Source organism: Psychrobacter sp. SWN149, assembly GCF_015864565.1.
In the GTDB taxonomy this organism is placed as follows: domain Bacteria; phylum Pseudomonadota; class Gammaproteobacteria; order Pseudomonadales; family Moraxellaceae; genus Psychrobacter.
On the sequence record NZ_JADYWX010000005.1, the window covers coordinates 57672 to 115342 of the forward strand.

47 protein-coding genes and 2 riboswitches (2 of these 49 cut by a window edge) are annotated in these 57671 nt (G+C 43.8%); of the genes, 25 read left to right on the plus strand and 22 right to left on the minus strand.

Going from position 1 to position 57671, the window contains the following annotated elements:
- From I6E86_RS09295 to I6E86_RS09325, 7 genes are all read right to left on the minus strand, one after another.
- Positions 1-625, minus strand: the 5' portion of a protein-coding gene (locus tag I6E86_RS09295; RefSeq protein WP_197177227.1) for an SDR family NAD(P)-dependent oxidoreductase. It extends 155 nt beyond the left edge of the window; the window shows 625 of its 780 coding nt (coding positions 1-625); the start codon lies at positions 623-625; the stop codon falls past the left edge of the window.
- Between the two features lie 72 nt (positions 626-697).
- The gene (locus I6E86_RS09300) at positions 698-2401 is read right to left on the minus strand and encodes an AMP-binding protein (RefSeq protein ID WP_197177228.1); all 1704 of its coding nucleotides are present in this window, start codon (positions 2399-2401) and stop codon (positions 698-700) included.
- Positions 2402-2699: 298 nt separating this feature from the next.
- The gene (locus tag I6E86_RS09305; RefSeq protein WP_197177229.1) at positions 2700-3836 is read right to left on the minus strand and encodes a DNA topoisomerase IB; all 1137 of its coding nucleotides are present in this window, start codon (positions 3834-3836) and stop codon (positions 2700-2702) included.
- A gap of 214 nt (positions 3837-4050) precedes the next feature.
- Positions 4051-4335: a pyrimidine/purine nucleoside phosphorylase gene (locus I6E86_RS09310; RefSeq protein WP_057760713.1), complete on the minus strand. Its 285-nt coding sequence runs from the start codon at positions 4333-4335 to the stop codon at positions 4051-4053.
- Positions 4336-4396: 61 nt separating this feature from the next.
- Positions 4397-5492, minus strand: a protein-coding gene (gene prfB / locus I6E86_RS09315) for a peptide chain release factor 2 (RefSeq protein ID WP_197177230.1) whose coding sequence is annotated in 2 segments (ribosomal slippage) — positions 4397-5419 and positions 5421-5492 — 1095 coding nt in all. Because the reading frame shifts where the segments join, the coding sequence is not laid out codon by codon here.
- A 124-nt stretch (positions 5493-5616) separates the two neighbouring features.
- Complete coding sequence (locus tag I6E86_RS09320) at positions 5617-6318, minus strand: HAD family hydrolase (protein WP_197177231.1); 702 nt, start codon at positions 6316-6318, stop codon at positions 5617-5619.
- Between the two features lie 159 nt (positions 6319-6477).
- A complete protein-coding gene (locus I6E86_RS09325) occupies positions 6478-7014 on the minus strand; it encodes a gamma carbonic anhydrase family protein (RefSeq protein WP_194364038.1) in 537 nt (178 codons plus the stop codon).
- 490 nt (positions 7015-7504) lie between these two features.
- Between I6E86_RS09325 and carA the strand changes: the two genes are divergently transcribed.
- From carA to I6E86_RS09365, 8 genes are all read left to right on the plus strand, one after another.
- Entirely contained in the window at positions 7505-8746 is a 1242-nt protein-coding gene (gene carA / locus I6E86_RS09330; protein ID WP_194364037.1) for a glutamine-hydrolyzing carbamoyl-phosphate synthase small subunit, read from the plus strand.
- A gap of 153 nt (positions 8747-8899) precedes the next feature.
- Complete coding sequence (carB, locus tag I6E86_RS09335; RefSeq protein ID WP_194364036.1) at positions 8900-12169, plus strand: carbamoyl-phosphate synthase large subunit; 3270 nt, start codon at positions 8900-8902, stop codon at positions 12167-12169.
- A gap of 376 nt (positions 12170-12545) precedes the next feature.
- A complete protein-coding gene (gene greA / locus I6E86_RS09340) occupies positions 12546-13022 on the plus strand; it encodes a transcription elongation factor GreA (protein WP_194364035.1) in 477 nt (158 codons plus the stop codon).
- 575 nt (positions 13023-13597) lie between these two features.
- Entirely contained in the window at positions 13598-14509 is a 912-nt protein-coding gene (locus tag I6E86_RS09345) for a hypothetical protein (protein ID WP_197177232.1), read from the plus strand.
- A gap of 212 nt (positions 14510-14721) precedes the next feature.
- Positions 14722-15282 carry a hypothetical protein gene (locus I6E86_RS09350; RefSeq protein ID WP_197177233.1) on the plus strand — a complete coding sequence of 187 codons (561 nt, stop codon included), beginning with the start codon at positions 14722-14724 and terminating at the stop codon, positions 15280-15282.
- 274 nt (positions 15283-15556) lie between these two features.
- Positions 15557-16825: a putative DNA modification/repair radical SAM protein gene (locus I6E86_RS09355; RefSeq protein ID WP_197177234.1), complete on the plus strand. Its 1269-nt coding sequence runs from the start codon at positions 15557-15559 to the stop codon at positions 16823-16825.
- A 73-nt stretch (positions 16826-16898) separates the two neighbouring features.
- Positions 16899-17771, plus strand: coding sequence for a TIGR03915 family putative DNA repair protein (locus I6E86_RS09360; RefSeq protein ID WP_197177235.1), 873 nt, complete (start codon positions 16899-16901; stop codon positions 17769-17771).
- Between the two features lie 153 nt (positions 17772-17924).
- A complete protein-coding gene (locus tag I6E86_RS09365; protein ID WP_197177236.1) occupies positions 17925-19256 on the plus strand; it encodes a glycosyltransferase in 1332 nt (443 codons plus the stop codon).
- A gap of 73 nt (positions 19257-19329) precedes the next feature.
- On the opposite strand, the gene I6E86_RS09370 is transcribed toward I6E86_RS09365, so the two are convergent.
- Positions 19330-19539 (minus strand): cupin domain-containing protein, encoded by a 210-nt coding sequence (locus tag I6E86_RS09370; protein WP_227680614.1) that lies wholly within the window; start codon positions 19537-19539, stop codon positions 19330-19332.
- Between the two features lie 205 nt (positions 19540-19744).
- Between I6E86_RS09370 and I6E86_RS13720 the strand changes: the two genes are divergently transcribed.
- Positions 19745-19981: a hypothetical protein gene (locus I6E86_RS13720; RefSeq protein WP_227680615.1), complete on the plus strand. Its 237-nt coding sequence runs from the start codon at positions 19745-19747 to the stop codon at positions 19979-19981.
- A gap of 70 nt (positions 19982-20051) precedes the next feature.
- Here the strand turns inward: I6E86_RS13720 and I6E86_RS09380 are convergent, their stop codons facing one another.
- Together I6E86_RS09380 and I6E86_RS09385 are read right to left on the minus strand one after the other, a co-directional pair.
- Positions 20052-20699, minus strand: a complete 648-nt coding sequence (locus tag I6E86_RS09380; protein WP_227680616.1) for a cupin domain-containing protein — start codon at positions 20697-20699, stop codon at positions 20052-20054.
- Positions 20677-21414 (minus strand): gamma-glutamyl-gamma-aminobutyrate hydrolase family protein, encoded by a 738-nt coding sequence (locus I6E86_RS09385; protein WP_194197304.1) that lies wholly within the window; start codon positions 21412-21414, stop codon positions 20677-20679. The genes I6E86_RS09380 and I6E86_RS09385 overlap by 23 nt, the downstream gene beginning before the upstream one ends.
- A gap of 358 nt (positions 21415-21772) precedes the next feature.
- On the opposite strand from I6E86_RS09385, the gene I6E86_RS09390 reads away from it, so the two are divergent.
- The 6 genes from I6E86_RS09390 to I6E86_RS09415 all read left to right on the plus strand — a co-directional run bounded on the left by I6E86_RS09390 (position 21773) and on the right by I6E86_RS09415 (position 29765).
- Complete coding sequence (locus tag I6E86_RS09390) at positions 21773-23122, plus strand: glutamine synthetase family protein (RefSeq protein WP_197177238.1); 1350 nt, start codon at positions 21773-21775, stop codon at positions 23120-23122.
- A gap of 1 nt (position 23123) precedes the next feature.
- On the plus strand, positions 23124-24455 hold the full coding sequence (locus tag I6E86_RS09395) for an NAD(P)/FAD-dependent oxidoreductase (RefSeq protein WP_227680617.1): 1332 nt from the start codon (positions 23124-23126) through the stop codon (positions 24453-24455).
- A 173-nt stretch (positions 24456-24628) separates the two neighbouring features.
- A complete protein-coding gene (locus I6E86_RS09400) occupies positions 24629-26122 on the plus strand; it encodes a Na+/H+ antiporter NhaC family protein (RefSeq protein WP_197177239.1) in 1494 nt (497 codons plus the stop codon).
- 173 nt (positions 26123-26295) lie between these two features.
- The gene (aguB, locus tag I6E86_RS09405) at positions 26296-27165 is read left to right on the plus strand and encodes an N-carbamoylputrescine amidase (protein ID WP_197177240.1); all 870 of its coding nucleotides are present in this window, start codon (positions 26296-26298) and stop codon (positions 27163-27165) included.
- A gap of 48 nt (positions 27166-27213) precedes the next feature.
- Complete coding sequence (gene aguA / locus I6E86_RS09410) at positions 27214-28320, plus strand: agmatine deiminase (protein WP_197177241.1); 1107 nt, start codon at positions 27214-27216, stop codon at positions 28318-28320.
- A 71-nt stretch (positions 28321-28391) separates the two neighbouring features.
- Entirely contained in the window at positions 28392-29765 is a 1374-nt protein-coding gene (locus I6E86_RS09415) for an NAD-dependent succinate-semialdehyde dehydrogenase (RefSeq protein WP_197177242.1), read from the plus strand.
- Between the two features lie 871 nt (positions 29766-30636).
- On the opposite strand, the gene I6E86_RS09420 is transcribed toward I6E86_RS09415, so the two are convergent.
- The 3 genes from I6E86_RS09420 to I6E86_RS09430 all read right to left on the minus strand — a co-directional run bounded on the left by I6E86_RS09420 (position 30637) and on the right by I6E86_RS09430 (position 35281).
- Positions 30637-32079 carry an APC family permease gene (locus tag I6E86_RS09420; protein ID WP_197177244.1) on the minus strand — a complete coding sequence of 481 codons (1443 nt, stop codon included), beginning with the start codon at positions 32077-32079 and terminating at the stop codon, positions 30637-30639.
- Positions 32080-32404: 325 nt separating this feature from the next.
- A complete protein-coding gene (gene gabT, locus I6E86_RS09425) occupies positions 32405-33688 on the minus strand; it encodes a 4-aminobutyrate--2-oxoglutarate transaminase (protein WP_197131161.1) in 1284 nt (427 codons plus the stop codon).
- A gap of 93 nt (positions 33689-33781) precedes the next feature.
- Entirely contained in the window at positions 33782-35281 is a 1500-nt protein-coding gene (locus I6E86_RS09430; RefSeq protein ID WP_227680618.1) for an NAD-dependent succinate-semialdehyde dehydrogenase, read from the minus strand.
- A gap of 218 nt (positions 35282-35499) precedes the next feature.
- Here I6E86_RS09430 and I6E86_RS09435 point away from each other — a divergent pair, with 218 nt between their 5' ends.
- The gene (locus I6E86_RS09435; protein WP_197131164.1) at positions 35500-36264 is read left to right on the plus strand and encodes an IclR family transcriptional regulator; all 765 of its coding nucleotides are present in this window, start codon (positions 35500-35502) and stop codon (positions 36262-36264) included.
- A gap of 83 nt (positions 36265-36347) precedes the next feature.
- Here the strand turns inward: I6E86_RS09435 and I6E86_RS09440 are convergent, their stop codons facing one another.
- The 3 genes from I6E86_RS09440 to I6E86_RS09450 all read right to left on the minus strand — a co-directional run bounded on the left by I6E86_RS09440 (position 36348) and on the right by I6E86_RS09450 (position 40555).
- Positions 36348-37418: a histone deacetylase family protein gene (locus I6E86_RS09440; RefSeq protein ID WP_197177245.1), complete on the minus strand. Its 1071-nt coding sequence runs from the start codon at positions 37416-37418 to the stop codon at positions 36348-36350.
- A gap of 556 nt (positions 37419-37974) precedes the next feature.
- The gene (locus tag I6E86_RS09445) at positions 37975-39183 is read right to left on the minus strand and encodes a CaiB/BaiF CoA transferase family protein (RefSeq protein WP_197177247.1); all 1209 of its coding nucleotides are present in this window, start codon (positions 39181-39183) and stop codon (positions 37975-37977) included.
- A gap of 187 nt (positions 39184-39370) precedes the next feature.
- On the minus strand, positions 39371-40555 hold the full coding sequence (locus I6E86_RS09450) for an acyl-CoA dehydrogenase (RefSeq protein ID WP_197177248.1): 1185 nt from the start codon (positions 40553-40555) through the stop codon (positions 39371-39373).
- 176 nt (positions 40556-40731) lie between these two features.
- Here I6E86_RS09450 and I6E86_RS09455 point away from each other — a divergent pair, with 176 nt between their 5' ends.
- Positions 40732-41559: an IclR family transcriptional regulator gene (locus I6E86_RS09455; RefSeq protein WP_197177249.1), complete on the plus strand. Its 828-nt coding sequence runs from the start codon at positions 40732-40734 to the stop codon at positions 41557-41559.
- A 73-nt stretch (positions 41560-41632) separates the two neighbouring features.
- Here I6E86_RS09455 and rtcR read toward each other — a convergent pair whose 3' ends face one another.
- A complete protein-coding gene (rtcR, locus tag I6E86_RS09460) occupies positions 41633-43354 on the minus strand; it encodes an RNA repair transcriptional activator RtcR (RefSeq protein ID WP_197177251.1) in 1722 nt (573 codons plus the stop codon).
- Between the two features lie 254 nt (positions 43355-43608).
- Here rtcR and I6E86_RS09465 point away from each other — a divergent pair, with 254 nt between their 5' ends.
- The 7 genes from I6E86_RS09465 to I6E86_RS09495 all read left to right on the plus strand — a co-directional run bounded on the left by I6E86_RS09465 (position 43609) and on the right by I6E86_RS09495 (position 50583).
- Positions 43609-44841, plus strand: a complete 1233-nt coding sequence (locus tag I6E86_RS09465) for an RtcB family protein (protein WP_197177252.1) — start codon at positions 43609-43611, stop codon at positions 44839-44841.
- Positions 44842-44859: 18 nt separating this feature from the next.
- A complete protein-coding gene (locus I6E86_RS09470) occupies positions 44860-45306 on the plus strand; it encodes a hypothetical protein (RefSeq protein ID WP_197177254.1) in 447 nt (148 codons plus the stop codon).
- A 26-nt stretch (positions 45307-45332) separates the two neighbouring features.
- Entirely contained in the window at positions 45333-45908 is a 576-nt protein-coding gene (locus tag I6E86_RS09475) for an SMI1/KNR4 family protein (protein ID WP_197177256.1), read from the plus strand.
- A gap of 221 nt (positions 45909-46129) precedes the next feature.
- A complete protein-coding gene (locus tag I6E86_RS09480) occupies positions 46130-46354 on the plus strand; it encodes a hypothetical protein (RefSeq protein ID WP_197177258.1) in 225 nt (74 codons plus the stop codon).
- Positions 46355-46531: 177 nt separating this feature from the next.
- Entirely contained in the window at positions 46532-47665 is a 1134-nt protein-coding gene (gene rtcA / locus I6E86_RS09485; protein ID WP_197177259.1) for an RNA 3'-terminal phosphate cyclase, read from the plus strand.
- Positions 47666-47869: 204 nt separating this feature from the next.
- Positions 47870-49684 (plus strand): FMN-binding glutamate synthase family protein, encoded by a 1815-nt coding sequence (locus I6E86_RS09490; RefSeq protein ID WP_197177261.1) that lies wholly within the window; start codon positions 47870-47872, stop codon positions 49682-49684.
- An 86-nt stretch (positions 49685-49770) separates the two neighbouring features.
- Positions 49771-50583: a phosphodiester glycosidase family protein gene (locus I6E86_RS09495; protein ID WP_197177266.1), complete on the plus strand. Its 813-nt coding sequence runs from the start codon at positions 49771-49773 to the stop codon at positions 50581-50583.
- A gap of 311 nt (positions 50584-50894) precedes the next feature.
- Here I6E86_RS09495 and I6E86_RS09500 read toward each other — a convergent pair whose 3' ends face one another.
- The 5 genes from I6E86_RS09500 to I6E86_RS09520 form a co-directional block, all read right to left on the minus strand.
- Positions 50895-52091 (minus strand): globin domain-containing protein, encoded by a 1197-nt coding sequence (locus I6E86_RS09500; protein ID WP_197177268.1) that lies wholly within the window; start codon positions 52089-52091, stop codon positions 50895-50897.
- Positions 52092-52454: 363 nt separating this feature from the next.
- Positions 52455-53678, minus strand: coding sequence for a vWA domain-containing protein (locus I6E86_RS09505; RefSeq protein WP_197177270.1), 1224 nt, complete (start codon positions 53676-53678; stop codon positions 52455-52457).
- Between the two features lie 105 nt (positions 53679-53783).
- Positions 53784-54647: an AAA family ATPase gene (locus tag I6E86_RS09510; RefSeq protein WP_197177271.1), complete on the minus strand. Its 864-nt coding sequence runs from the start codon at positions 54645-54647 to the stop codon at positions 53784-53786.
- Positions 54648-54938: 291 nt separating this feature from the next.
- Positions 54939-55538 (minus strand): hypothetical protein, encoded by a 600-nt coding sequence (locus I6E86_RS09515; RefSeq protein WP_197177272.1) that lies wholly within the window; start codon positions 55536-55538, stop codon positions 54939-54941.
- A gap of 377 nt (positions 55539-55915) precedes the next feature.
- Complete coding sequence (locus I6E86_RS09520; protein ID WP_197177273.1) at positions 55916-56236, minus strand: YcgL domain-containing protein; 321 nt, start codon at positions 56234-56236, stop codon at positions 55916-55918.
- A 247-nt stretch (positions 56237-56483) separates the two neighbouring features.
- Positions 56484-56622, plus strand: a riboswitch (glycine riboswitch).
- A gap of 57 nt (positions 56623-56679) precedes the next feature.
- Positions 56680-56828, plus strand: a riboswitch (glycine riboswitch).
- A 168-nt stretch (positions 56829-56996) separates the two neighbouring features.
- On the opposite strand from I6E86_RS09520, the gene gcvT reads away from it, so the two are divergent.
- Positions 56997-57671 carry the 5' portion of a glycine cleavage system aminomethyltransferase GcvT gene (gcvT, locus tag I6E86_RS09525; protein WP_197177274.1) on the plus strand. It continues 519 nt past the right edge of the window, so the window shows 675 of its 1194 coding nt (coding positions 1-675); it begins with the start codon at positions 56997-56999; its stop codon lies beyond the right edge, outside the window.

A 57671-nucleotide genomic window follows, 5' to 3' on the forward strand; every position in this document is an offset into this window, starting at 1 on the left:
GAATGCTCTCCATCATCGGCGTGGCAAAGACACCTGGTGCGATAGTCATAACGCGGATGCCATGACGTGCCAGCTCGCGAGCAAGTGGCAAGGTCAGACCAACCACGCCTGCCTTGGACGATGAATAACTGGCTTGTCCTACTTGCCCATCAAAGGCTGCGATAGATGCGGTATTGATAATAATGCCTTGGTCTGCATTCTTCTCCACACTGCTATCATTAGCCACGCGCTTAGCTATACTGGCCGCAACCAATCGCGCCACGTTAAATGAACCGACCAGATTGATATTGACCCCGCGGCTAAATGCCTCAAGGTCTGCCGGATTGTTATCACGATCCAGCAGCTTTTGTACCACTACGATACCAGCACAGTTGATCGAACCTTGTAATCCGTCAAAAGCTGACTCTGCCACTTCGACCGCTGTTTGTACTTCATCACCGTTAGTGATATCACAGCGCACAAAGCGCGCATTATCACCTAGCTCAGCGACCAGAGCTTGTCCAGCAGATTCATTTAAATCAGCGATGACGACGTTGCCACCTTGACCTACAATCGCCCGAGCCACTGACTCTCCTAAACCTGATGCACCGCCGGTGACCAAAAAGCTATTTTCTTTAACTTGCATGATTATTCCTTTGAATTTCTACTTTTTATTAGACATTTTTCTATTAAATTTATGTAAGCTTTACCAAATTATTTATGCGGCAGACAGACTACGCAGCAAAAAGCGTTGAATCTTACCACTCGGTGTTTTCGGCAGTTCTGTCACAAACTCGACCTCACGCGGATACGCATGAGTGGATAGCCGTTTGCGTACCAGCTCTTGGATTTCTTTGGCGATTTGCTCACTGCCTTCGATGCCATCTTTTAGCACCACATAAGACTTGATGGTATGGCCGCGCACTTCGTCTGGCACGCCTACTGCCGCAGATTCTGCTACTGCTTCATGCTCTAAGACGGTATTTTCGACATCAGTAGGCCCTACGCGGTAACCTGCGGTAATAATAATGTCATCATCACGGCCTGAGAACCAGTAGCTGCCGTCACTATGACGCTCGACCACGTCGCCTGTCAGATAGTAATCATCTACAAAGGCTTGTTTTTCATTCCAGCTATAACCACGGAAATAAAACGCAGGTGACTGACTGACGACGACTGCTAACTGCCCTTGCTCACCATCTGGCAACACATTCATATCATCATCTAGTACGACTAGTGTATGACCTGGTAGTGCCATACCCATCGAGCCAACAGGACATTCATGTGTCAGTGCATGATGTGCACAGCAAGTCATGCCAGTTTCTGTTTGCCCATATTGGTCTTTGACTTGGCACGCTAGATAGGTTTCGACCCAGTTGACCACTTCAGTGTTCAGTGTCTCTCCTGCCGAGTTGGCGCAGCGTAAAGATAGCTTGGCATTGGTATCGTTATGAGCGCCTTCGAACACGCTGCTAGACTTCATCATTCGAAATGCGGTTGGTGAAGAGGCCAAATTGGTAATCTTATGACGCACCATAAAGTCACGGGTATGGGTCGCGTCAAATCCTGCTTCATTAAAATAAGTCGTGATGCCCAGTAGCAGAGGCCCTGTGATGGCATAGTACAAGCCATACGCCCAGCCTGGATCTGCCATGTTCCAATATTGATCATCTTCGCGTAGGTCGATGGCATAACGCATGTATAGGTAAAAAGCAGGTAATGCGGCTAACGGAACGCTAACGCCTTTTGATTTACCGACTGTACCTGAGGTAAACATTTGCAAAAATGGCGCATCTGTATCTAGCGTGACTGGCTCTATCGTTTGCGATTGTGCTGACATAGACTGGGTGTAGTGATCGTCACTCCATGTCTGAGCATCTTCTATACTGCCGACCAATACCATTTTGGTTTGCTCAGCCAAGTCTTCAAACTTGCTGCGGTTGTCTAAGTTAGTAAAAACGACTTTAGTATCGGCTTTGTCCATCCGATATTTGATTGAATCATAGCCAAAAGCGGTAAATAGCGGCTGATATACGGCGCCGATGCGCCACGTTGCCAATACAACAGTCAGTAGCTCAGGCGTGCGCGGTAGCATGGTCGCTACCTTGTCGCCCGCTTTTACCCCATACGACTGTAGCAAGTTAGCGATTTGAGCGCTCGCTTTATCAAGCTCACCAAAAGTCATGCGCGTTATATTGCCTGCGGTATCTTCGTGTACTAACGCAGCATTGTCAGCGCGGCCATCACGTACATGACGACCACAACAAGCCATATAAGCATTTAAACGATCGTCCACATGCTCGCCAAAAATTTCTGACAGCAGTGTATTCATATCAAAATTGTTATAGTAATCGGTATAGTTCTTTGGCGTGACGGTAGTATCTGTATCAATATTCGTCGGGGTTTGAGAGGCGGTGTTCATAAGCTAATCCTTTAGCAATAGCAGGTAACTGGTAAAATGGTATTTATGATTGAAAAACGGTCACATCCTATAGACCGTTTCATAGGTTAGTATTTATCATGCTCTATTAGTAACGCATTTTTACGTTTGTTTCAATACATAACGTATCATTTTTATTTTATAGAAATGAAGATAATCTATAACTAATTATCATTAATTCGCTACAAGCCAATACGAACATCTACAATAACCAATGTTTCATAGCAAGTTTTCGACTTTCTGTTGAAGAACTAGCACTCTACTATTACTACCCAAGACCCTATACTTGAACATCAGCCCTTAAAAAACCTAACAATGCTTTCTCTTCACAGCTTTGATATTTTTTCGTACGTCCACGGCGTGCTTGTTTGTAAGTCTCAAAAAACTGCCCTGCCAAAAAACGCTCAATGACAATGGGGTGAATATAAGAGGCACGGCATACGGTCGGCGTGTTACCCAGCTCTGCTGCCACACTTTTTACCATATCAGTGACTAATTGCTGTCGCTCAGCGCTTTCTGGTGCACTGGCTAGTATGCTAGCGCCTGCAGACGTTTGTAGCTCGTCATATAGGTAGCTTGCCGCAAGCACACTCGCCATCCATGTGCGAAAATCCTTTGCGCTATATAGCTTGCTTTCGCAGTCCATGCCGCACGTATGCATGCGTAAGTAGTCATTGATATCGCTACTGTCGACAACTTGTTTGTGCCCATTGTCATCTAAGTATTTAAATATTTGATAACCTGGCAGCTCAGAGCAGGCCTGCACAATATCAATCAAACGCTCGTCTTGTAGCTCAATGTGATGCTCTTTTGCGCTTTTTCCGACGAAATCAAACGCCAGTCCATTATCGGTTTCACTGACATGCTTGCTACGTAGTGTACTCAGACCATAGCTTTTATTTTGTTTGGCGTAGCGGCTGTTACCAATACGAATCAGTGTCGTCTCAAGCAATTTGACGATGGCTGCCAACACATTGGTACGTGACAGGGATTCAGTCTCTAAATCTATCTCGACTTGTGCGCGTAGATTGGGTAGCACTTCTGCAAATCCTATCATCGCATCAAACTTTGCTTGGTCACGAATATTATTCCATGACGGATGATACAAGTATTGCTTACGAGATTTTTCGTCTCTCCCTGTTGATTGCAGATGGCCTTTTTCATCTTGGCATATCCACACCTCTGACCACATAGGCGGTATCACCAACGCATCAAAACGCTGACGCAACGCTTTGTCTTTTATAGTTTTGCCCGTCGCATCACGATAAGTAAAACCGCGACCCCAACGTCTCCGCTCGTAGCCTGGCTCGTCGTCACTCACATAACGTAAATTGGCGCGGCGTGCGAGATGCTCATAATCATGGCGCACATCTCTTGTGCTCACCTGCTCGCTTGTCTTTACTTTTACCTTTGCCATAAAGTCATACACCTTTGAGAATTCATGGTTTTAGCATAGTTAATGACAATAATTTTTGCTGTTTATTTGGCACAGACAAAGTGTAATGCTGTGTAAAACATAATTTTCAGGATAGTAGATTAAAATTCATTTGAAATATGACGCCCATAAAAAAAACGCCAAGTATTTTATGCTTGGCGTTCATTGTTCTAATACTACTATAACTCAGAGGTCGTTATTTACCGTATACACATAGATAAGCGGTTTCGACGTCTACTTTTACTTGGAACTTTTGGTTGGCTTCAACGGTAAACTGCTCGCCAGCGTTAAACGTTTGCCACTCATCACTCTCTGGTAGCTTGACAGTCAATGCACCGCTCACCACACTCATGGTTTCAAATTCACTGGTGCCAAACTCATACTCACCAATTTCCATGACGCCGACAGTCGCAGGCTTAGTAGCCGTTTGAAAGGCAATAGAAGTCACTTTATCATCAAAATAATTATTAACGCTTGGCATAATTTTCCTTAATTAAATGTTAGTTACTATTTTAAAACGGCTGCTTGTTTAAAACGGCCTCTTACAACCCTGCTTTTAGACTCGCTTCGATGAACTGATCGAGGTCACCATCTAACACGGCACCGGTGTTAAAGGTTTCAACACCGGTACGCAAGTCTTTGATACGAGAGTCATCGAGCACGTATGAGCGAATTTGACTGCCCCAGCCGACATCAGACTTGCCATCTTCGACCGCTTGCTGTGATTCCATGCGTTTTTGCATTTCTAGCTCATAGAGCTTAGCACGTAGCATCTTCATCGCCGTGGCCTTATTACCATGTTGACTACGCTCATTCTGACAGGTCACTACTACGCCCGATGGTTCATGAGTAATACGTACCGCAGAATCTGTCGTGTTTACGTGCTGACCACCAGCCCCAGATGAGCGATAGGTATCGATACGCAAATCTGCTGGATTGATATCAATCTCGACGTTGTCATCGATTTCAGGCGAGACAAACACCGCAGCAAACGAGGTATGACGGCCATTATTACTATCAAATGGTGATTTACGCACCAAACGGTGAACGCCAATCTCGGTACGCAACCAACCAAACGCATAGTCGCCTTTGATCTCAATCGTTGCCGACTTAATGCCAGCCACACTACCAGACGACACTTCAATCACGTCTACTTTAAAGCCATGTGCTTCTGCCCAGCGTGTATACATGCGCAGTAGCATTTCTGCCCAATCCTGCGCCTCAGTACCACCACTACCCGACTGAATATCTAGGTAGCAGTTGTTTGGATCCATCTCACCGCTGAACATACGGCGGAACTCTAGGTCAGCCACACGTTTTTCAGCATTGTCCAGCTCAGTCTGCACATCGGCGAGCAGTGACTCATCGTCTTCCTCTACCGCCAGCTCTAGCATAGCAGATGCATCTTCTAATGTGGTCTCAAGCGACACCACCACATCGATGACACCATCAAGATGGCTTTTTTCTTTGTTAATCTTGGTCGCGCGCTCTGGATCGTTCCATAGCTCAGGGTTTTCTAACTCCAAATTGACTTCTTCTAAGCGTTCTTGCTTACCATCGAAGTCAAAGATACCTCCGCAAATCCTGCCCACGCTCTGATAAATCTTTGATTTGTTCTTGATACGGATTGATTTCCATAAATATTCCTGTTTTTCTAATAAAAAAAATAACGAATGTGGCGCTATTTTAAATGAGATTGATACTAAATGGTTCGCTAATTATCACTATTGCTAATGTTATTACTATTACTAAATTGGACAGCCTATATTGACCAATCTTCTACTGCCCAGCGATGTGCCAAAGCATGCGCATGCAGCGCATCATCAGGTGACACGCAAACGGCCACATCTGCCCATTCGAGCAATGGGATGTCGTTTTTAGAATCTGAATACGCATACGTTTTTTCAAAGGTAACACCAGCTAACTGCTGCTTATTCACCCATTTGTCTAGATGATATATCTTACCTTCTTTAAAATTGGGCTTGTCCGCTAACTTACCTGTATAGCGATTGTCTTTTATCTCGAGCGGTGTTGATAACACATTGGCGGCTTCTATACCAAAACGTTTGGCAATGGCAGAGACCACAAAATCATTGGTCGCAGAAATAATCACGACTTCGTGTCCTTGCTCAATGTGCTGACACAATACTTCCATCGCTTTTGGGCGAATATGTGGCTCGATTTCGCTTTTAATATAGTCTTCTCTCAGCTCATCAAGTCTATCAAGCGGCAAACTGCTCAAAAACTGCGCAACAAACTCATTGTACTCTGTCGCGTCTAGCGTGCCTTCGATATAGTCGTTATAAAATTTCTGGTTGGCAGTGCGGTACTGCGCTTCATCGACCAGACCATTATTCACGATATATTCGCCCCAGAGATAATCACTATCGACATCAAGTAAGGTATGATCTAAATCAAATAATGCCAGTTGTTTTTGTTGGGTTTGTGCTTGATTTGCCTGCATGATGAGACCTTATCGTTAGTTGCAAAAAAATATGAATCGTTTAATAAAACTGGGTACAGTTGTGTATTAAGGATGAGTACATCATTTAAATAGCACATCAATTAAATACAGCGCGCACCCTATAGTCTATCTATTTAAAATTAGCTCGTGTACTTACCCTTAGTCAGGCATCGCTATTTCTGTTAAGCCTGTTTTGAATTTTTGGCAACGCTCAGCATAATGTAGCGCTGACATTTTTAGCATAGCGGCTTGCTCATCTGTTAGCGTCTTGACCACTTTTGCAGGCGCGCCCATCACCAGCGAGTTATCTGGGATAACCTGACCTTCAGTAATCAAGGCTTTCGCCCCTATCAGGCAATTTTTACCGATCTTGGCATTATTGAGTACTACAGCACCAATACCAATCAAACTATTATCACCAATCTCACAACCGTGTAGCATAGCCAGATGGCCGATAGTGACGTAATTACCAATGGTCACCTTGACACCTGCATCGGTATGAATCACGCTATTCTCTTGGACATTACTATAGTCACCGATATGAATACGATCATTGTCACCGCGTATCACCGCACCAAACCACACATTGGCTTGATGACCTAAATATACATCGCCCATCACTTGCGCTGAATCTGCCACCCAACCGTTGAATGGCACAGCAAACTCAGGGGTTTTGTCTAAATACTGATAAATCATAACGATTCCTTGTCATCTTCATTATAGTTATAAAAATTGGGTTTAGTGCTGCGCTGTCCATTGTGGCAAAGCCAACTGTGAAAATCCAGCGCTATTAATATACGCTCGATGTCGAATTTGATAAAAGAAAAGGTAGCTTATATCTGCTTAGGCTATTTTTATAACGTAAGTATCTTTATAAAGTCCTTGTTATTAGCCATGAAATGACTATTAATCCAGTAAATCGGCTAGCTATAACTGTCTATTTTGTATATAATACGCAAAATCTGTGCCTAAGCGAGCGGACATGATGCAAGTTACCTATTCACTATCTAGTGAGTTTTGTAGTTTTCATCAATAATGTCTTCTCGCTTTTTTGTGGAAAATTTTTGTGTATCGCCCTTTTACTACCTTTATATGACAACAGTCAAATGCCGTAAATAAAAGGATACGGAGCAATTTTAGACCAACAAAACATGATGGCACTCACCAATAACAGCGGAGGCAATCCTTGAATTCATCGGCAGAAATACAAGCAATTTTGGCACTAGCAGACGGTACAATCTTTCGCGGTGTCAGTATCGGCAGCCTAGGTCATCGTATTGGTGAAGTGGTATTTAACACAGCCATGACAGGGTATCAAGAAATCCTAACCGATCCAAGTTATGCCCGCCAGCTGGTGACTTTGACTTACCCTCATATCGGTAATACAGGCACCAATAGTGAGGACACCGAATCTGGCAACGGCCACAAAGTATGGGCAGACGGTCTTATTATCCGTGACGCCACCATGGCAACCTCTAACTTTCGTAACTCAGAGTCACTTAGCGACTATCTACAACGTAACGAGACAGTGGCCATCGCTGAAATTGATACGCGTCAGTTGACTCGCCTATTACGTGATAAAGGTGCACAGAACGGCTGTATCATGACCGCCTCAGATGGCGAGACAATCAGCGCTGCTGATGAGCAAAAAGCGATTGAGCTGGCACAAGGGTTTGCAGGCCTCAAGGGTATGGACTTGGCAAAAGAGTGCTGTACTAAAGAAAAATTCGAATGGACAGCGGGCACATGGGATTTGTCAGACACCCTACTCAACCGTGATATTCCTGGCAGTCATGATAGCGGTACTGGCGGCTTCTTTAAGCAACTCGGCACTCACATCGATTCTAAATACAACGTCGTCGCTTATGACTTCGGTAGCAAGACCAACATCTTACGCATGCTCGTCGACCGCGGTTGTCACGTAACTGTCGTGCCAGCACAGACCCCTATCGCGGATGTGCTAGCGTTAAACCCAGATGGCATCTTCTTATCAAACGGCCCTGGCGACCCTGCTGCCTGTGATTACGCTATCGATGCGGTACGTCACATCATTGAACAAACTGATGTGCCAACGTTTGGCATCTGCTTAGGCCATCAACTGATTGGTCTGGCTAGCGGTGCAGATACCATCAAAATGAAAACTGGCCATCATGGTGCCAACCATCCAGTACAAGATCTAGCGACCGGTACGGTGATGATCACCAGTCAAAACCATGGTTTCGCGGTTGATGAAGACACCCTACCTGACAACGTTAAATCTACTCACCGTTCATTATTTGATGGTACCAACCAAGGTATCGAGCTGACCAATAAGCCTGTATTTAGCTTCCAAGGTCACCCAGAAGCCAGCCCTGGCCCACATGACTGCGCGCCATTGTTTGATAAGTTTGCGGATATGATGGCACAGTCTAAAACTGCCCAAGCGTAAATGGTTGATCATAATTAAATAATAAGTAAACGCTTGAATTGCCCATAGCGGTTCAAGCGGCATTAAATAAAGCACGGTAAGCATAAAACGCCACGAGCGTTATCAAAAATAAAGATTACTCAAATTATCACCCAAACGAAGGTAGCTCTAATTATGCCAAAACGTACCGACATAAAAAGCATTCTTATCATTGGCGCAGGCCCTATCGTCATCGGCCAAGCGTGTGAGTTTGACTATTCAGGCGCACAGGCGTGTAAAGCACTAAAAGAAGAAGGCTACCGTGTCATCTTGGTCAACTCAAACCCTGCGACCATCATGACTGACCCTGTCATGGCTGACGCGACCTATATCGAGCCGATTACTTGGCAGACGGTTGAGCAAATCATTGCCAAAGAGCGTCCTGATGCTATCTTGCCAACGATGGGCGGACAGACCGCGCTAAACTGTGCATTAGATTTAGATAAGCATGGTGTATTGACCAAGTATAACTGCGAGTTGATTGGCGCGACCAAAGACTCAATCGAGATGGCAGAAGACCGCAACTTGTTTGATAAAGCCATGAAGCGTATCGGTCTTGAGTGCCCACGCGCTGAAACGGCTGAAACCATGGAAGAAGCGTTTGCGACTCAAGAAAAAATGGGCTATCCGTGTATCATTCGTCCTTCATTCACGATGGGTGGTTCAGGCGGCGGTATCGCCTATAACCGCGATGAGTTCATTGAAATCTGTGAGCGCGGTTTTGACTTGTCTCCTAACCATCAATTGCTTATTGATGAGTCATTAATCGGTTGGAAAGAGTATGAGATGGAAGTGGTTCGTGACAAAAACGACAACTGTATCATCATCTGTGCCATCGAAAACTTTGACCCAATGGGTGTGCATACAGGCGATTCAATCACCGTTGCGCCAGCACAAACCCTGACGGATAAAGAATATCAAATCATGCGTAATGCGTCATTAGCAGTCCTACGTGAGATTGGTGTAGAAACGGGTGGCTCAAACGTCCAGTTCGGCATCAACCCTGATACGGGCCGCATGGTCGTCATCGAGATGAACCCACGTGTATCACGCTCGTCTGCCCTAGCCTCAAAAGCCACTGGCTTCCCGATTGCCAAAATCGCGGCCAAACTAGCGATTGGTTATACCCTAGATGAGTTGCAAAACGATATCACTGGTGGCAAAACGCCAGCTAGCTTTGAGCCTGCGCTTGATTATGTTGTGACCAAGATTCCTCGCTTTAACTTTGAGAAATTCGCTCAAGCAGACAATGTGCTATCAACACAGATGAAGTCAGTTGGTGAAGTCATGGCGATTGGTCGTAACTTCCAAGAGTCGATGCAAAAAGCATTACGCGGTATGGAAACTGGCAATGATGGTTTTGATGAGCAAATTGACTTTGCCGCTATCAAAGACGGTAATCTTAGTACTGACAAAGCACGCAGCGAGATTGTTAATCGTTTAACCATTCCAACCCCTGAACGCATTTATTATATTGCAGATGCCTTCCGCATCGGTATGAGTGTCGATGAAGTGTTCAATTTCACCAAGATTGACCCGTGGTTCTTGGTACAAATCGAAGACATTGTTAAAACAGAAGCCACTGTGAAATCACTTGGTTTTGGTGGACTGAACGAGAAAAACTTACGTAGTTTTAAACGTAAAGGCTTGTCAGATTTGCGTTTGGCCAAATTGCTTGGTGTCTCTCAGAAACAGCTACGCAAAAAACGTTGGGATCTAAACGTTTATCCAGTCTATAAGCGTGTGGATACCTGTGCAGCAGAATTCGCCACCAGCACCGCTTATATGTACTCAACGTACGACAGCGAATGTGAAGCCAACCCAACCAATAACAAAAAGATCATGGTCATCGGTGGCGGTCCTAACCGTATCGGTCAAGGCATTGAGTTTGATTATTGCTGTGTACACGCTGCCCTTGCAATGCGTGAAGACGGCTACGAGACCATCATGGTTAACTGTAACCCTGAAACGGTTTCAACCGATTATGACACCTCTGACCGTCTCTACTTTGAGCCAATCACGCTAGAAGACGTACTAGAAATCGTCCGTATCGAAAACCCTGATGGTGTGATCGTACAGTTTGGTGGTCAAACCCCATTGAAACTGGCCCGAGCCCTCGAAGCTGCTGGTGTAAAAATCATTGGTACTAGCCCTGATGCGATTGACCGTGCTGAAGACCGTGAACGCTTCCAGCACATGATTCAGCAATTGAACTTGGTTCAACCAACCAATGCGCTAGCGACTAGCTTAGAAGATGGTTTGGTCAAAGCAAAAGACGTTGGTTATCCATTGGTCGTACGCCCATCGTATGTCTTAGGTGGCCGCGCGATGGAAATCGTCTATAACGAAGACGAGCTAAGACATTACCTACGTACTGCGGTACAAGCCTCTAACGAAGCACCTGTCCTACTAGATCGCTTCTTAGATGACGCTATCGAAGTCGATGTTGACTGCGTGAGTGATGGCACCGATGTGGTGATTGGCGGTATCATGCAGCATATCGAACAAGCTGGCGTTCACTCAGGTGACTCAGCCTGTTCATTGCCGCCTTACTCGTTATCTGATGAGCTTTGTGATGTCATGCGCGCCCAAACGGTTGCCATGGCAAAAGAGCTAGGCGTGATTGGCCTGATGAACGTACAGTTCGCTGTAAAAGGCGAAACCGTCTATATTCTTGAGGTCAACCCACGTGCCGCACGTACCGTGCCATTTGTCTCTAAATGTATTGGCACGTCATTGGCACAGATTGCTGCTCGCTGTATGGCTGGCACCTCGCTCAAAGACCAAGGCTTTACCACTGAGATCGTTCCTGCATTCTATGCGGTCAAAGAAGCGGTATTCCCATTTGCTAAGTTCCCTGGTGTTGACCCTATCTTGAGTCCTGAGATGAAGTCAACCGGCGAAGTCATGGGCGTGGGCAAAACCTTTGGTGAAGCATTCTACAAAGCCATTATCGGTAGTAACGAGCGCTTGCCAGGCTTACCAATTGAAGGTGAGATCAAAACGGTCTTTATCTCAGTTCGTGACAGTGACAAAGCGCAAATTGCCCCTATCGCTCGCCAGCTTGCTGACTTTGGTTTTAACATCGTCTCAACCACGGGTACGCAAAAAGTACTGAGCGACGCTGGTATTGAGTGCAAGCAAATCAACAAAGTAACCGAAGGTCGCCCGCATATCGTCGATGCTTTAAAGAACGGCAATATTGATTTGATTATCAATACGACAGAAGGCAAACAGGCTCAAGAGGATTCATTCTCTATCCGCCGTAGCGCGCTACAAGGCAAAGTTTTCTACGTCACCACTTTAGGTGCGGCTGATGCCATCTGTAAATCTTATGCGATTGAATTGCCATTTGAAGTCTATAAACTACAGGACTTACATGAACAAGCAAAGACTATTGCGTAGTTCTATTGACTTGATTGAATAATTTCAGTAGATTAGGCATAACCATTAGGCTTGCCTAAACGCCGATTCAAGCATTACTGTTTATTTGTGATTCAGTGATGCAAAATCTGCGACACCTTTACTGTAATAGACTCAAACCTGACAGACCCAAAAAGCATAGTGGCTAAACTGCGACTATGCTTTTTATTACGTAAGATTATATGCGTCTATTTTTGTATTAAGGTGAGGCCTGCTGATTCATGGCAACCCATTTGTTCATTTCGCCATCTTAATTATCATTCTTTTTATATTCATACCCATTGCAATAACACTGACACCATCTCACTATTCACTAAGAGTAGGAGGTGGTGTGGTGCTATTGGTTTAAGGAAAAAACATGCAACGTTACCCAATGACTCCGCAAGGACACGCGGCTTTAGAAGCCGAATTAAAACAGTTAAAAAGCATCGACCGTCCACGCATCACCGCATCGATTGCTGAAGCACGCGAACACGGCGATTTAAAAGAAAACGCTGAATACCATGCTGCCCGTGAGCAACAAGGGTTTTGCGAAGCACGTATCCGTGATATCGAAGCCAAGCTTGGTGGCGCACAGGTCATAGACCCTGCAACATTGACCAAAGAAGGCCGTATCGTGTTTGGCGTCAGTGTCGTGATCGAAAACATGGACACCGAAGAGGAAAAACAGTACAAAATCGTTGGCGATGATGAGGCTGACTTTAAAGCTGGCAAAATCTCAGTCAACTCACCGATCGCTCGTGGTCTGATTGGTAAGTTTGAAGGCGATGAAGTACGTATCGAAACACCAAAAGGGGTGGTCGAATACGAAGTCATGAAAGTGATCTACGATTAATAGAATGTGCTGTTTTTGATCTTTTATAGACTTGATGCTCTTAATAATAGACAGTTTGATGAGTGGCCTTTTACATCAAGCGTTCTAGATAACATACTCTCTAAATAGCGGCAACTTTGAACAATTGCTCCTCTAAATGACAGCTGTCTTAATCAGCTAATATTTTGAAAATGGCAATGATGTTAACAGTGGTAGATACAAATGATCGCCTAAGCCCTTAATCTGTTGGATAAAATCGGTATTACGTATTGGTAGCATTTATACCGTTCTGGTTACACAATGCTGCTTTTATACATGATTTGTTTTGGCGCATAATCGTCTTAGTTTTTAGTGCAACGGGGCTTTGGTAAGAAATAACTTGCTGCCAAAAATCTTTAAGATTAGGCGATTTGAGGTCAGTTAATTCTGTCGCACTTTTACTCAAAATAATGATTATCTGATCATAGACACTAGCTATTGTCAGTACTGATACCCTCGTTATGTGGCATGCTTTTTGGTGTCATCTAGCGGGGATTTTTTATATCTACCGTTGTATTTTTGTCGTTTCACTTACTGCTATTTTTGAGGAATATTTTATGGCCATGATGTTTTATAAACCAACAGCACTGCATACTACATTATCTGCGATATTAACGGGCATGATACTTGCTGCCTCTTCAGCTCACGCAGCGCCCGAGATTGCTATTAGCGCAGCGGCTGGTGGTAGCACCACTGTGGTCGAGCAATACTCTGATGGCAAAACAGCCACTATTACTGCGACGCCAAACGGTATCACGATGCAAGATGGCATGCCCTATGCGGTGACTCAAACGACCACTGTGCCAAGATATGTCGTTCGTCAAGGTGTCAGTAATGGTATAAACAATACTGTCGTCACTCAAGGTAGTACCACTGTCACTAGCGTGCCGGTGACCAATCGGGCGACCAACAGTGTCACCAAAGTAGACGTGATTACTACCCCTATCAGCACCGTGACGCAAGTACTGCCTGTTGCTACTGCGACTCAGTTACCTGTGATGAATGCACCAACGACTGTCATCACAAGCCAACCTGTAACCAACCAAATCACGACGACGACTTTAGATACCTTACAGTTGACCCCTACTTTTAGTACACCTGGTGTCGTCAATGCAAATACCAAGGTCATGAAAATTCTAAAAAATGCCGATGGACGTGAAGTGGCCGTACCTGCCAATCATATCGCCCCTGGTGACATCATTGAATATCACACCACCTATACCAACACCACAGCGCAACCTGTCAGCAGTGTAAATGCCATCGTATCACTACCAAGTGGTGTACAAATGGTGTCGTTAAACAGCTCATTACCGACGTTTGCGACCATGGGTGGCGACAACTATCAGACCATTGGGCAAGTTGGCAATACGGTGATGGTGCAAGAAAGCTACTCTGGACTCAAGTGGGACTTGGCAAATATCAATGCCAATAGTGCTCAAACGGTGGTCATACGCGCCAAAGTTCAGTAAGGATAAATAAGCATAAAGCTGATTTTTAAGCTCAAAATCCGTCAGATTTTATAAAAGGTCTTGTCCGCTGTTCTAATAGTTGGCAAGACCTTTTTCTGATCCACGCCTGCCCGCATTTTTTCCTCAAAAAACTCACTTTTTAGATAGTCATACTCTAGGCATCCTTTTTATTATAAAATTATCGCAAACTCAATATCTGCGTAAAACGAACCATGAGCATATTGTCTATTAGAGTACTGCTATTCTGCCTGATTCCGATAGGCTTATTTATCCTGTTTAGAGCGATTAAACTGTTGAGAAACACCTTCAATGGCGATGTATTATTAACGCTGCCGTATCAGGATAATATAGGGCGTTTTACGGTCTCAAAATCAGGGGTTTATGCCGTTTGGCACAAAGGCCCTCTGTTTAAAAGAACGCCACTTGCACAGTTTCGCCCTCACATTCTAAATACGTCTACCAATAAAGAAAGCAAACTTCACAGCTCACTCCTATCTCCGCGCTCAAATAATTTTGCTACTGGTAGAATGGAGCTATTTACCTTTAGAGCTGAAATGGGTAATTACGAATTGAGGCTAATATCGGGTTCGAGCACTTCTAGATTGCAAGCGATTATAGGAGGTGCCATACCTTTGGCAGATATCGATTTGAGCCATTACTCTATTGAAATTAGAGAAAGCCAATCACAGGTGCTAACGATACTATCTATTCCACTAATACTGCTTGGCGGTGCATTTATAATTGGCGGTTTAGTCATGGGATTATTAGCCTAGCAAATATTTATATCGTTATAGGTTTAGACAGTCATATATTAAACAGTGACTCGCTATCTAATACTGACAGCGTTGGCTTTTCTTAAAACACCCTATCTTCTTAATAGATTGTCCTAACTCACTTCTAAAAACCCTCATTACATCCATCCTAAAATCATATAGATCGGGCGACAACCGTTGTCGTTTATTATTTATATTTAATCAATAAATACAATAGCTTACTTTGTATTTTGATAAAATAACATCCTGTTCATTCATTGGTAATACGCGACTTATGGCAAACATCAATTATGAAAGATTACAGGGCAAACTCAATATCTTGGCCGATGCTGCCAAGTATGATGTCTCTTGCTCATCCTCCGCTGGTACTCGAAAAAACCAAGGCGGCGGTCTAGGCGATGCCTCAGCGACCGGTATATGTCACAGCTATACCGAAGATGGTCGCTGCGTCAGCTTGCTAAAAATTCTTTTGACCAATCATTGTATTTATGACTGCGCTTATTGCACCTCGCGCAAAAGCAATGACACCCCGCGAGCTGCATTTAGTGTCGAAGAAGTCGTGGATTTAACCATGCAGTTTTATCGCCGTAACTATATCGAAGGGCTATTTCTCAGCTCTGGTATTTTTAAAAGTGGCGACTATACGATGGAGCGACTGGTCGAGGTTGCTAAAATCTTGCGTACCCGCGAGCGATTCAATGGTTATATTCATCTGAAGACCATTCCTGGTGCTTCAAAAGAATTGTTATTAGAAGCAGGACTGTATGCAGATCGACTAAGCGTCAATATCGAAATTCCGACCAAATCAGGATTGGCTTTACTTGCACCAGAGAAGTCACATGAGCAACTAAAAGCGCCAATGGAAACGGTAAAAGAAGAAATCATCACCATCCGTGAGAGCCGTAAAACCCATAAAAAAGCGCCTAAATTTACGCCAGCAGGTCAGACCAGTCAAATGATCGTCGGTGCCAGTAATGAGACTGACTTGCAGGTTATCCAGCTATCGAGTCACTTTTATAAAACGTATGATCTAAAGCGTGTCTACTACTCAGGTTACGTACCCATGCTATCTGACAGTCGCTTGCCCGCAATTGGGACCCCTGTACCGATGGTGCGAGAGAATCGTCTATATCAAGCAGACTGGTTAATGCGTTTCTATGGTTTTGGCGCGCACGAAATTGTTGAGCCGGAGTCGCCTTTTTTGGACTTAGACTGTGACCCCAAATTGGCTTGGGCAATACGCCATCGCGAACATTTCCCAGTCAATATCCAAACAGCGACTTATGAGATGATTGTGCGCATCCCCGGTATCGGTACAAAGACTGCTAAAAAAATCGTCAAAGCGCGAAAATTTAACCAACTGACGCTATATCATCTAAAAAAGATGGGCGCGGCGGTCAACCGTGCCAAGTACTTTATCGCTACTACTGGCAAAAACGAACACCTTGCCCATTTGACTCGCGATAATTTTCGTCAATATGTACTGGCGCAAACGCAGACCAAGTTTAAAGATCAGCGTAGCGGCCAGCTGGCTTTGTTTTAAAATGACGCTTAAAAACATACTAAAAACTTTGCCACCTCACACCTGTGTCTAGTATAGAAATGTAGGATAAAACATGTCAGAACTTATCCGAAACAACGCTTACACTGTCGGTCAGTTAACGCCTAGTATCATCCTGTATGAGCCTAGCTTTGAGGGTTGGCTGAGTGCGGTATTTTATGTTTATGCCAATAAACTACAAAACGATATGGCGCTAAAGCTCACGGCGCAGGATTGTTATGTGCCCTCATTGATTGCCCAAGCAACTAACGTAGTCACTGATGCAGAACAAGCCGAGCGCGTCTTGGTAAAGCTAAATACGCTGCTAGGTCGTTCAGGTATGCGCAATATCTTGTGGGGATTTTTATCAGAGAAGGACGATATCGGCACGACATTGTTTCGTGTGGTCAAATACGCCATCGACTATCCCAATCGTCAAATCATGCAGGATTTGGGTAATTTAGACGTGCTTGAGCTGGTACAAACGGTCAAATCTGTCGGGCGTGAGAAGCACCGTATGGAAGCGTTTGTACGTTTTGAGCATACTACTGATGATATTTATTTTGCGCGCGTTGAGCCAGACTTTAATGTATTACCACTCATCGGGGAGCATTTTCGTCAGCGTTATCAAGACCAGCATTGGGCCATCTACGATCTGACCCGTGGTTACGGCATTTATTATGATAAGAGTACCAGCACACCTACGCGTCCTGCTGCGCTGCAAACCATCACTGATCTTGATGACGCGGTACTCCGTAATCCTGCCAGTATTCACAGTCCTGATGAGCAGCGTTATCAGAAGTTTTGGCAAGGGTATTTTACCAACGTCAATATCAAAGAGCGCAAAAACCCTAAGCTGCATAAACAGTACTTACCGCAGCGCTACTGGAAATACTTAAGTGAAAAACAAGTACTGCCCAATGCTGAACATCTACAAAAACGTCGCTAATATATTCTATCGATTTTGCCATTGAATGTGCTTATTGCTGTGTCTTCAAAAAACTCTAGCCCTTGTCTCCTCTTTTTATCTTGATGGTTGAGTTTTAATCGCTTTTCACTGACAATAGCAGCTTGATAATATTAACTGGTGACCCTCGCTATTATGAAAATTATGCGCCTACTGTCGTCTTTGAAGCATGATGAATCCGAGCGCGGCATTTTTCATCTTGGGCGCGCGTTGGTCAAAAACGGCCACACCTCCATTATTGTGTCTAGCGCCGATGAAAATAATGATTTGGTCAGACGCCTAAAACGTGACGGCAATCACTACCATCAGTTATACATGAACAAAAAATCTTGGCTGTCATTGCTACAAGTCTCATCACTACGGCATCTGATTGAAAAATATGAGCCTGATGTCATTCATGTACACTCGCGCACCCCTGCATGGATATTGCATTTGGCACTGCGCCGTGCCCGCGTCAAGCGTCTGCCAAAAATCGTCTCGACCATGTATGGTTTTTATCCCATTAATAAATACTCCCAAGCGCTACTCAATGTCGATACGATTATCACCGTGTCAGACAGCGTCACTCAATATCTAAAAAAAGGCCTACGCCTTGAAGATGCTGACCCCAAAGTCATTACGCGTATCTATCGCGGTATCGATACTCGGCGCTACCCGTATCGGCATAACCCCTCTGTCTATTGGCTCCGTCATACCTTTGCTGAATACCCTGAGCTTGAGCATAAAAAATGGCTGATATTCCCAACCGTCATTGGCAATGAGTATGGCCAAGAGTGGCTCATTGACATCTTAGGCAATCTGCAAGAACAGTTCCCAAATATTCATGTCATTATTATGGATGATGATTATAAAGATGGCGATGTCGCTCACGAAGACTTTCGTCAGCGTAGCAATAGTTTGGGACTCGCTGAGCGTATTACTTATGTGGGCAGCAAACGTAATGACATGCGTGAGTGGCTATCAGCGGCCAATATTGTGATGGCGCTCGCCAATGAACCTGAATCCATCGGTATTAATGCGCTGCAAGCCATCCATCTAGGTACGCCAGTGATTGGTTGGGATCAGGCAGCCTTTAGTGAAATTCTGCAACCACTCTATCCACAAGGACTGGTCAAAAAGCATAATGCCAGCTCGCTTTGTAAAGCGGTCAAAAACCAGCTAGAGAGTGTGACTCGACCTGAGATGACCAATAAATTCACGATGCGTGAAATGATTGACAAAACACTTGAGGTCTATCAAAACTTGCATGATATGGCATTGGCACAAGAGCAAGCACAGGCCGATGCATTGGCCGTGCGCAGAATCCAAAAAAGCCTCAAAAAAGCGGCGAAGCCTGCCCTAAACGTCGCTGTGAAAAATATCGAGCCTGTTGCTAAGAATCCAAAAATAAAGCTCACTAAAGAAAAAACTAAGACAGTGGATACAATAGATACGACTGAAAAAACTGAAAATAATCAACATTCATAAGCTAAGCATTTTATTCGATACATAACTTTATAATCAAAAAAAAGGCCACTTCTAATTGAAGTCGCCTTTCTTGTTAACGATTTAGAACTTTAATATACCCACACTCCAAAGCCAAGCTTAGGTTTAATAAGTCGTCGGTGTGTGCACTGACAATACGAGTGATACTATCGGTAAGATTGATAAAGGTATGCGGTTGAATGGTATCAATCACATAGCTATCACCTTGGTTGAGCAAATAGGTGCTATATTCAATACGGATAATAATCCTGCCCTCGATGACCATACCAATCTTTTCACCCTCATGAGCGATTCACTTAGGCACTCCCGTCATTGGCTGGGATCAAGCGGTTTTTAGCGAAATTCTACAACCGCTCTATCCGCAAGGTTTGGTCAAAAAATACAATGCGACGTCCCTCTGTAAAGCGGTTAGAAACCAGTTAGAAAGCGTGACTCGTCCTGAGATGACGAACAAATTCACGATGCGTGAGATGATTGAGAAAACCCTCAATGTCTATCAAAATCTAAGTGATATGGCGCTGGCAGAAGAGCAAGCGGAAGCGGTAAGAAGAATTAAAAAGTATTTGAAACCCACTGCCAATACGATAAATAATAAAGCCAAAATTTATGATGCTAGGGCAAAACAGAACGATTCGCTAGCAAACACAGAACCTGCTAAAAAAAGGCTTTCTGAAGCATCCAACCTCTCAAAAGAGACAGATACTTAGAAAGCCTATTATGAATATTCAGCTATCTACTGACTGTGCGCTTGTAGATAGTTCCGTGCCACCCTTTCAATTAATACGTCGCTGGGGTATGCGCACTGACAATGCGAGTGATGGCATTGCTTGGATTGATAAAAGTATGTGGATGGCAGGTTTTAATCACGTAGCTATCGCCTTCATTTAACAGGTAGGTAGTATCATCGATACGGATAATAATCTTGCCTTCGATGACCGTACCAATCTCCTCACCTTCATGAGAAATCCTATCTTCAGTCGAACTGTTCGGCTGATAAACTTCAATTAAAAACCCTAAATTCTTGATCGGACTACCATTGAATACTTGTTTGATTGAGACCCGACTGTTTGGCTCACTAATCTCTATGAGGTCTTTTGGCGTAACGACGACTCTGTCTTTACGCTCTTTCCACTCATCACTAAAAAAGGTATTGAGGTCAGAATCAAGCACCTGCAAGATCGCTTTTAGCGTGTTGACAGCAGGGCTAACCTTATTACGCTCGATAGCACTGATTGAGGTATTGGTCAGTCCTGCCAGTCTCGCCAGTTTACGCTGTGAGAACCCTTTGGTAAGGCGCAATTGATTGATTTTTTTACCGATATTCTCTTCTGGCTTTTCAACCGATTCAGACACCTCCTGTTCTTCAACAGAGGCTACCTCATCATTATCTGGGATATCATTATCAGGATTTTTTTTGACTGGCATAGTGAATAAATTCCGTAAATAAAAATTTGGAAAAACCATCTTGTGCATAATTCAGCTCAGGATGCCATTGTACACCAATCATAAACGGATGTTCTATTAAGCTAATCGCCTCTACCAATCCATCACGTGCCAGCGCTTCTACAAACAAACCCTCACCCACTTTATTAATGGCTTGCTTATGTAATGAGTTAACATGCCACTCGTCACCAAATGCTGCAAGCTTCCCTTCAGGCTGGATAATGACATCATGTACTGGCTGATATTGCACTTCGAGCGGCTGGGTATTGTCTTCTAAATGCTGCTCATAGAACCCTTCTACTTCACGCCAATCTGGGTGTAGCGTGCCATTGAAATGCACATTCATCTCTTGCAAACCTCGGCATACTGCTAGTAAAGGTGTGCCAGATTCCGCTGAATAAGCCAGTAGTTTAAAGCTCAGCTCATCACGATTTAAATCTTGTTTTTCTTCTACATGCGATGCGCCATAACGCATCGGCGCGACATTACTATAACTCCCTGTCAACACAATACCATCTGCCAGCGCGACCAATGCATCAAAATTCTCGCTGTCAGCAGCCGTATAGGGAAGCAGTATCGGATTGCCACCATAATGCTGGATAGCATCGATATATTTTTGATATACCGCTTGGGCTGGCTGGCCGTCCACCATTTTGTGACACGAGACGATAGCGATGATAGGTCTAGAGGTAGGCATGTGATTTTCCCTAAATGTGATATCTGTACCTAGATGTCCAGATACTGCGGTATTTAACTTAACTAAAATTTATCATAACTACCTAGCAAATGTAAACTATAAACTTCATTGTCTATTATATTGGTTTATATGAGTTATATAAATTACTTTTTAATAATTATAAATAAATATTGACAACTATAAACTTCATCCATATATTAAAAGGCATCTTCATGACAGAAGACAAATTTTATACATTGAGCAAGTTCATAGACAGCATTCTAAAATTCGCTAAGCACTTAATACTAAGTATCTAATATTGTTAGTTAAAGTTTAAAAAACCAACCAAATCGTTTAAAGACTGACAGGGATAGAAGAGATGACAACGACCAGTGACACTATAAGCGCGACGGCAACAAACAGTACCGAGTATGTCTATGTTGCAGCAGGTGATATAAACGGCTTGCTTCGCGGTAAACGTATCCCATTTAACCAAATGGAAAAAGCACAAGCGGGTGGCATCCGATTGCCTTTATCTATTTTGGGTGTCGATATTTGGGGGGCTGATGTCATCGAATCCTCTCAGTGTAATGGTGATATCGATGCCATTGCTCGCCCTACTGGTCGTGCCGCTTACCCTCTTCTGAACACCAGCGCACCTTCTTCGCTCTTACCTATCTGGCTCTATACCGAAGACAATGAGCCTTATTACGGTGATGCCAGACACGTTTTAGACTTTATCAGCAAAAAATTCAAAGCACTTGGCTTGACGCCAGTAATGGCCACGGAACTTGAGTTTTATTTGGTTGACTACACAGAAGGTGAAACGCCAAAACCGCCTATTCGTCCGAAAAGTGGTTTGAGATTAAATAAAACCTCTATTCTAAGTATCAATGATTTATTACAGTTTGATGAGTTTTTAGACGAAGTATATGAGCAGTGTGAGAAGCTCGATATTCCTGTTGATGCTGCATTGGCAGAGAATGGCTGTGGTCAGTTTGAGATTAACCTACTACATGTCGATGATCCGTTAAAAGCCGCTGATGATGCGATTTTATTCAAACAAGTTGTCAAAGCAGTCGCTGCTCGTCGTAAGCTCACTGCTACCTTTATGGCAAAACCATTTGGTCTACAGTCAGGTAATGGCTTTCATGTACATTGCAGCTTATTGGATAAAGATGGCAATAATGTCTTTGACGATGGCTCAGATGAAGGCTCGGATATGCTACGTCATGCCGTCGCTGGCCTATTGAAAACGATGTCAGATTGCACCTTATTATTTGCACCACATGTCAACTCTTATCGCCGCTTTGCACCAGGTACCTTGGCACCAAACAATGTGTCATGGGGTTATGAAAACCGTACAGCAGCGGTACGTATTCCAGGTGGCGATCCAAAAGCCCGCCGTATCGAGCACCGTGTTTCAGGCGCAGATGCCAACCCTTATCTCGTCTGTAGTGCGGTACTGGCAGGTATATTATATGGCATCGAAAACAAACTAGAAGCGCCAGATCCAATCAATAGCATTACTTATAATGAAGAAGATCTAAAAACTTTACCGTTAGATTGGCTCTCAGCCATCCGGAAGTTTGAAAGCAGCGACGTCATCGATGCCTTATTCCCAAGCGAAATGATTGAACTGCTGATTGCCGTCAAAAAGCAAGAAGCCAAGCGCTTTGCTCAGCAAGTCACTAACCTTGAATACCTTACTTATTTACAGGACGTTTAATATGTCAAATAGCAAACCGTCTAATAACACGCGCAATATCCCGCACTACTCAGACAATGGGCAGTATCCTGACAGTTATTATGCTGCTAGCCGTAACCCCAAACCTGATAGACCAAAATTAGAAAATGACATTCAGGTTGAGATTTGCGTGGTGGGTGGTGGCTATAGCGGTCTGTCTACAGCGCTGCATCTCATGGAGACAGATCATGAAGTGGTGGTACTTGAAGGCGCACAGATTGGCTGGGGTGCCTCAGGTCGCAATGGTGGTCAGATTGTCAATGGTCTGAATGCTAGCTTAGAAAAAATCAAAAGCTCTTATGGTCAACAAAACGCTGATTTTGTCGGTCAGCTAGTAACACGCGGTGGCAAAATCATTCGTCGACTAATCCAAGACTACGACATCAGCTGCGACCTCAAAGAAAAAAATATCTTTGCTGCCTTAAATAACGGGCAGTTAAGAGATCTACAAAAAACGCATGCACTGTGGGAAAGCCACGGCATGCACGATCGCGAAATGCTAGACAAATATGGCATGCAAGAGCATATCAAGTCAGAAGCATATGTAGGCGGGGTTATCGATCACTCAGGTGGACATTTCCATCCACTAAACCTTGCGCTTGGTGAAGCGGCGGCCATTGAATCACGTGGCGGCACTATTTACGAAAACACTTTGGTCGTTGATGTTGAATATGCTGACGACCATATCAAGGTCATCACTGAGTTTGGTACGGTCACTTGTAAACAAGCCGTTATGTGCGGTAATGCGTATTTAAACAAAGTCATTCCTAAGCTGACTGACCGAGTCATGCCCGTATCGACACAAATTATCGCCACCGAACCATTAGGTGACTTAGCAGATAAGCTGCTCCCAACTGACGTCTGTGTCGAAGATGTCCGCTATATCCTTGATTACTATCGTCTATCAGAAGATAAGCGTATGTTGTTTGGTGGTGGTACGGTCTATGGTGGTCAAGACCCCTCTGATATCACCGCCAAAATCAGACCCAACATGAATAAGATTTTTCCAGAACTGCGTGATGTAAAAATCGACTATGCATGGAGTGGTAATTTTGCCTTGTCTTTTTCACGCGTACCGCAGATGGGCAAGCTACATGATCGAGTGTATTTCGCCCATGGTTATAGTGGTCACGGCATAACTGGCTCGCATCTGTTTGGACAGATATTGGCCGATGCCATCAACGGCAACACCAAAGAGTTTGACACGTTTGCGAAAATTCCTTGGATTCCCTTCCCTGGTGGTCGTGCACTACGAGTACCTTACTCTATGATGGGATCATGGTGGTACGCGCTAAAAGACACGACTGGCTTATAAGTACTAATAATGGCTTCGACGCACTGCATGATGATGCAGTACAACGAAGCCATTAATGTAATGGATTGTTATTACCATCTCGATAGGAAGTCCACTCGCACTTCCTATCGATCATTACCCTAAAAACAGGATCTTCTCTATATAAGCCATAATGTTACACAAGGAACGTCACCATGAATATGAAACTCAAGGATGCTGTCGAAGGACAGTATCACAACAAGCGAGTTTTTCTCACTGTCGTAGTGGGAATAGCTATCTATCTTGCCTTTGTCTGGTTATCATCCAGCCGCGATGCATCAGAGTCTTGGGGGATCCTATCCCTACTACCGACCATGCTGGTACTCATCATTGCTATCGTCTCCAGACGCCCCTTTGAGTCAATGATTGCAGGCTGTGTTGCTGGTCTTGTGATGCTCAACCCATTCGATCTGGTCTCCCCTTTTGCAGATAATATCTCAGCCGTACTCGGTAACGAAACCATTATTTGGATCGTCCTTGTTTGTGGTCTCATGGGTGGTCTGATTCAGCTTCTCGAAGTGAGTGGTTGCTTAGATGGCTTTAGTGAATGGCTCAAAAGAATCATTAAATCACGTAGACAGTCGTTACTGGCGACTTTCGCATTGGGCGTTGTGGTCTTCATTGATGACTATCTAAACTGTTTGGCCGTTTCGACATCAGTGAAAAAACTGACGGATACTTATGGCGTATCACGTGAAAAGCTTGCTTATATTGTGGATTCTACCGCTGCACCTATGTGTGTGATCGTTCCTATCTCTACATGGGCAGTCTACTTTTCAGGCCTACTAGAAGAAAACGGCGTGGCAGCAGACGGCGCTGGTATGTCGCTTTATATCAGCTCTATACCTTTTATGGCTTATGCTTGGTTTGCGCTGCTTATCGTGTTTTTGGTGGCTTACGGTATCTTAGGCGACTGGGGTCCGATGAAACGTGCAGAGAAACGCGCGAAAGAAGGCAACCCTGTACCAGAAGACTTTGTCGATGAGCAGTTGGTTTCAAACGTTAAAGCCAAACGCACGTTATCGTTCAAAGCCAATATTTTTAACTTTGCATTCCCAATGATTTTGCTTATCGTCTCAACTATTTACTTTGAAGTGGATTTATTGAGAGGCGCATTGCTTACCTGTTTTGTGACCGTTATGGTCTATTGGGCACAGGGTCTTTTAAGCTTCGAGACCCAAGTAGAGTCCATTTTTACAGGCTTTAAAGTCATGTTATATCCATTATCGACCGTTATTGGTGGTTTCTTTTTGAAAGCCATTAACGACGAGCTTGGTATGACCATGTATGTCATTGACGCTATCTCACCGCACATGACGATTATTATCTTCCCTGCTGTTATTTTCGCTGTTATGGCCTTCTTAACCTTTGCCACTTCATCAAGCTGGGGTCTATATGTCCTTGCCATGCCGATTGTATTTCCAGTAGCTGCTGCGCTAGGTGTTAGTACGCCATTGGTCATCGGTGCTTTATTATCAGCGTCTTCATTTGGTAGTCATGCTTGTTTCTTCAGTGATTCATCATTACTAGCTGCACAAGGTGCTGGTTGCTCGCCCATGCAGCATGCCTTTACTCAGTTCCCTTATGCGATGCTTGGTGCTGTGCTGTCGGTTGCTACCTTCTTAGGATTAGGTTTTATGATGGCTTAACGCTAGATAGTGAGTAAAGAAGCTGCTACTGCTACTCTCACTGCTAAATAACTTCTTAACCATAATACGGCTTAAACATACCATTATTTAAGCCGTTACTACGACCAAACCTTACTTTTATTACGCTTTATTTTATTCATACAACAGACAAATTATAATCAAGGAGCTACACCATGCGATCCGTTACTGTTGCCAGCACTCAAATAGCCTGCACTTGGGACAAACAAGACAACATCGATAAAGCAACCGCATTGGTTACTGAAGCTGCGAAAGCTGGTGCCAATATCATCTTGCTACAAGAGTTATTCGAAACCCCTTATTTTTGCCAAGTACATGACTTTGAATACTTCAACTTGGCGACCGAAGTCGAGCACAATACAGCCATCAATCATTTCAAAGAACTGGCAAAGTCGCTTGAAGTGGTGCTGCCTATCAGCTTTTATGAAAAATCAGGCAATGCGATGTTTAATAGTGTGACCATCATCGATGCTGACGGCGAGATACTAGGCACTTACCGTAAAACACACATTCCAGATGGTATCCCTTACGCAGAGAAATTCTACTTTACACCTGGTGACACTGGCTTTAAAGTTTGGAGCACTAAGTACGGCAAAATCGGTGTGGGTATTTGCTGGGATCAGTGGTTCCCTGAATGCGCACGTAGCATGGCATTGATGGGTGCAGAGATACTGCTATATCCAACCGCCATTGGTGATGAGCCAACCCTAAATATCAACTCAACTGGCCACTGGCAGCGCTGTATGCAAGGACACTCTGCGGCTAACCTCATGCCGGTTATCGCCTCCAACCGTATTGGCGAAGAAACCATCAGCCAAAATGGAACTGACAGCACGATGCAGTTTTATGGTAGCTCGTTTATCACTGATGGGCGCGGCGAGATTATACAAGAAGCCTCAACCGATAAAAGCGAATTTATCATGGCCACGTTTGATCTGGATGCACTGGCAGAACAGCGTCGTCAATGGGGCGTGTTCCGTGACCGTCGTCCATCAATGTATGGCACATTGCTCACGCACGGCTAACCTACTTCCCCTATTTCTATAACCGCTTGAGTGCGATAAGGTGACTTTATGTCCAGATTACTGACAGGTTCGACCCCCAAACAAGATGGCTTTTATATGCCTGCAGAATTTGCACCGATGCAAAAAGTCTGGATGGTATGGCCGTATCGAGAAGACAATTGGCGACAGAAAGCCGTCCCCGCACAAGCTGCCTATGCAGACGTTGCTGCTGCCATCAGACAGTTCAGTGAGGTTGGCGTTTTGGTCAATGCTAATGATTTTGATAGTTGCCGTGCGCAACTGCCTGATGATATCGATGTGATATCGATGCCCAGTAATGATGCGTGGGCGCGTGATACCGTTCCCACATTCTTAATCAACGATGCTGGCGATATGCGCGCGTGCGATTGGACGTTTAATGCATGGGGTGGTGATTATGATGGCCTTTATACGCCTTGGGATGACGATGACAAGCTCGCTGAGAGACTGTGTGAACATTTGGATATTGAGCGCTATCGTACTGACGACTTTGTGCTAGAAGGCGGCGCGTTTCATGTCGATGGCGAAGGCACAGTTCTGACCACCCGTATGTGCTTGCTCAGTCCTGGGCGCAACCCTCACCTAAGTGAAGTACAAATCGAAGACATGCTGAAATCGCATCTAAATGTCGAAAAAGTGCTGTGGATTGATGACGGTATCGATCCCGATGAAACCACTGGGCACATTGATGACATCGCTTGTTTTGCGCGACCTGGCGAAGTGGTCTGTTTATTTACTGATGATACTGAGCATCCCTTCTATGAAGCCACTCAAAAGGCTTACCAGCAGTTTTCAGAGATGACTGATGCCAAAGGCCGGCAATTAAAAGTGCATAAGCTGTGCTGTACCAAGCATTCCGTGACCCTGCCTGACACTGTTGACATTACTCAGTCTGAAGATACTAAGTCTCGTAATAAGGACGATATTTGTATCGCCTCTTATGCTAACTTTCTCATTTGTAACGGCGGTGTCATCGTGCCTCAGTATGATGATATTAATGACAGTTTGGCGATTGAGCAGCTTGAAAAAATCTTCCCTCAGCATCAGGTAGTTGGAGTACGAACGAAAGAGATTGTGTTTGGCGGCGGCAATATCCACTGTATTACTCAGCAGCAGCCTATCGCCAACGCGCAATAACGAGATTTATGTAATTTATACATGGCTTTTTAAACATAACCAAAAATAAAATGTAAACAAAAGGACTTTTTATGAGCGATTATCAAGTAAACAACCCAGCCACAGGCGAACTCGAAGCTACCTACCCTACGGCAACCGAACAAGATATCCAACAAGTGATTGAGCAAGCAGACACAGCTTATCAAAGCTGGCGTCACGTCCCGCTAAGTGAACGCAGTGCGCTACTCCATAAAGTCGCTGATATCTATCTTGACCGTCAAGAAGAGCTAGCACGTATCGTCGCCAATGAGATGGGTAAACCAGTCGCTCAAGCAAAAGGTGAGATTGGTCTGGTCGCTGATATCTATCGCTATTATGCAGACAATGCTGAGCAGCTATTAGCCCCTAATACCATCGACGTTGATACAGGGTCAGCTTCTGTAGAAAAACGCCCTGTAGGCGCACTACTAGGCATCATGCCTTGGAACTATCCACACTATCAAGTAGCACGCTTCGTCGCGCCAAACGCTATGGCGGGTAACACTATTATTCTAAAGCATGCACCGCAATGCCCTAAGACAGCCGAAATTATCGTCGATATCATGAAAGACGCAGGCATTCCTGATGGGGTTTATAACAATATCTTTGCGACCAATGAGCAATCAGCGACCATTATCAATGACACCCGCGTACAAGGTGTTTCATTAACAGGTTCTGAGCGCGCAGGTCAAGCCGTCGCAAAAGAAGCTGGCGGCGCACTCAAAAAGGTTGTCTTAGAACTTGGTGGTTCTGATGCCTTTATCGTGACCGCTGATGCAGATATCAAAAAAGCTGTACAGGGAGCCATCTCAGGTCGTTTTGGTAATGTCGGACAGGCCTGTAATGCGGCTAAGCGCCTAATTATCGTCGATGACGTGTATGATCAATTCGTTCAAGATTTCACTGATAACGTACGTGCCATGACATTGGCAGACCCATTAGACGAGCAGACGTTTATGGGTCCCATGTCCTCAAAAGCCGCTGCCGTCAATCTACAAGCGCAGCTAGATAGTGCCATTCAAGCAGGTGCTACTGTTTTAGTAGAAGGCGGCATGGTAAAAGACAAGCCGGGTGCTTGGTTTGCGCCTGCTGTTCTGACAGATGTGACTGAATCAATGGATGTGTACCGTGAAGAGTTGTTTGGTCCGGTGGCTGTGATTTACAAAGCAAATGACATCGAACACGCTATCAAGATTGCCAACGATGTACCCTTTGGTCTAGGTGCTTCTATTCAGACACAAGATCCCGCCCTAGCAGCAGACATCGCTAGCAAACTCGAAGTGGGTATGGTTACGATCAACTCACCGTCTGGTAGTGAAGCAAATACCCCATTTGGCGGGGTCAAGCGCTCAGGCTTCGGTCGCGAGCTTGGTACACTAGGTATCACCGAGTTCTTAAACTATAAGCTGATTCGCGATAAATCTTAATCCTATTATCTATTTAATCCAAAAAAAGCACAGTAATGCTGCGATGAGTTTTCTAATGCTTATAGAGTACAAAATCAGCTAGGAAAATTCATCTCTGCAAAATATCTTCAATACATGTTTTTCTTGTTTTTAGCTGGCGATATCGAACGCCAAAAAAATACCTAATATCGAATATTAGGCCTTTTTTGTTGGAAAATTCTTATGCATTATTTTCATGCTAAATTGTCTTTATATAGCTAGATGATGCGATGTCGAGTACAATGCCAAAGTCTAGAAAAATGTCTTGCTGCTCATTGGTCATGGTGTCAGCCAGTAGCAATACTTCAATCAATCGTCTGACACTTGAATCTCACAGCTTTCTCAGTAAAAAGCTAGTACTGACATTTTTCTAAAGCGAAAAAAGCATCATTAACTAGATGGTTTCCTTCATTGAAGCGAACGTATATCCCTTCACTATCTTTTGTTGCATACCAATACTCGTCGTTTGTACCAATATTTATTTGAAAAAACTTATTGCTTATAATATTACCGACAGTGTAAACCGAACCTTCCACAAAAAAATCGTTGCCACAGGTACATTTTAGTTTATCCCCACTTCTGATCATACAGTCAACTTCCACAATAATGATAATAGCAAACAAAAGTTATATATTTTAACTATTTATTATTAAATGTCAATATACGAATATTATGCTGGCTGATTATTTACAAAAAAATAACTGGGACTACTATCTAATCAATAAAAGATAGAAAATGAATTCAAGCTAATTCCTACTGTCCTAAATATATCAACTCATTCTAGGACGGGACAAAGACAATAAAAAAGCCTAACATTGATGTTAGGCTTTTTTATTGGATATTTTAAATAGACTTACTTTTTAGGTGGGTTATCTTTCAACCATAGCTGATTCACGATTTTTAATTCACGTAATTCTTCGGCCATGATGGCTTCACTTTTGCCAGGGTACTTAATGGTTGCATAACCATATAGCGCCACACCCAACACCGTCCAACCAAAGAAAATCCACCACTCGATAGCGGTAAGCGCAGACGGCATACCTGGCATGTATAGTGCCAATAAGCCAAAGCTTAGTGCGATCGTGATCATACCCACCAGTTTACCTGCAGGTATCTTGAATGGACGTACCATATCAGGCTCACGGTAGCGCAGTACTAAGAAAGAGATAGCGACACAAGTATAAGCAATGACGATACCAAAGCCACCAGCATCAACAATCCACACCAACATTTTGCGACCAAATAATGGCGCGAGCGTGGCTAAACCACCAATCAATAAAATCGCATTAACAGGTGTATTATATTTTGGATGTAATTTGCTTAAGAATGCTGGCAACATATGCGCTTTTGACATTGCATACAGTAGACGACTACCACCAATCAAGAACGCATTCCAGCTTGATAAAATACCTAATACGCCACCGATAACCAGTAGAATACCTGCCCATTTACCATGCCACGCATTGGTCATTGCATCGGCGGTCGCCAAGGTAGAGTTTTCTGCTTGAATCAATGGCAATGTGGTACCGACACTCCATGCCACTGCGATGTACCAAAGTACTGCAATCGTTATTGATACGATTAGAAATTTGCCGATATTAGGACGGGTTAAATCAATCTCTTCAGCTGCCTGTGGAATCACATCAAAGCCGACGAACATAAAGGGAACCATCACGATAACTGCCATCACGCCTGCAGCACCACCGATAAACGCTGGAGCTTGTATCGCAGTCGATGTCGCAGGATTATATAATGCTGCACCAATGAATAGTAATATACCGACAAACAAGATCCCTACAACTGCTGTTTTTTGGAACCATGCACTGACTTCCATGCCTCGTATATTCAGCCATGTCACAATCACTGAACCCAGCATCCCCACACCAACCCAAGTGGCATAGACATCCCAGCCTGCGATCGTCCAGAGATAACCTTGGTTATAATTGGGAATAAAATACTCAACGACCGTCGGCAATGCGACTGCCTCAAATGCGACGACTGAGAAATAACCAAATAGAATACTCCATGAGCAGATAAATGAGACATTTACCCCTAACGCTCGGTGGGTATAAGTATGCTCACCGCCCGTGATAGGCATTGATGAAGCAAGCTCAGCATAAGTCACACCTATCAGTATCACGGCCAAACCACCTAGAAAGAACGCTAACATCGCGCCCCACGTACCAGCAGATAAAATCCAGCCGCCAGCCAGTACTACCCAACCCCAACCTACCATAGCGCCAAATGCTAAGGCTATAATATCAAACATCCCTAGCGATTTTTTTAGTCCAGACATAACTTACTCCTTGTCTATGTGTCACCCAGATTAATCCGTCAAAACTAAACTGGCTTTAGTGTGTTCGGGCATAGCCCATTATCGTTATTTTCCGTACTTACCTATTCATAGGGCACACCTATGAATGGGGTTAAATCGCTTTATTCATTCCCTGTATTGACCCTGTATATAGGTCACAATAAAAAGCCAGCTCAAAAAATAACGGCGTCTTGTCATGCAAGGCGCCGTTATTCATTCAATCACTCAGAGTAAGTACTCTTAAGTACTATCAGGACAGGCTTACCATTGCTTTTAAATCACTGCCTTTAAAATATCGCTGTTCAAATTAAGCAGTTAATATGCCGCCAATTATATCAAGGCCTTCTTGTAAGATTTCATCTTCAACCGTCAATGGCACCATTACGCGGATCGCATTGCCATACATACCACAAGACGCTAATAACAGGCCTTGCTCAAAAGATTTCTGTTTCAGGTTGGCAGTTGCGGCAGTATCTGGCTTGCCTTCGCTATCAACCAAATCAAATGCTAGCATGGCACCTTTATAGCGAATGTTGCCAATGCTGCTTAAATTTAAGCCTTTTAAAAATTCAGCAATGGTATCGCCAATCACGACACTACGCTCAAGCAAGTTTTCTTCTTCAATCACTTCTATGACAGCCAGTGCTGCCGCAACAGCAATAGGGCTACCTGCATACGTACCACCCAAGCCACCTACCTGTGGCGCATCCATAATATCAGCACGACCAACCACTGCCGAGATAGGATAACCACCAGCCAAACTCTTAGCGGTAGTCATCAAATCAGGCTCTACACCTAACTGCTCACCAGCAAACAAAGTACCTGTTCTGGCAAATCCGCACTGTACTTCATCAAAAATCAAGACAATACCGTGCTCATCACAGATATCGCGTAATGACTTGGCGAATGATGGTGTCACTTGATGGAATCCACCTTCTCCTTGTATCGGCTCTATGATAATTGCGGCCACTTCACTTGGATCAATATCGGCTTGAAAAATCATGTCAAGGCTATGCAGTGCTTGTGCTTCAGTTACATTTAACTCTTCAGCCGGGAACAATGCATGGAATACAGGACCAGGCATTGGTCCAAAATTCTTTTTGTACGGTAGTACTTTACCGGTCAGGCTCATACACATAAGCGTGCGACCATGCCAACCACCCACAAAAGAAATCACACCAGGGCGACCTGTCTTTGCACGGGCAATTTTGATGGTGTTCTCTACTGCTTCAGCACCTGTGGTTAAGAAAAATGCTTTTGTCGGGCCAGTAATAGGCGCTTTTTCACACAGTTTCTCTGCTAGATCAACATAGATTTCATAGTTAATCATTTGCGCTGCGGTATGCGTAAATTTGTCAATTTGCTCATGCACACGCTGGGTGATTTTTGGATGGCTATGGCCGGTATTCAATACCGAGATACCACCAACAAAGTCAATATAACGTTTGCCTTCAACATCCCAAACTTCCGAGTTTTTTGCTTTAGCGGCAAAAATAGGAAACGCTACACCAAGCCCAGTAGGCAATACTGCTTTGCGGCGTGCTAGTAACTCTTCGTTAGTGGTGTTGCTTTGTTGATTGTTCGTGGTCATCAGAATATCCTTTTTTATCTTGACATAAGTTATATTAAATTTATTGCTATCTGTGTTATTACGATTGAGGTTGTCATGCCAGCCATCATGAAATTAGCTGATATCAGAACACCAATATTTGGTTACGACGTAATCTTCTATGCCGTATTTTGAGCCTTCACGGCCAAATCCTGACTGCTTCACGCCACCAAATGGAGCCACTTCGGTAGAAATCAGACCAGTGTTGTGGCCGATGATGCCGTACTCCAAGCCTTCCGTCACACGCCATGAACGTGCATAGTCGCTACTGTAGAAGTAAGCGGCCAAGCCATAGATAGTATCGTTAGCAGCACGGATAACTTCCGCTTCGTCTTTGAAAGTAAAGATAGTAGCGATAGGGCCAAAAATTTCCTCAGAAGCGATATCCATATCACTACTGATATCCGTAATAACGGTCGGATTGTATGCCAGCTCTGAGGCACCGTTAGTGCTACCGCCAGTGATAAGATTTGCACCTTTATCTAATGCATCTTTAAGTAGCGCTTGTACTTTATCTAGGGCTTTTTTATTAATGAGAGGTCCAATGTCGACGCCTTCATCCATGCCGTTACCGACGTTTAGCGCAGCGACTTTTTTGACAAAGATGTCTAAAAACTCATCTTTGATGCTGTCTTGGACATAGACACGATTGGCACAAACACAAGTTTGACCAGCATTACGATATTTAGACGCAATAAGACCTGTCGCTGCTTTTTCAAGATCCGCATCATCAAAGACGATAAATGGCGCATTACCACCTAGCTCTAACGACAGTTTTTTGATAGTTGGTGCACACTGAGCCATCAACGTACGACCCACTTCTGTAGAACCTGTAAATGACAGCTTATGAATACGTGCATCACCCGTTAAGATTTCACCAATTACCGAAGATTTTCCAGTCACTACCTGTATAACGCCTGCTGGAATACCAGCTTCTTCTGCTAATGCACCCAGTGCCAAGGCAGAGAATGGCGTTTCAGTCGCAGGTTTGATAATAATCGTACAGCCAGCTGCCAATGCAGGAGCGGCTTTACGAGTAATCATTGCTGCTGGAAAGTTCCAAGGGGTAATAGCGGCACAAACGCCGACTGGCTGTTTGAGCACGACGTGACGTAACTGCGTGCTATTGGCAGGAATCACGTCGCCATAGACACGCTTACCTTCTTCTGCAAACCAGCGAATGAAGCTATTAGCATAGCCAATTTCGCCGCGTGATTCAGTCAAAGGCTTACCTTGCTCAGCCGTCATAATGATAGCGAGATCTTCTTTATTGGCATCGATGAGGTCTGCCCATTTTTGCAACAGCTCTGAACGCTCTTTTGCAGTCTTGGCTGCCCACGCAATTTGCGCTTCATGAGAATAAGCAACAGCGCCATTAACGTCTTGGGTGGTAAGGCTTGGTACTGTGCCAATGATGTCACCATTAAATGGATTATTCACGTCGAGGGTTTCTTGATCACTAGCACCATGCCAACCATCTTTAACTAAGCATTGTTGTTTGAGTAGATCTGGATTGGATAATTTTATATTTGCTGTGGGCTTTGTCATAGTAATGCTCCTTGTCGGCAAGCTCATTGCCAATTTATAACTTTTAATAAGATGACCACTTGATAGAGGAGTAAAACAGTTATTGATAAACTACCTATTGTTCAATATACTGTACAACAATTCCATATGTGAGACATCATTATAGGAATGATACGAGACACTTTGCAACCCTTATTCCTTTTTTAATTGAAATTTTTGCTATTATCCTAATTACGTCTTCCTCACTTTACTTTTTTGGTCACTTTATGAGCACAACTGCCGTTCCAGCCTTGGACAAAACGTTTCAGATTCTAGATTTAATTACTGACAGCCCTCAACCACTAACTGCTGCTCATATTGCTAAGCAGCTTGAACTGCCTCGCAGCTCTACCCACAATATTTTGCAAAGCCTATTAAGCAAACACGTCATTTATAAAGATGCCGATAGTCGCTTTCATCTGGGCTCATATCTCATGTACTGGGCTGGTAAGTATGAGCAGCAACAAGGGGTCATACAGTTATTCAAAGACCTTATCGTGCAGTATCCTGTGCTACTCCAACATACGGTTACCTTATCAAAGCTGGATTTGGGAGAAGTGGTATTTTTAGCATGTCATGAATCACCTGCCCCGCTCGGTTTTACTTTCCGTGCAGGTGTTCGTGTGCCTGCGGTGTTTTCTGCCACGGGCAAAGCCATGCTATCTACCTTGACGATGGACAGTATTCATTCGTTGTACGAAGGAGTATTTCCTACGCCAATCACTCAAAATGGGGTCGATAACTTTGAGCATTTGGCTGATGAGCTTAACGATATTCATGAGAGTCGCATCTCACTGGACGATGGGCAACTACGTGACGGCATGTACTGCTTGGGCACCTACATTCGTAATGCATCAGGCATTGCCATCGCTGGTATGGCGGTAAGTTTTTTGCAGGGAGAGTATGAGATTAGACGCGAGGAAGTAAGTGCGGTATTGATTGAATTGGCTGAGCAAATTGAACAGCGTTTGGGGTTAATTACTCATTCATAAGCAGTAGATGCAGGGTCTGTTACGACGAACCCTGCAACCAATTTCCTTGCTCTCTGATGCTACTGAGCTTTAAGTTAGATTGATTATGTCAGCTGGCTATTACTGTTGTCTTCTGAGATAAGCCCTGATAAAAATGCTTGCAAATTGTCATTGAGCTTTTGAATGTAATAACCACCCTCGACTAAGACAATCAATGGCTTATTTAGTGCTTTCATCTTTTGTGCCAATATTTTAAAGCCTTCCGTACTCACGGCACATTTCGCTTCTGGGTCGTTCTCATAAACATCAAAGCCCAATACATGTACGATAATATCAGGGTCAAATAGCGTCATCGCCTCGATAGACTTATCGACATATTCAAAGAAGCCCGTTTCATCGGTGCCATGTGGCATCGGGAAATTAATATTATAGCCCTCGCCCTCGCCGACACCTTTCTCAAATGCGTGCCCTGTCACTGCTGGGTAGAAGTTAACGGGATCGCCGTGTACTGAAGTATAAAGCACGTCTTTACGATCGTAGAATATTTCCTGAATACCTTGTCCATGATGCATATCAGTGTCGATAATGGCGATTTTTGCATATTTCTGGCGTAGGTGCTCGGTGATGATGGCAGCGTTATTAAGATAACAGAACCCTCCAGCTGCACTCTTACGTGCATGATGTCCAGGTGGCCGTGAAAAACAAAGCTGTATCTTGCTTTCGGCACGCTCGGCGTCTGTTGCCTTATCATTTAGCAGTGCTTCGGCTGCGTTAAGTGCCGTTTGCGCCGACCAATAGATAGAGGTCCAAGAATGCTCGCTGATGGGCGCACTGTCATCTGCCTGATACTTTGCCGCTTTTGCCATGATGCCAATACCCGGATTGTTATACGGCATAAAAATTCCTGTCTGCACCTGCTCGCCCAAGTTTTCCTCTACTGCCATCCATTCATCATAGCCATTTTTGAGAAACTCAACATAACCGAAGTCATGAACCGCCAATATTGGTGCGATGCCGATATCGGTGGCAGTAGTCACTTCTAGGCTTAAAGCCGCTGGCGCTTTCAAAAACTCGACCATACGTTCTGGTATTTCTAACGGCTCATGCATCTTTCCATAAGAAAAATAAGGTAACGGTCTATGCAGACTTAGGTTTTTATGGCTATAGATCTTCATATTTAACACTCCATTGTTTGCAATAAATTTTGTCTTTAAATTTAAGGGCTGTTGAACATTGAACCGTGGCACTGAAAGAGGTTATTAATAAAGATGAGTGACAAACAAATTCTAAAATTATTACCTCATACTCATATTTACAATGAGTTGGACAGTAGCTAAAGATGGCCAACTCTTCATTTACCATGTATGACTAAAGAAATTTGTTCAATATACTGAACTAAAGTTCTATATATAAAACTCATTATAGGAATGATAAGCGACACTTTGCAACTCTTAATTATTCGTATTATGCTCACAATGGTTTCTAAGGTGTAGGAGATATATTTTTATACTGGGGCGTGTCCTCATTGTAAAAATAATAATAAAAATGAGATAAATTGCCGTCCAACAAGGAAAATAGCTCAGATAATATCGAGATATTATCTGAGCTATTTGACACTGTTTGGCAAGATTTAGCCATTTTTAACCCATTTAGATGATTATCGATTGAATTGAGGGCACGCTCTAGTATTGACTCTAGCTTTCAGTTAATACTTATAGTTTTCTAATTGGGCTAAATAATCCCATCGGCTTTTAGCTTAGCAATCATCTCACTGTCATAGCCTAAATTTGCCAGCGTACTGTCAGTATGCTCGCTCAATTGTGGTGGTGGCATACGATAAGTTACCGGTGATGCGGACAACTTAATAGGATTGCCAAGTGCGCGTACCGGACTACCTTGCTCGATAAAATTAATAATCATCTCACGGGCTTGCGCTTGCGGCATGGCCAAGGCTTCAGCCACATTATGAATCGCACCGCATGGAATCCCTGCTTGATCTAAAACCTCTAACCAATAAGTGCGTGGTTGCTCAGAAAATTTCTTGCTCAGCTCATCACACAGCAGTACACGATTGGTCACACGTGCTGGATTGGTCGTAAAACGCTCATCTATATGCCAATCGACTGCGAGCACGGTGCAAAGTTTGGCAAACTGACTGTCATTGCCGCAAGCTAAAATAAAGTGCTGCTCGCCCTCGCCAGCAAACACTTGATACGGCACAATATTAGGATGCTGATTGCCCAACCTTGGCGGTATCTTATCTGAGGCCAAATGATTCATGCCGACATTAGCTAGCATGGCGAGCGCACTATCAAGCAACGCCACATCGACATGTTGTCCAAGTCCAGTATTTTGGCGCGCCAGCAGTGCCGCTTGTATGCCTATCGTCAGCTGCAAACCTGCAAACAAATCGACCACTGCCACGCCCACTTTATGTGGTTCGCCATCACTCGGCCCTGTGATGCTCATCAGTCCTGATAATCCTTGGATAATATAATCGTAGCCAGGCCGCGCGGCATCTGGTCCTGTCTGCCCAAACCCTGTCAATGACGCATAAATCAGCCGCGGATTGTCCTGTTTTAGACTTTCATAATCCAAGCCGTATTTTTTCAGACCACCGACTTTAAAGTTTTCGACCAAGATATCACTCTCAGCAATCAGTTGCTTAATGATGTCTTGCCCTGTCGGCGTAGTGATATTTACTGTGAGCGACTTTTTATTGCGGTTAATAGTGGCGTAGTAAGCGGAGGTGTCATCGCTGAATGTTGGCGGTGCCCAATGACGCGTTTCATCACCGATATGTGGACGTTCAACCTTGATGACTTCAGCACCCAGATCGGCGAGCACTTGGGTACAAGAAGGACCCGCCAGTACTCTCGATAAATCGAGCACCTTGATACCATGTAATGCGCCCTCTGGCATGTTAGCCATATCAGTCATAATAATCCCTTATTGTGTCGCGTATTTTTGATAATAAAATTGTTCTTCAGGATGTAATTTCTAATCAGTTAAATCATGAAGAACAACTGAAAAACGTACGCTACTGCTTATATATGCTTCGTAAAAAGCCAAACAATAACGTACGTTAGGGCATGTGCTAAATCTGAACATTTAACTTAAAATCAGTTTAAAAGAACGCTTGAATGCCTGTCTGTGCACGGCCTAGGATAAGCGCATGAATATCATGTGTACCCTCGTAAGTGTTGACGGCTTCCAAATTCATCACGTGACGAATCACATGGAACTCATCAGAGATACCATTACCGCCATGCATATCACGAGAAACACGCGCGATATCCAGTGCCTTACCGCAGTTATTACGTTTAATGAGTGAAATCATCTCAGGTGCTGCATTGTCTTCATCCATCAAACGACCCACACGTAGTGCCGCTTGTAGGCCTAATGTGATTTCTGTCTGCATATTGGCAAGCTTCAACTGTACCAACTGCGTTGCCGCTAGCGGACGACCAAACTGCTTACGATCGAGCGTGTACTGACGGGCGGCTTTCCAGCAGAATTCAGCCGCACCCATTGAACCCCAAGCGATACCATAACGGGCTTTATTCAAGCAGCCAAATGGCCCTTTTAGACCACGGATATCTGGGAAAGCATTGGCTTCAGGGACGAATACTTTGTCCATGACAATCTCACCCGTAACTGACGCACGTAATGAAAACTTGCCTTCAATTTTCGGTGCAGACAAGCCTTTCATGCCTTTGTCTAAAACAAAACCGCGAATCTCGCCAGCATCATCTTTTGCCCACACAACAAACACGTCAGCGATAGGACTGTTGGTAATCCACATCTTATTACCAGTCAACTCATATCCACCCTCAACCGCACGTGCACGAGTCGACATCGATGAAGGATCTGACCCTGAATCAGGCTCAGTCAGACCGAAGCATCCTACGTACTCACCCGAAGCAAGCTTAGGTAGATAACGCTCTCTTTGCTCTTCTGTACCATATGCCCAAATAGGATGCATCACTAGGCTTGACTGTACGCTCATCGCTGAACGATAACCCGAGTCTACTGCTTCCACTTCCTTGGCAATCAGACCATAGGCAACGCTCGATAAACCTGCACAACCATAGCCTTCAATCGTGACACCCAGCAGACCCATTTCACCCATTTGACGCATGATATTACGATCAAAATTTTCATTACGATTGGCTTCAACGATACCCGGCATCAGCTCTTTTTGAAAAAACTGACGCGCGCTGTCTGTGACCATGCGCTCTTCTTCAGTGAGCTGGTTACGTAGTAAAAAAGGATCTTCCCAATCAAAGCGCGGGCTAGTAGATGTTGCCATGTAGATCTCCTTGATGTCAGTCATCCTGACTGACGAATAGTGATTGATACATCATTTGGTCTAACAAGTCATTGACTTCGTTATTCCGCTGTGCGAAACTTAGTTTCATAATTTAAAACCATTTAAGCAAACTTTCGCCGCGCTGTAAACCTTTATCCAAAAAAGATGAGTATAAAATGACAAAACCCTTATCAACAGCCACCCCGCTACTCGAGCGAATGCATGGAACAATGAGCCAAAACAAGGAAGATAACGACCGACAGTTTGTCACGGCACTGGGCCGTGGGCTGTCTCTACTCGCAGCATTTGAACATGATGATAGGCTCACCCATCAGCAGCTGTGTCAGATGACAGATCTGCCAAAGGCAACCATTACTCGCCTTATCCATACCTTAACCACGCTTGGGTTTTTACGTGTCACTGAGCACGGACAGTATCAATTGGGCAGTAGTGCTGTACGTCTAAGTGCTACCGCGTGGAGTCGCCACGATATGGTCGCAGCGGCTGAGCCACTATTACGTCAGTTCGCTAGTGAAAATGAAGTATCAGTGAATTTGGCTACCGAAGTCGAAGGAGAGATGCGCTATCACGCCTGCTGCCGTAGTCCTGCTCGTCTATCGGTCAATTTACAAGTTGGCTCAGCGGTACCTGTCGCACGCACTGCTATCGGGCGTGCCTTCTATGCGGCAAGCTCACAAGCGAGACAGGCTGTGATTCAAAGTAATTTACAAGAGAATTTATCTGTTGAGGAATTCAACCATGCACAAAGCGCTCTAGCCAGCGCGGCAGAGCATTATGAAAAGTATGGCTATACCGTCTCTGATGGGGAGTTTTCTACTGACATATTGGCAGTCGCGGTTGGTGTATATGATGTCGCAACAGGACAATACGCGTATTCGCTCAATGCCAGTGTACCAAACGCTAATTGGGAAGCGGATGAGTATGCTGCGATGATAGTGCCAAAGTTACAGGTGTTGGCTGAGCGGATTGGTTCGGGCGTTTAAAAGAGAATAAACCATAAAACTATAGTATAAGTATCTTGACTTAGTTGATGGGTTTTATCTTATGAAACATGCTTCATTTTAACCCATCAAACCTCAGCCCAAATTTCATTAGATACTTACGCAACCTATCACTATCGTTCGGGCTTTTTAGCTTATCGCGTGAGTTGGCATACAGATAGCGGCCTGCTGCTGCTTGGTTTTTATGGTTAATACAAATCTCAATCACATACGCCAGTTGCACCGCATCAAACGGATCAATAGTTTTCAACATGTCTTCATCGAGATATTTTCTTAAAATATTATGGCTACCCTGCTCGATGGTTTCGCTATCTAAAGTAGCATCGGGGCTATTATTGCTTAGGCTATTTTCAGCCCTGATATTACCGCTACTTAAGCTATTAGAGTAATTCAAACTGTCAGGCAATTCCCAAAGATGCGCTAAGCGTTCAATCTCCGCTTGTACGTCATCACTCCGAATGACCTTACTTTCAGCCAGCGTGGTCAGGCGAATCATACTGGCCGTCAAATCACGAAAGTTCCCTTGCCATGTCGCATCCGCACTCATCGCAAAAGATTCATACAGCTGCCTTGCTTCTGGGGTAAATCTATATTGCTGCTGCTGCTCGCTACCGAGGCGCGCTAGCTCGTAATCTATATTGGCAGGTAAGTCTTCCAGACGGTCTTTCAACGATGGCAAAAAAAACGTCCATGTATTGAGACGCGCAAATAAATCCGCTCGAAACTCGCCATTCGCAACCGCTTGCCGCAAATCTTTATTGGTGCCTGCCATTAGCTGAAACGACACGCTAATCGGTGTATCACTACCGAGCGGATAAAAGCGCTGCTCCTCCAGTGCGGTCAATAGCATCGCTTGCTCATCAAGACCTAACTCACCGATTTCATCTAAGAATAACAATCCACCATCGGCTGATTTTAGCAGCCCATCACGACTCGTCGCAGCGCCCGTAAATGCCCCTTTGACATGACCGAATAACACACTCATGGCGGTGTCACCACGCAGCGTGGCGCAGTTTACCTCGACGAACGCATCAAGCGTGTTTTTGCCTTGTGTGCTGCTGGCTTTGGCTTTTTTAAGCGCGTAAATTTGGCCTGCCAGTTGCGACTTGCCCGCCCCTGTTGCGCCCATCAATAATATGGGTGCGGTTGAGCGGGTGGCGACCTTTTCAATATCGGAGATGAGCTTTTGATAAGCGGCATTTTGGGTGACTAGATTAGCTTGCAAGGTTTGCCAATGTTGCTGTTTTTCTGCCTCAAAACGTTCACGTAATCCATCATAGCGCGAGACATCTAAGTCAATCACTTGATAGCGACCTTGCGGATCAGCTTGGTCAGGTCTTGGGCAAGGAGAAGTCTGAATCAAATCAGCTGGAATAAATCCTGCCTCTACCAATAAAAACCAGCAAATCTGCGCCACGTGCGTACCCGTGGTCAGGTGCAGTAAGTAATCGGTACTATCCTGAAAATCAAAACCTACGGCAAAGTCATACAGCTCAGCATAAACATCGGCAAAATCCCACGGACTGGTCAACGCCACATGATGACCAATAACGGTAGTGTTCGGACTAACTTGTGCCACGTCATCGACAATTATTTTAAACAGGCGCTTATCGCGCTTGCTATATAAGATATGCAGCTCATCGACCAGTAGCTCGTCATGCAGACCTAGACTGACTGTTGGGCGCCAACGTTGCCAACGCTTATCATTAAAGCCATTGTCTAAAGTAGTGCCGAGGAAGCCGATGACGGCTGTTTTGTTGCTCGAATCACTATTCATAATATTACTTATCACTGATTATCATTAGTTAATGTTATATTATTTTCTATCTAGTTAGATATATTTCTATATATTTTTAACCTATAGTTAAGTAAATTTTTCTATTTTAAAAACACATAAAAATTAAAACGTTTACTATCAAATACTTATAAACAAATTTTAAATATCACAGAAACTTGGCACGCCCTTAGCATTATATAAAGTAAGCATCATCTTTCATAACAAACAAACTTTGCAACGCTAAGGAACACACCATGCAACCAACCACTCATAATATTATTCAAGACGGTGGAACGCCTATCAGACTTTGGACCAAGGGCGTGCCTGTTGACCCAAAAGCGCACGACCAATTGATCAAAGCCTCAAAAATGCCGTTTGTTTATAAATGGCTTGCGGTGATGCCCGATGTGCATGTCGGTATTGGCGCGACTATCGGTACGGTATTGCCAACCAAAGAAGCGATTATTCCGGCTGCCGTTGGCGTCGATATCGGTTGCGGAATGATGGCAGTACAAACCACCCTAACTGCGAACGACTTGCCAGATAGCTTGCTTGGTTTGCGTACCCAACTAGAAAAAGCCATTCCACATGGTCGTAGTAAAACGCGTGGTCGCGGGTCACGCCGTGATGTTGGCGCATGGGCAAATCCTGACGACACTGTCATGAATGGTTGGGGAACGCTGGTTGATGACTTTAACTATATAACCCAAAAGCACCCTAAGCTTAAAAACACCAATAACCTAAATCATTTGGGTACGCTGGGTACGGGGAACCATTTCGTCGAGGTGTGCCTTGATGAAACCAATCAAGTTTGGATCATGCTGCACTCAGGCTCACGCGGTGTGGGTAATGCCATCGGTCGCTACTTTATTGAGCTGGCACGTGAGGACATGCGCAAGTGGTTTATCAACTTGCCTGATAAAGATTTGGCTTACTTTGCCGAGGGTACAGAGCACTTCGATGACTATTGGTTTGCGGTGGGTTGGGCACAGCGTTTTGCCTTTAAAAACCGTGAAATCATGATGGAAAAAGCTATCAAAGCGCTACGCCAAATCATACCTAAGCCGTTTGATGCAGCCGTAAAAGCAGTGAACTGTCATCACAACTATGTAGAAAAAGAGCAACATTATGGCGAAGAAGTATTTGTGACCCGTAAAGGCGCTGTCCGTGCTCGCGTTGGTGAATACGGAATCATTCCGGGATCAATGGGTGCCAAATCATTCATCGTGCGCGGTAAAGGAAACGAAGAATCATTTTGCTCTTGCTCGCATGGTGCAGGTCGTATCATGTCACGTACTGAGGCGAAAAAGGTATTTACGGTCGCTGATCAAATTGCGCAGACCGAGGGCGTAGAATGCCGAAAGGACGCAGATGTAATTGATGAGATTCCAGCGGCTTATAAAAATATTGATGACGTGATGCAAGCGCAAAGTGATTTGGTAGAAGTGGTACATACCTTGCGTCAGGTGGTGTGTGTTAAAGGCTAGTTTGTTGAGGAGTAAAGCATGAATTTAGACAAAATAGTTTTTGGAATTGGCTATTCTCAAGGCTTTTACTACGTTGAATTTAAAATCAATCAAACAGCTATACTTAAGTGTGAGTTTTTAGATATTTTCAAAAATATTCTAAACTTAGTTGAGATTGGTTTTGTATTACAACAAGAGCCTTTGAAAAATGTGTACTACTTCGTAATCGATGACTACAGTCGCGAGGTTAACTTTAAAGTCTCACCAAACCCACCAATGGACTGGTTAATTTTAGGAATACCTGTGATTAATAATATGGAAAAATTTTGCTTCGATAGACTGGCTTTTTGCAAAGCTTTGAAATCAAGTATTTTAGAGTTTATGCGTGAGCAGAATATGGACTACTTAGGTAATCCCAATATACCTAAAAACCTCGATGGTTACGGTGATGAAATCTGGAAAGTTATCGGTCATGAATGGTTTTAGTAATTTTTGCAAAGGTGAACAAACTTATGAAACATGCTCAAACTATAGAAATCATACGAAAACTCAAAGCAAAAAAAGTCAAATTTGAACATGGGCTATCTGATGAAGAAGTTCAACAAATTGAAAATAAATTCAATTTAAGGTTTCCACCTGATTTACAATATTTTTTACAAAAAGAGCTACCCATATCTAATGGTTTTGTTAACTGGCGATTAAGTTTACAGTCAAAAAGTGAGACCATGGATATTCGTAAAAGAATAGATTGGCCATTTAGTGGCATAGTGTTTGATATAGAGCATAATGCATTCTGGATGGAAGAATGGGGTGAAAAGTCTAATGATCTTAATAAAAATATTATGGTCGCTGAAATTTATTATGAGACTTATCCTAAAATGATACCGATTTACTCGCACCGATACATTCCTAGTGAACCGTATAAAACTGGTAACCCTGTCTTTTCTATTTATCAGACAGACATCATTTACTATGGATACGATTTAGCACACTATTTTGCTCATGAATTTCGTTTTGAATTGTCAGATAAGTTTCCAATAATCGATGCACCAAATCATATTGATTTTTGGGGCGATATTGAATCCTGATTATAATAAGAGAGAACCAAAATGAAACTCGCAGAAGCCCTACTTATACGTAGCGATATACAAAAAATTTGGCGCAAATCATTTGCATGAGCGACTTTAATACCCCTAAACGAATATAGATACGGTAGACTAAGATGTGCGTGGTATGTGACCACAGCACAGATTTATAAGCACTTTCACATTGAAGCATTTGATAATTACTTTTATATGAGGAAATACCGATGTTAAATATGAACGATATGTTAGGCGCTGTAACAGGCAGTGATAATGATGAGAATGGCCTATCAGGCTTGATCGACAGCGCAAAAAACATCAGCAGCGAAGACATACAGAGATATCAAAGCATGTCAAAAGCTGAGCTATTAGATGAAATCAAAAACTCTGAACACAGCGCAGCCGTCGTGACATTTATCAAAGAGTTATTAGCGAAAAAATTCAACAGCTAATCGTTGATACCTAAAGCTAAACTTTGATTGATAGATAGATGAACAGGGCCTAAAAAATATGCGTCATACCGTATTTTTTAGGCTCTTTTATTTGATAGTAATTGATAGCCACTTAAGCACACACGATAAAATAATCACATACCGCCTTACAAAAAATTAAAATTTGAGAGTGTACCAATGAGCTTTACGTCCAACCAAAGCGCCAATAATGCCAACGCCCATACTGCAAGCACCAAGAGCGCAATCCTAAAAATAGATGGCAGCACTGGCGAAGGTGGCGGACAAATCATTCGTACCGCTCTCTCATTATCGATGCTGACAGGCATACCCATTGAAATGTTTAATATCCGCGCTGGGCGAGCCAAATCTGGGCTAATGCGTCAACACCTAATGTGCGTACAAGCCTCGCAGCAAATATCGAACGCTAGCGTATCAGCCGCAGCGTTGGGCAGCTCATCGTTTCGCTTTGCGCCGAATGCCATCAAATCAGGTGATTGTCATTTTGATATTGGTTCAGCTGGCAGTACCAGTCTCGTGCTACAAACACTACTCCCTGCTCTACTGTTTTCTAATACAGATCAAAATACCCACTCAACAGTGAGCATAAAGGGCGGTACGCATAATCCATTAGCACCAACAACCGACTTTTTGCAGCACGCATTCGTTCCTACATTGGCTAAATTGGGCATGCAAGTAGATATTGAATGTGTGCAAGCAGGCTTTGCGCCTATCGGTGGCGGCGTGATTAAAGCAACCATTATACCGTTTATGCGCCGTGCTGACTCCAAGCCGTTAATGCTAACTGAACGTGGAGCGCTGACAAATATCGCATTAGTAGCCAGTGTCCTAAATTTAGAATATGACATTGGCAAACGTGAACTTGCCAGCGCTAAAGCCGTACTGCTTGAAAGCGGAGTGGATGACTCACTTATTACTACCAAAGCCAATAAACTGGACGGTATCGGTGAAGGTAATACTTGCTATGCACATGTTACTCATGAATGTGGCGATCATCTGCATCACGAAATATTTACACTACTGGGTGAAAAACGCATGTCAGCTGAGAAAATGGGCAATCGCTTAGCAGGCTTGATTAAACGTTATCTCTTTAAAACTGATGCGCTAGTCGATAAGTACTTAACAGACCAGTTGCTATTGCCACTGGCGGTATCTGGTGGTGGCGAATTTACGGCACGAGTTATCAGCCAACACACGGAAACTCAAGCATGGCTGATTGAGCAGTTTTTGCCCGTTGACATTAAGTTTGAAACCATTGATGAGCAGAAAACTTTGGTACGAGTGATTTGTTGAAAAAGTCGTTGCACAAGCATACCTTACTCAATTCCCTCTAAGCCGTGATATCATAACCGTACAATATGCGCGTTAATTATAAGTTAAGATAAATATTATCTGTCGTCGACATCATACGTATGGATGCTTGAGACAAATTCTTTTTATCTGTTATATATAATTACCGCGTTTTTTAATTTCCATATTTTATTACCGAGCCTCGCTATGCCCCAATCTCGTACCAATCTGAATCCCGAACCTACCAACAATTCGCCTTATCTAACAGGTGTTTTATTACGCTACAGCACCTTTGCTGCCGCAATATTGCTGTTTTTAGCAGGGCTATTATTGCTGAACTGGTGGCTGATTCTCATTGGTGGATTTGGGGTTGGTTTGGGTATTTATGACTTGATTCAAACCAAGCATGCCATATTGAGCAACTATCCGGTTGCAGGTCACATCCGCTACGTGCTTGAAGACTTTCGTCCTGAGATTCGTCAGTACTTGCTCGAGGATGACAAAGAACAAGTGCCATTCTCACGTCAGCAGCGAGCCCTTGTTTATCAGCGTGCTAAGAACGTCAGTGATACCAATGCCTTTGGGACGCTAGATAATTTATATACGCATGGCAAAGAATGGTTTTTGCAGTCAGCTATTAGTGCACCACTTGAAAACAAAGATTTTCGTATCATGGTGGGCGGTGAGCGTTGCACACAGCCACATGATATGTCGGTATTTAACATCTCTGCCATGAGCTTTGGTAGTCTATCAGCAAACGCTATTATGGCGCTCAATCAAGGCGCGAAAATAGGTGGGTTTACCCATGACACGGGCGAAGGCGCGATCAGCCCTCATCATCGAAAATTTGGTGGTGATTTGATTTGGGAGCTGGGTACGGGTTATTTTGGGTGCCGCGATGCCAATGGCAATTTTGATGCACAATCCTTTGCAGAAAAAGCCGTCGATCCGCAAGTTAAAATGATCGAGATCAAGCTATCGCAAGGCGCTAAGCCGGGTAAAGGCGGTGTCTTACCTTCTAGTAAAATCACGCAAGAGATTGCAGACACACGTCAAGTACCTACCGGTCAAGATTGCATCTCACCCTCTTCGCATACTGCATTTAGCACCCCGCGCGAGCTCGTGGCATTTTGGCAGCAGTTACGTGAGCTATCAGGTGGTAAGCCTGTCGGCTTCAAACTTTGTATTGGCCAACCGTGGCAGTTTATGGCGATTGTTAAAGCCATGATAGAGACAGATAACTATCCTGATTTTATTGTTATCGATGGTGCTGAAGGCGGAACAGGTGCCGCACCCGTCGAGTTTATGGACAATGTCGGCATGCCAATGGTTGATGGGTTTTTACTAGTTCATAACACCTTAGTTGGCGCTGGTATTCGTGACAAGGTTAGACTGGGTGTGAGTGGCAAAATCGTCTCTGGCTTTGATATCGCTCGTATGATTGCTTTGGGTGCAGACTGGTGTAACTCGGCACGTGGCTTTATGTTTGCCGTCGGTTGCATTCAATCTCGCTCTTGCCATACTAACACTTGCCCGACCGGTGTGGCGACCCAAGATCCATATCGCCAAAAAGCGCTCGACGTCCCTAGTAAAGCCGAGCGCGTTGCCAGCTTCCATAAAAACACGCTAAAATCGCTTGCTAGCATCGTAGGCGCCGTTGGTTTACAGCATCCAAGTCAACTACAGCCTTACCATATTGCGCGTCGTTTAGACGATGGACAAATCAAACTGCTGTCGAAGTTCTTTTACTTTACAGATAGAGGCGCCTTACTTGATCAAAGTGCCCGGGCAGACGTGTTCAATCAGATGTGGGTGATGTCGACAGCGGATAGCTTCCTTGCCGATAATGATGCGCTGATTGCCTACAATAAAGACTCGCGAGATACAGGCAAACAAACCGAAGCGCCAACTTTAAAAGCAGGTGATCAAGCAACGGACGATAAAGTAAACAATAATACTACTGGTATCATGATGGGCAATGTCAATAATACCTTTCGCGATTTCCCACCTAGCAGTGACTAAAAAACAGTCCTCGAAAGTGATTGATAAAGATGCGATTAAGCAATAGCAACCCTTAAATAACCTCTATGTTAAAAGACGCGTGATTAATGCCAAGTTCCCTTTTTACCTTATCTCTCTCAACGATAGTGCTGGTGCTAAGCCTTAGCGCTTGCCAGCAATCAAATACTGGCACAGCTAGCAGCGATACAGACAGCTGGTCATGCCAGTCTCAGGATACGCCATTTTCTTACAGTGCTTGTCGCATTACAGCACAAGCACTGACCGATGGACGTTACGGATTAAAGTTATTTTGGCAGCAATCTGATAGTATTCAGCCCCTGCTTACCTTTGATACGTTGTTGGCAACATTACCAACAGATAAGACACTCAACTTTGCGATGAATGCGGGTATGTATAATAAAGACTATGCCCCGATTGGCTATACGGTTATTGAAGGTAAAGAGATTAAGTCATTAAATTTAAAGGAAGGTGGTGGCAATTTCCATCTGTTACCCAATGGGGTCATGTGGTGGGATAAGTCTGGCAGAGTACAGATTACGGAAAGCAATGCCTTAAATAAGTTACTGACAGAGGATAAAGCGCAGCCTTGGTATGCCACTCAATCAGGCCCTATGCTCGTCATCAACAACGAGATACATCCACAGTTCAAACCTGATAGCACCTCACTCAAGATTCGTAATGGTGCAGGCGTTTGTGATGACGGTAGCATACAGTTCGTCAATAGCGATGAACCAGTCACGTTTTATCAATTTGCAGAACTATTTAAAGACAATTTAAGCTGCCCGAATGCACTGTTTTTAGATGGCGGGATAGCATCGGCGTTATATGCGCCTAGTATTGATAAGCATGACAAAAAAGAGATGGGCGTGATGATTAGTGTGGTTGAAAATAAAGAGTAATACGCATCTATATTTCAATGTTAATCTCTAACTCCCTATTACTCTTCATATTACGTTCAATAAAAAGCACTTGAAATGACATTGTCATCCAAGTGCTTTTTATTGAACGCAATAATTAATGGTTAAAATCAATAAGAACTAGGGCGTGTCCTCATTTTAAAAATGGTGATAAAAATGAGATAAATTGCAGTCAAACAAGGAAAAATAGCGTAGATAATATCGAGATATTAGTCAGATATTTGACGCCGTTTGGCAAGATTTAGCCATTTTTAATCCATTTAGATGACTATCGATTGAATTGAGGACATGCCCTAACCACACAAGCTCATTTTAGGGCCAAACGGTTCATAATGGACACTATCGACACCATGATCTAATCCCACTAACCCATCAATCATACTTTCCATAAATGGCATTGATCCGCATACATAGATATCGGCAGGCTTTGGTAATGTTTCAAGCCATGCAGCATCTAATAGCTGTCCCGATTCAAAGTAAAAAATATGCTTTTCTACGTTTTCAGCTTTTGCGAGTAAGGCCTCTACCTGATCAGAAAAAGCATGATGTGTGGCATTTTGGCACGCATAAATCCAGATAATAGGTCGTTTAGGATTGGCCAGTACTTGCGCCTCTAACATAGACAGCACAGGTGTTACCCCGACACCGGCACTCATCAATACCAACGGAATCTCATTCTGTTGTACCAAATCTTGATTAAGCGCGAAATCACCAGCTGGAGCCGACAATAACACCGTGTCACCGACTTCTAATTGGTCATGCATATAGTTAGAGACCAACCCATGATGCTCATTACGGTTGTCACGTCGAACAGCAAACTGAATGCCTGCATCGGTACTGGCAGAGTATAAAGAATAATGACGCAGCGCAATATGATCGCTGTCTGCCGGATCTGTTTTCACCGTAATATATTGACCAGCGGTTAACTTCAATTTACTCAGGTCAATATCTTGATTACTATCTTCATTATCGTTCACTGGCACTACTGTAAAGGCTGCGATATCCGTAGCAGCTGCTACCTTTTCGGTCACTGTAAAAGGCGCAAACCCTTGCCACATTGCCTCTTTATACATGCCATGTTCAATCTGAATAAATACCGAAGCGATCTCATCATAGGCTTCTGTCCAAGCGTTGATGATGTCATCAGTAGCCGCCTCTCTTAGCACCTCTTTTATCGCACCGATCAAGTGCTTACCGACGATAGGATAATGCTCAGGCAAAATCTGTAACGCTCTATGTTTATGGCTAATCTGAGTCACTTGCGGCAATAGCGTAGCCAATTTGTCCAAATGCTTAGCAGCGGCTAATACTGTTGTAGCTAGAGCGGTCTGTTGACGTCCCAATTTTTGATTGGTCTCATTAAAAATATCTAACAGTTCAGGATGCTCATTAAACATGTTTCTATAAAATACGGTGGTAATTGCAACGCCATGTTCTTCAAGTACAGGAACGGTTGCGGTGACGATTTCTAATGTTTTTGGTGAAGCCATGTTGTTTCTCAGTGTGTGGTCGAATGGATATATTAAAAAACAGGAGATGAGAATCTTTAAGTAAATATCTTAAATAAGAATACTTATAAGATTCATTTTAAATGAATGTTATCATATTTTACTGAGTATACCAATGCAGAATTGTCATATTGCTTATTTTTAAACAAAAAAAGCAGCCGTTATGTTGTCATAACGGCTGCTGTCATAAGGCTTCAATCAGAACTAATAGATTTTATAAGTGATAGTCGATTCAATATAATTTGGATACAAGGAAGGCGAGTGAAAGTACTACAAGTAGTAGACTAAACTAGACTGACACCGTATCCAGTTTATAGAGGATTGACTATAACATAAACGTCAAAACTACCGTGCTAAGTAACCGGTCATCTCTTCCACGCCATGCAAGGTCATGGGATACATCTTGTTATCCACAAGTTTTTTGATTTCAACGATGGTTTGAGTATATTGCCAATATGTAGGATTTTCTGGATTGAGCCAAGCCACTTTATCAAAATGATCCAGTACCCGTTTCAGCCATACGATACCCGCCTCATTATTCATATACTCAACGCTACCGCCCACTGTCATCAACTCATAGGGTGACATAGACGCATCGCCAACGAATATCACGCGATACTCTCGGCCATATTTATTCAGCAGCTCATAAGTTGGCATCGGTGCACTGTGGCGACGGTTATTATCTTTCCACACATAGTCATAAAGACAGTTGTGAAAATAAAAAAACTCTAAGGTTTTAAACTCATTTTTTGCCGCAGAAAATAGTTTCTCAAGCGCTTCGACATGGACATCCATACTACCGCCCACATCAAACAGCATCAGCACTTTGACACGGTTTCGGCGTTCAGCCTGCATATGAATATCAAGCACGCCTTTCTTCGCTGTTCGCCTAATGGTCTCTTTGATATCAAGCTCATCGGCACTGCCAGTACGTGCAAATTGACGCAGATTACGTAGCGCCATCTGAATTTGACGCGTACCAAGCTGACTATCGTCATCTAGATTACGATATTTACGCTGCTCCCAAACTTTGGCAGCGCTGCGCTTACGAGATTCACCGCCGACCCGTACGCCTTCTGGATGATCGCCATAGGCACCAAATGGCGATGTACCACCTGTGCCGACCCATTTACTACCACCTTGATGACGTTCTTTTTGCTCTTTTAGACGCTCTTCTAAGGCCTTCATCAACTCCTCTAGCGAGCCATACTTTTTGAGTAGTCGACGTTGCTCTTCTGTCAGATTTTTTGGGTCTAGCTTCAAGTCGAGCCACTCTTTGGGCACGTCCGTCAGCTTGGCCAATAACTCATCCAGATCTAAACTGTCGACGCCTTCAAAATAATCCGCCATGGCCCGATCAAATTTATCAAAGTGGCGCTCGTCTTTGACCATGCATAGCCGAATCAGACGATACATGTCTTCACGACTGGCAAAGGTAGTCAATGTTGGATCTTCAGGATGCGGCTGCATCATCAGCCCTTGCTCTAACGCGGCATTTAGATCAAGTAGCTCACGTGTACTGACTGGTACGCCGTAAGTACGCAAGGTATAAAACAGTTTGATAAACATAAGCTACGCATCACTTATTGGCTGATTGGGTTATGACTGAGCCTAGTATTGATAAGCTCAAACCATGATAACAAGGCAGTTAAGTCGCCTTCTAGTGCTGACAGGCTAGCGACGCATCATATTGGCAAAGCGCTGCAATAGACTCACATCGGCTTCGTTTTTAAGCAGTGCACCATATAGTGGCGGAATGGATTTTTCACCACGCAGGTTTTCTTCTAACTCTGCTTGTGCCATGTCGTCAGCGAGTAACAAGGTCAACCAATCGACCAATTCAGACGTTGATGGCGGCTTTTTAAGACCTTGAATATTACGCAGCTTATAGAAGATATCGAGTGCGTCATTGACCAGTTTTTCTTGAATATCAGGAAAATGCACGTCGATAATTTGACGCATGGTTTGCTCTTCAGGAAAATCAATATAATGAAAGAAGCAACGACGCAAAAATGCATCTGGCAGCTCTTTTTCATTGTTTGAGGTAATAATCACCACTGGGCGCTGCGCTGCGGTAATGGTTTCGCCTGTCTCATACACATAAAACGACATCTTATCTAGCTCATGCAGCAGATCGTTTGGAAACTCGATATCGGCTTTGTCAATCTCATCAATCAATAATACCGTACGCTCTGTACTGGTAAACGCATCCCATAGCTTACCTGGTTTGATATAGTTGGCAATGTCATAGACCTTATCATCGCCTAACTGCGAATCCCGCAGGCGTGACACTGCATCATACTCATACAGACCTTGCTCAGCTTTAGTCGTCGATTTGACGTGCCACGTGATGAGCGGCATACCTAAACTCTCGGCAACTTCTTCGGCCAGCAATGTCTTACCGGTGCCCGGCTCACCTTTGATCAGTAGCGGCTTTTGCAACGTAATAGCGGCATTGACTGCCAGTTGTAAATCATCTGTGGCAATATAGCTTTGTGTGCCAGTGAAGCTTTTTTTAGTCGTGTCAGTCGTACTCATAGTCAAATCTCAGTTATGGTTGAGTTATTGTTATAGATAAATGGGTCATAAACAGGCAAAGTAATCATCTGGAAATATCGGGTCATCAAATTAGATTAGCACAGCCTGACGCATTGCCAAAATACTCATGCGTTCGCCATTATTAACAAATGTTATGTATAGCGGACAACCCTCATTTTTTTATATAGTGGATAAATCTTTCGACATAAAAAAAGACACGCATTAGTGTCTTTTTATGTGGGTATTAAGGTCTATTAAGATAACGATATTTTCTAAATACTTAGCATTTTTTTATTGCTTATTAGATGTATCATTCGTAGGGTTTTTAGCCAATGTGCTGTCTTTTTTTAAGCTTACATTGGTTTCAGGCTGTTCGGTTACGCTAGCGCCTTCTGGTAAATAACTACCTGTCGTCATTTGCAATGTTACTTGTGTATCTTCTGCGCTTCGGCTACGGGCCTTATCTAAGCTAGAAGCAAATGCGCTACGTATCAGCTGCCATACAAACCCGACGAACAAGCCTGCGACCAATACCACCAAGATAGGCAACATACTGGCTATCGCGCCAGCATAGTCTTTCATCATAATGCCGTAAACCACGCTGATACTGGCTGGTGCCAGCTCACTTGGATCACCAAGCGCCGTACCGGGTGCCAATAACACTGCAAACAGAATCATCCAACTCATTCCGCCTAGCGGCTTGGGCAATACTCGAGCGACTAGCACCCATAAGACCAATACCAAAATAGCACCGCCAAGATAAGCATACATTGGCAGATCGGCAGGTGGGACATCCTTTACCATTTGGCCCCACCAAATGGCAATCTCACCGAGAATGTCACTGATAGATTCTAACGGTAAGCTGTGTAAGATATTTTTTAACCAGTCCATGCGTATTTAATTACCTGCGTTTGTCATCGGTGACACGTTGTGTGCCAAGCGGCATAGGGTACTTTTTACAGCACTCAAATAAGACCGAATACATCATCGACGCGCACATGACGCACGTCTCTATATGGATTTCGTGACTGCCAGTTTATCATGACTCTATGCCTAAATGCATGTGACCAAATGTGTTATATAGTCAATCCTCTATAAAAGAGGGACAGCGTTAACCTCACTTGAAGTATCACCATACATCTACACTCGGTTGCCTTGACTCTCTTTTAAACTGAATCAACTATAGCGTCTTTCTCAGTCTATCGACAACGCTCAAAACCAACTTGCCACACACCTCATATAAACCTACTGATTCGGCTATAGCGCTACTAATCGTAAATATTATCTTGCGCTTCACGGGCGCGTAGCTCAGCTTGGCGGCGCATGACATCCTGCGGCGGCATCTGCACAAAATAGCCTTGTGATTGTAGCTTGGCCAGTACCTCTTCCTTATTGACACGAGCAAGCGTAGCCGTTGCCGCCAAATCCAGATGCATGACAAATTTACTACGACCTAAGCCTGCACGAAAGTCTTTTGGTAACACGCCAAGCCAGTCCTTGATCTCATCGGTATCATTAGGATAATCAGGACGCGCGATATAGACGTACATATCGTCATGTTTGGGAAATTTATAAATATCACAATGCATAAAAACCACCTATCAGAAACTATGGCCGTAGGTTAGCATATTTCACGCAAATACCAGTAGTCGCTTTGCGTTTTGCTATCGTAATTTTTGTCAAAAAATGCAGGTGACATGCTGATTAAGAGAGAAAATACTATTATAAAATACATCTTATTTAGCGGACTATCCTAGCAAAACGTTATTTTTGCCAAATTTATTTATTTTAATGGCGTTGATGACTTGTAAAAGCGCTTTGAACCTTTCATAATAAAAGCGTTTTTCAGGAGAGCGTTTGTAAGCATAGATTTTGTATTAAACCGCATTGGTCATACAAAAACATCAATTGCTACAAGCCACCGAAGGCGCATCCACCCTGCCAATCGCTCAGGTAAAAGGACTGAAAAACGCATGTCATTTTTGTTTGGTAGTATGATGCCTATAGGCGCACTACATTCTCAAACATAAGGCATAACAAATCTGGAGAGTGGTAAGCACGGACGACGTCTTACCCACCGAAGGGGAGAAAATACGCTATCATTAACTGTAGGGCTCATACAACTGCCCATTAATGATTATTCGTGTTGAAAATCTCAGGTCACAGGACAGATAGGGCTACTGCCCAAACCGACGTTTAGCGTCTGTTTGGCTCATGTCTTCATCTTTGTTTTCTGTGTCACCCTTTGATGTAATATTTGCACCTTGCAATATTGCTTCTCGCTACTTTTACGTTGCGCATCATGGCCTACTCTACCGAGTACTGCTGATGTACACATAAGGATTTGTTATGACTGATACCCATTCTCAAGACATCACTTCTCAAAACGAGCAAAGCCAAGCCCCTCAGCGCACCCCTTTTTACCAGTCTCACATTGATAGTGAGGGCAAACTGGTCGACTTCTCTGGTTGGGAATTGCCGATTCATTACGGCTCACAAATCGAAGAGCACGAAGCCGTACGCACAGATGCGGGTATGTTTGATGTCTCACATATGGTTGTGACCGATATCAAAGGCGCTGATACCAAAGCATGGCTACAAAAACTGCTCGCCAACGATGTCAATAAACTCACCACCCCTGGTAAAGCACTGTACTCTGGTATGCTCAATGAGCAAGGCGGTGTCATCGATGATTTGATCGTCTATCTGACCAATGCCGATGAGACCGAATACCGCATCGTCTCTAACGCAGCCACTCGTGATAAAGATTTAGCACAGTTTAATAAAGTCGCTGAAGGCTTTGATATTGTGATTACTGAGCGTCCAGAGCTTGCGATGCTTGCGGTTCAGGGCCCTAATGCTATTGCAAAACTGGCTCAAGCCAAACCAAGCTGGGCCGATACCTTAGCAGCACTTAAGCCTTTCGTTGGGGCTGACTTGACCGATATCGAAGGCACTGATTGGTTCGTGGCCCGTACTGGTTATACTGGTGAAGATGGCGTCGAAGTCATTATGCATGCTGAT

Coding starts and splice junctions, on each gene's coding strand:
- I6E86_RS09300 (WP_197177228.1), bottom strand. CDS start 2,401: ATGAACACCGCCTCTCAAACCCCGACGAATATTGATACAGATACTACC.
- I6E86_RS09305 (WP_197177229.1), bottom strand. CDS start 3,836: ATGGCAAAGGTAAAAGTAAAGACAAGCGAGCAGGTGAGCACAAGAGAT.
- I6E86_RS09310 (WP_057760713.1), bottom strand. CDS start 4,335: ATGCCAAGCGTTAATAATTATTTTGATGATAAAGTGACTTCTATTGCC.
- I6E86_RS09320 (WP_197177231.1), bottom strand. CDS start 6,318: ATGCAGGCAAATCAAGCACAAACCCAACAAAAACAACTGGCATTATTT.
- I6E86_RS09325 (WP_194364038.1), bottom strand. CDS start 7,014: ATGATTTATCAGTATTTAGACAAAACCCCTGAGTTTGCTGTGCCATTC.
- carB (WP_194364036.1), top strand. CDS start 8,900: ATGCCAAAACGTACCGACATAAAAAGCATTCTTATCATTGGCGCAGGC.
- greA (WP_194364035.1), top strand. CDS start 12,546: ATGCAACGTTACCCAATGACTCCGCAAGGACACGCGGCTTTAGAAGCC.
- I6E86_RS09345 (WP_197177232.1), top strand. CDS start 13,598: ATGGCCATGATGTTTTATAAACCAACAGCACTGCATACTACATTATCT.
- I6E86_RS09350 (WP_197177233.1), top strand. CDS start 14,722: ATGAGCATATTGTCTATTAGAGTACTGCTATTCTGCCTGATTCCGATA.
- I6E86_RS09355 (WP_197177234.1), top strand. CDS start 15,557: ATGGCAAACATCAATTATGAAAGATTACAGGGCAAACTCAATATCTTG.
- I6E86_RS09360 (WP_197177235.1), top strand. CDS start 16,899: ATGTCAGAACTTATCCGAAACAACGCTTACACTGTCGGTCAGTTAACG.
- I6E86_RS09365 (WP_197177236.1), top strand. CDS start 17,925: ATGAAAATTATGCGCCTACTGTCGTCTTTGAAGCATGATGAATCCGAG.
- I6E86_RS09370 (WP_227680614.1), bottom strand. CDS start 19,539: ATGGTCATCGAGGGCAGGATTATTATCCGTATTGAATATAGCACCTAT.
- I6E86_RS13720 (WP_227680615.1), top strand. CDS start 19,745: ATGATTGAGAAAACCCTCAATGTCTATCAAAATCTAAGTGATATGGCG.
- I6E86_RS09380 (WP_227680616.1), bottom strand. CDS start 20,699: ATGCCAGTCAAAAAAAATCCTGATAATGATATCCCAGATAATGATGAG.
- I6E86_RS09385 (WP_194197304.1), bottom strand. CDS start 21,414: ATGCCTACCTCTAGACCTATCATCGCTATCGTCTCGTGTCACAAAATG.
- I6E86_RS09390 (WP_197177238.1), top strand. CDS start 21,773: ATGACAACGACCAGTGACACTATAAGCGCGACGGCAACAAACAGTACC.
- I6E86_RS09395 (WP_227680617.1), top strand. CDS start 23,124: ATGTCAAATAGCAAACCGTCTAATAACACGCGCAATATCCCGCACTAC.
- I6E86_RS09400 (WP_197177239.1), top strand. CDS start 24,629: ATGAATATGAAACTCAAGGATGCTGTCGAAGGACAGTATCACAACAAG.
- aguB (WP_197177240.1), top strand. CDS start 26,296: ATGCGATCCGTTACTGTTGCCAGCACTCAAATAGCCTGCACTTGGGAC.
- aguA (WP_197177241.1), top strand. CDS start 27,214: ATGTCCAGATTACTGACAGGTTCGACCCCCAAACAAGATGGCTTTTAT.
- I6E86_RS09415 (WP_197177242.1), top strand. CDS start 28,392: ATGAGCGATTATCAAGTAAACAACCCAGCCACAGGCGAACTCGAAGCT.
- I6E86_RS09420 (WP_197177244.1), bottom strand. CDS start 32,079: ATGTCTGGACTAAAAAAATCGCTAGGGATGTTTGATATTATAGCCTTA.
- gabT (WP_197131161.1), bottom strand. CDS start 33,688: ATGACCACGAACAATCAACAAAGCAACACCACTAACGAAGAGTTACTA.
- I6E86_RS09430 (WP_227680618.1), bottom strand. CDS start 35,281: ATGAGCTTGCCGACAAGGAGCATTACTATGACAAAGCCCACAGCAAAT.
- I6E86_RS09435 (WP_197131164.1), top strand. CDS start 35,500: ATGAGCACAACTGCCGTTCCAGCCTTGGACAAAACGTTTCAGATTCTA.
- I6E86_RS09440 (WP_197177245.1), bottom strand. CDS start 37,418: ATGAAGATCTATAGCCATAAAAACCTAAGTCTGCATAGACCGTTACCT.
- I6E86_RS09445 (WP_197177247.1), bottom strand. CDS start 39,183: ATGACTGATATGGCTAACATGCCAGAGGGCGCATTACATGGTATCAAG.
- I6E86_RS09450 (WP_197177248.1), bottom strand. CDS start 40,555: ATGGCAACATCTACTAGCCCGCGCTTTGATTGGGAAGATCCTTTTTTA.
- I6E86_RS09455 (WP_197177249.1), top strand. CDS start 40,732: ATGACAAAACCCTTATCAACAGCCACCCCGCTACTCGAGCGAATGCAT.
- rtcR (WP_197177251.1), bottom strand. CDS start 43,354: ATGAATAGTGATTCGAGCAACAAAACAGCCGTCATCGGCTTCCTCGGC.
- I6E86_RS09465 (WP_197177252.1), top strand. CDS start 43,609: ATGCAACCAACCACTCATAATATTATTCAAGACGGTGGAACGCCTATC.
- I6E86_RS09470 (WP_197177254.1), top strand. CDS start 44,860: ATGAATTTAGACAAAATAGTTTTTGGAATTGGCTATTCTCAAGGCTTT.
- I6E86_RS09475 (WP_197177256.1), top strand. CDS start 45,333: ATGAAACATGCTCAAACTATAGAAATCATACGAAAACTCAAAGCAAAA.
- I6E86_RS09480 (WP_197177258.1), top strand. CDS start 46,130: ATGTTAAATATGAACGATATGTTAGGCGCTGTAACAGGCAGTGATAAT.
- rtcA (WP_197177259.1), top strand. CDS start 46,532: ATGAGCTTTACGTCCAACCAAAGCGCCAATAATGCCAACGCCCATACT.
- I6E86_RS09490 (WP_197177261.1), top strand. CDS start 47,870: ATGCCCCAATCTCGTACCAATCTGAATCCCGAACCTACCAACAATTCG.
- I6E86_RS09495 (WP_197177266.1), top strand. CDS start 49,771: ATGCCAAGTTCCCTTTTTACCTTATCTCTCTCAACGATAGTGCTGGTG.
- I6E86_RS09500 (WP_197177268.1), bottom strand. CDS start 52,091: ATGGCTTCACCAAAAACATTAGAAATCGTCACCGCAACCGTTCCTGTA.
- I6E86_RS09505 (WP_197177270.1), bottom strand. CDS start 53,678: ATGTTTATCAAACTGTTTTATACCTTGCGTACTTACGGCGTACCAGTC.
- I6E86_RS09510 (WP_197177271.1), bottom strand. CDS start 54,647: ATGAGTACGACTGACACGACTAAAAAAAGCTTCACTGGCACACAAAGC.
- I6E86_RS09515 (WP_197177272.1), bottom strand. CDS start 55,538: ATGGACTGGTTAAAAAATATCTTACACAGCTTACCGTTAGAATCTATC.
- I6E86_RS09520 (WP_197177273.1), bottom strand. CDS start 56,236: ATGCATTGTGATATTTATAAATTTCCCAAACATGACGATATGTACGTC.